Source organism: Marinobacter sp. NFXS9 (genome assembly GCF_040148665.1).
In the GTDB taxonomy this organism is placed as follows: domain Bacteria; phylum Pseudomonadota; class Gammaproteobacteria; order Pseudomonadales; family Oleiphilaceae; genus Marinobacter_A; species Marinobacter_A mangrovi.
In genome coordinates this window covers 57,672-115,342 of the sequence record NZ_JAGDDW010000002.1, presented here as the reverse complement: position 1 = coordinate 115,342, position 57,671 = coordinate 57,672, and the positions used below count along the sequence as shown (strand labels likewise).

Annotated in this window: 49 protein-coding genes and 1 tRNA gene (2 of these 50 cut by a window edge); 22 read left to right on the top strand and 28 right to left on the bottom strand. The window is 61.7% G+C overall.

From position 1 onward, the window contains the following. The 5 genes from J3364_RS04090 to J3364_RS04070 form a co-directional block, all read left to right on the top strand. Positions 1-260, top strand: the 3' end of a protein-coding gene (locus J3364_RS04090) for an ABC transporter substrate-binding protein (protein WP_349556981.1). It extends 1,084 nt beyond the left edge of the window; 260 of the gene's 1,344 nt are visible here — the last part of the coding sequence; its start codon lies beyond the left edge, outside the window; it ends in the stop codon at positions 258-260. A gap of 122 nt (positions 261-382) precedes the next feature. Continuing rightward, positions 383-1,417: a branched-chain amino acid ABC transporter permease gene (locus J3364_RS04085; protein WP_123634259.1), complete on the top strand. Its 1,035-nt coding sequence runs from the start codon at positions 383-385 to the stop codon at positions 1,415-1,417. A gap of 3 nt (positions 1,418-1,420) precedes the next feature. Then, positions 1,421-2,650, top strand: a complete 1,230-nt coding sequence (locus J3364_RS04080; protein WP_349556978.1) for a branched-chain amino acid ABC transporter permease — start codon at positions 1,421-1,423, stop codon at positions 2,648-2,650. 2 nt (positions 2,651-2,652) lie between these two features. After that, complete coding sequence (locus tag J3364_RS04075) at positions 2,653-3,414, top strand: ABC transporter ATP-binding protein (protein ID WP_349556976.1); 762 nt, start codon at positions 2,653-2,655, stop codon at positions 3,412-3,414. A 16-nt stretch (positions 3,415-3,430) separates the two neighbouring features. Continuing rightward, on the top strand, positions 3,431-4,183 hold the full coding sequence (locus tag J3364_RS04070) for an ABC transporter ATP-binding protein (RefSeq protein ID WP_349556974.1): 753 nt from the start codon (positions 3,431-3,433) through the stop codon (positions 4,181-4,183). A 13-nt stretch (positions 4,184-4,196) separates the two neighbouring features. Here the strand turns inward: J3364_RS04070 and J3364_RS04065 are convergent, their stop codons facing one another. Further along, on the bottom strand, positions 4,197-6,269 hold the full coding sequence (locus tag J3364_RS04065) for an oxidoreductase (protein WP_349556973.1): 2,073 nt from the start codon (positions 6,267-6,269) through the stop codon (positions 4,197-4,199). Between the two features lie 131 nt (positions 6,270-6,400). On the opposite strand from J3364_RS04065, the gene J3364_RS04060 reads away from it, so the two are divergent. After that, the gene (locus J3364_RS04060) at positions 6,401-7,444 is read left to right on the top strand and encodes an AraC family transcriptional regulator (RefSeq protein WP_349556971.1); all 1,044 of its coding nucleotides are present in this window, start codon (positions 6,401-6,403) and stop codon (positions 7,442-7,444) included. A 258-nt stretch (positions 7,445-7,702) separates the two neighbouring features. Here the strand turns inward: J3364_RS04060 and J3364_RS04055 are convergent. Beyond that, positions 7,703-7,779 (bottom strand) — tRNA-Asp (locus J3364_RS04055). A 139-nt stretch (positions 7,780-7,918) separates the two neighbouring features. Beyond that, the gene (locus J3364_RS04050; RefSeq protein ID WP_349556970.1) at positions 7,919-8,953 is read right to left on the bottom strand and encodes an AraC family transcriptional regulator; all 1,035 of its coding nucleotides are present in this window, start codon (positions 8,951-8,953) and stop codon (positions 7,919-7,921) included. 356 nt (positions 8,954-9,309) lie between these two features. On the opposite strand from J3364_RS04050, the gene J3364_RS04045 reads away from it, so the two are divergent. Further along, a complete protein-coding gene (locus J3364_RS04045; protein ID WP_349556968.1) occupies positions 9,310-10,182 on the top strand; it encodes a MaoC family dehydratase in 873 nt (290 codons plus the stop codon). Positions 10,183-10,541: 359 nt separating this feature from the next. On the opposite strand, the gene J3364_RS04040 is transcribed toward J3364_RS04045, so the two are convergent. The 3 genes from J3364_RS04040 to J3364_RS04030 are packed head-to-tail and all read right to left on the bottom strand — an operon-like array spanning position 10,542 to position 13,709. After that, complete coding sequence (locus J3364_RS04040) at positions 10,542-12,113, bottom strand: ATP-binding response regulator (protein WP_349556967.1); 1,572 nt, start codon at positions 12,111-12,113, stop codon at positions 10,542-10,544. Between the two features lie 45 nt (positions 12,114-12,158). Continuing rightward, positions 12,159-12,785 (bottom strand): response regulator FixJ, encoded by a 627-nt coding sequence (gene fixJ / locus J3364_RS04035; RefSeq protein ID WP_349556965.1) that lies wholly within the window; start codon positions 12,783-12,785, stop codon positions 12,159-12,161. Positions 12,786-12,839: 54 nt separating this feature from the next. Then, on the bottom strand, positions 12,840-13,709 hold the full coding sequence (locus J3364_RS04030) for a M23 family metallopeptidase (protein WP_349556963.1): 870 nt from the start codon (positions 13,707-13,709) through the stop codon (positions 12,840-12,842). 43 nt (positions 13,710-13,752) lie between these two features. Here J3364_RS04030 and J3364_RS04025 point away from each other — a divergent pair, with 43 nt between their 5' ends. After that, positions 13,753-14,364: an alpha-ketoglutarate-dependent dioxygenase AlkB family protein gene (locus J3364_RS04025; protein WP_349556961.1), complete on the top strand. Its 612-nt coding sequence runs from the start codon at positions 13,753-13,755 to the stop codon at positions 14,362-14,364. A gap of 12 nt (positions 14,365-14,376) precedes the next feature. Here J3364_RS04025 and J3364_RS04020 read toward each other — a convergent pair whose 3' ends face one another. After that, positions 14,377-16,815: a Lon protease family protein gene (locus J3364_RS04020; protein WP_349556960.1), complete on the bottom strand. Its 2,439-nt coding sequence runs from the start codon at positions 16,813-16,815 to the stop codon at positions 14,377-14,379. A 208-nt stretch (positions 16,816-17,023) separates the two neighbouring features. Here J3364_RS04020 and J3364_RS04015 point away from each other — a divergent pair, with 208 nt between their 5' ends. Together J3364_RS04015 and J3364_RS04010 are read left to right on the top strand one after the other, a co-directional pair. Then, positions 17,024-17,311: a hypothetical protein gene (locus tag J3364_RS04015; RefSeq protein ID WP_349556958.1), complete on the top strand. Its 288-nt coding sequence runs from the start codon at positions 17,024-17,026 to the stop codon at positions 17,309-17,311. Between the two features lie 139 nt (positions 17,312-17,450). Next, a complete protein-coding gene (locus tag J3364_RS04010) occupies positions 17,451-17,828 on the top strand; it encodes a PilZ domain-containing protein (RefSeq protein ID WP_349556957.1) in 378 nt (125 codons plus the stop codon). Between the two features lie 33 nt (positions 17,829-17,861). Here J3364_RS04010 and J3364_RS04005 read toward each other — a convergent pair whose 3' ends face one another. Then, positions 17,862-18,323, bottom strand: coding sequence for a flavodoxin family protein (locus J3364_RS04005; protein WP_349556954.1), 462 nt, complete (start codon positions 18,321-18,323; stop codon positions 17,862-17,864). A gap of 218 nt (positions 18,324-18,541) precedes the next feature. Here J3364_RS04005 and J3364_RS04000 point away from each other — a divergent pair, with 218 nt between their 5' ends. Further along, entirely contained in the window at positions 18,542-19,612 is a 1,071-nt protein-coding gene (locus J3364_RS04000) for a GGDEF domain-containing protein (RefSeq protein WP_349556953.1), read from the top strand. 75 nt (positions 19,613-19,687) lie between these two features. On the opposite strand, the gene recA is transcribed toward J3364_RS04000, so the two are convergent. The 7 genes from recA to J3364_RS03965 form a co-directional block, all read right to left on the bottom strand. Continuing rightward, positions 19,688-20,740: a recombinase RecA gene (recA, locus tag J3364_RS03995; protein ID WP_203140554.1), complete on the bottom strand. Its 1,053-nt coding sequence runs from the start codon at positions 20,738-20,740 to the stop codon at positions 19,688-19,690. A gap of 146 nt (positions 20,741-20,886) precedes the next feature. Further along, complete coding sequence (pncC, locus tag J3364_RS03990; RefSeq protein ID WP_349556951.1) at positions 20,887-21,387, bottom strand: nicotinamide-nucleotide amidase; 501 nt, start codon at positions 21,385-21,387, stop codon at positions 20,887-20,889. A 103-nt stretch (positions 21,388-21,490) separates the two neighbouring features. Next, positions 21,491-22,396: a transglutaminase family protein gene (locus tag J3364_RS03985; RefSeq protein WP_349556950.1), complete on the bottom strand. Its 906-nt coding sequence runs from the start codon at positions 22,394-22,396 to the stop codon at positions 21,491-21,493. Positions 22,397-22,401: 5 nt separating this feature from the next. Continuing rightward, positions 22,402-24,882 carry a circularly permuted type 2 ATP-grasp protein gene (locus J3364_RS03980; RefSeq protein ID WP_349556948.1) on the bottom strand — a complete coding sequence of 827 codons (2,481 nt, stop codon included), beginning with the start codon at positions 24,880-24,882 and terminating at the stop codon, positions 22,402-22,404. Positions 24,883-24,907: 25 nt separating this feature from the next. After that, positions 24,908-25,840, bottom strand: coding sequence for an alpha-E domain-containing protein (locus J3364_RS03975; protein WP_349556947.1), 933 nt, complete (start codon positions 25,838-25,840; stop codon positions 24,908-24,910). A gap of 3 nt (positions 25,841-25,843) precedes the next feature. Beyond that, positions 25,844-27,298 carry a circularly permuted type 2 ATP-grasp protein gene (locus J3364_RS03970; RefSeq protein ID WP_349556946.1) on the bottom strand — a complete coding sequence of 485 codons (1,455 nt, stop codon included), beginning with the start codon at positions 27,296-27,298 and terminating at the stop codon, positions 25,844-25,846. Positions 27,299-27,557: 259 nt separating this feature from the next. Next, entirely contained in the window at positions 27,558-28,466 is a 909-nt protein-coding gene (locus J3364_RS03965) for a choline sulfate utilization transcriptional regulator (protein WP_349556944.1), read from the bottom strand. 140 nt (positions 28,467-28,606) lie between these two features. Here J3364_RS03965 and betC point away from each other — a divergent pair, with 140 nt between their 5' ends. The 3 genes from betC (at position 28,607) to fdxA (ending at position 33,433) form a co-directional block, all read left to right on the top strand. After that, the gene (betC, locus tag J3364_RS03960) at positions 28,607-30,142 is read left to right on the top strand and encodes a choline-sulfatase (RefSeq protein ID WP_349556942.1); all 1,536 of its coding nucleotides are present in this window, start codon (positions 28,607-28,609) and stop codon (positions 30,140-30,142) included. Between the two features lie 148 nt (positions 30,143-30,290). After that, positions 30,291-32,912, top strand: coding sequence for a DNA mismatch repair protein MutS (gene mutS / locus J3364_RS03955; RefSeq protein ID WP_349556940.1), 2,622 nt, complete (start codon positions 30,291-30,293; stop codon positions 32,910-32,912). 197 nt (positions 32,913-33,109) lie between these two features. Then, complete coding sequence (fdxA, locus tag J3364_RS03950; RefSeq protein WP_123634281.1) at positions 33,110-33,433, top strand: ferredoxin FdxA; 324 nt, start codon at positions 33,110-33,112, stop codon at positions 33,431-33,433. Positions 33,434-33,754: 321 nt separating this feature from the next. On the opposite strand, the gene J3364_RS03945 is transcribed toward fdxA, so the two are convergent. The 4 genes from J3364_RS03945 to J3364_RS03930 all read right to left on the bottom strand — a co-directional run bounded on the left by J3364_RS03945 (position 33,755) and on the right by J3364_RS03930 (position 37,557). Beyond that, complete coding sequence (locus J3364_RS03945; protein WP_349556938.1) at positions 33,755-34,402, bottom strand: LysE family translocator; 648 nt, start codon at positions 34,400-34,402, stop codon at positions 33,755-33,757. 11 nt (positions 34,403-34,413) lie between these two features. Next, entirely contained in the window at positions 34,414-35,445 is a 1,032-nt protein-coding gene (locus J3364_RS03940) for a hypothetical protein (protein ID WP_349556936.1), read from the bottom strand. 137 nt (positions 35,446-35,582) lie between these two features. Continuing rightward, complete coding sequence (locus J3364_RS03935; RefSeq protein WP_349556934.1) at positions 35,583-36,533, bottom strand: DegV family protein; 951 nt, start codon at positions 36,531-36,533, stop codon at positions 35,583-35,585. Between the two features lie 166 nt (positions 36,534-36,699). Beyond that, positions 36,700-37,557, bottom strand: coding sequence for a metal-dependent hydrolase (locus J3364_RS03930; protein ID WP_349556933.1), 858 nt, complete (start codon positions 37,555-37,557; stop codon positions 36,700-36,702). A 305-nt stretch (positions 37,558-37,862) separates the two neighbouring features. On the opposite strand from J3364_RS03930, the gene J3364_RS03925 reads away from it, so the two are divergent. Together J3364_RS03925 and J3364_RS03920 are read left to right on the top strand one after the other, a co-directional pair. Continuing rightward, positions 37,863-38,624 (top strand): SDR family NAD(P)-dependent oxidoreductase, encoded by a 762-nt coding sequence (locus tag J3364_RS03925; RefSeq protein ID WP_349556931.1) that lies wholly within the window; start codon positions 37,863-37,865, stop codon positions 38,622-38,624. Positions 38,625-38,643: 19 nt separating this feature from the next. After that, a complete protein-coding gene (locus J3364_RS03920) occupies positions 38,644-39,378 on the top strand; it encodes an SGNH/GDSL hydrolase family protein (protein ID WP_349556929.1) in 735 nt (244 codons plus the stop codon). Here J3364_RS03920 and J3364_RS03915 read toward each other — a convergent pair. Together J3364_RS03915 and J3364_RS03910 are read right to left on the bottom strand one after the other, a co-directional pair. Further along, positions 39,371-40,999: an acyl-CoA synthetase gene (locus tag J3364_RS03915; protein ID WP_349556927.1), complete on the bottom strand. Its 1,629-nt coding sequence runs from the start codon at positions 40,997-40,999 to the stop codon at positions 39,371-39,373. The genes J3364_RS03920 and J3364_RS03915 overlap by 8 nt on opposite strands. 93 nt (positions 41,000-41,092) lie before the next feature. Beyond that, on the bottom strand, positions 41,093-42,508 hold the full coding sequence (locus J3364_RS03910) for an aminotransferase-like domain-containing protein (RefSeq protein WP_349556925.1): 1,416 nt from the start codon (positions 42,506-42,508) through the stop codon (positions 41,093-41,095). 218 nt (positions 42,509-42,726) lie between these two features. On the opposite strand from J3364_RS03910, the gene J3364_RS03905 reads away from it, so the two are divergent. Both J3364_RS03905 and J3364_RS03900 read left to right on the top strand, forming a co-directional pair. Then, positions 42,727-43,023, top strand: coding sequence for a hypothetical protein (locus J3364_RS03905; protein ID WP_349556923.1), 297 nt, complete (start codon positions 42,727-42,729; stop codon positions 43,021-43,023). Next, the gene (locus J3364_RS03900) at positions 43,020-43,829 is read left to right on the top strand and encodes a PhzF family phenazine biosynthesis protein (RefSeq protein ID WP_349556921.1); all 810 of its coding nucleotides are present in this window, start codon (positions 43,020-43,022) and stop codon (positions 43,827-43,829) included. Before J3364_RS03905 ends, J3364_RS03900 begins: the two co-directional genes overlap by 4 nt. Before the next feature lie 13 nt (positions 43,830-43,842). On the opposite strand, the gene J3364_RS03895 is transcribed toward J3364_RS03900, so the two are convergent. Further along, positions 43,843-44,745: an AraC family transcriptional regulator gene (locus J3364_RS03895; protein ID WP_349556919.1), complete on the bottom strand. Its 903-nt coding sequence runs from the start codon at positions 44,743-44,745 to the stop codon at positions 43,843-43,845. A 195-nt stretch (positions 44,746-44,940) separates the two neighbouring features. Here J3364_RS03895 and J3364_RS03890 point away from each other — a divergent pair, with 195 nt between their 5' ends. Beyond that, positions 44,941-45,996, top strand: a complete 1,056-nt coding sequence (locus J3364_RS03890) for an NAD(P)-dependent alcohol dehydrogenase (protein ID WP_349556917.1) — start codon at positions 44,941-44,943, stop codon at positions 45,994-45,996. Between the two features lie 21 nt (positions 45,997-46,017). Here J3364_RS03890 and J3364_RS03885 read toward each other — a convergent pair whose 3' ends face one another. The 3 genes from J3364_RS03885 to J3364_RS03875 form a co-directional block, all read right to left on the bottom strand. Further along, on the bottom strand, positions 46,018-47,787 hold the full coding sequence (locus J3364_RS03885) for a sensor domain-containing diguanylate cyclase (protein WP_349556915.1): 1,770 nt from the start codon (positions 47,785-47,787) through the stop codon (positions 46,018-46,020). Next, entirely contained in the window at positions 47,787-48,878 is a 1,092-nt protein-coding gene (locus J3364_RS03880) for an ABC transporter substrate-binding protein (protein WP_349556914.1), read from the bottom strand. Before J3364_RS03880 ends, J3364_RS03885 begins: the two co-directional genes overlap by 1 nt. A gap of 163 nt (positions 48,879-49,041) precedes the next feature. Continuing rightward, positions 49,042-49,983: a pirin family protein gene (locus tag J3364_RS03875; RefSeq protein ID WP_349556912.1), complete on the bottom strand. Its 942-nt coding sequence runs from the start codon at positions 49,981-49,983 to the stop codon at positions 49,042-49,044. A gap of 123 nt (positions 49,984-50,106) precedes the next feature. Here J3364_RS03875 and J3364_RS03870 point away from each other — a divergent pair, with 123 nt between their 5' ends. After that, a complete protein-coding gene (locus J3364_RS03870) occupies positions 50,107-51,288 on the top strand; it encodes a BaiN/RdsA family NAD(P)/FAD-dependent oxidoreductase (RefSeq protein ID WP_349556910.1) in 1,182 nt (393 codons plus the stop codon). An 8-nt stretch (positions 51,289-51,296) separates the two neighbouring features. Here the strand turns inward: J3364_RS03870 and J3364_RS03865 are convergent, their stop codons facing one another. Beyond that, positions 51,297-52,529, bottom strand: coding sequence for an MFS transporter (locus J3364_RS03865; RefSeq protein WP_349556909.1), 1,233 nt, complete (start codon positions 52,527-52,529; stop codon positions 51,297-51,299). A 103-nt stretch (positions 52,530-52,632) separates the two neighbouring features. On the opposite strand from J3364_RS03865, the gene J3364_RS03860 reads away from it, so the two are divergent. Continuing rightward, complete coding sequence (locus J3364_RS03860; RefSeq protein WP_349556907.1) at positions 52,633-53,523, top strand: LysR substrate-binding domain-containing protein; 891 nt, start codon at positions 52,633-52,635, stop codon at positions 53,521-53,523. On the opposite strand, the gene J3364_RS03855 is transcribed toward J3364_RS03860, so the two are convergent. Together J3364_RS03855 and J3364_RS03850 are read right to left on the bottom strand one after the other, a co-directional pair. After that, a complete protein-coding gene (locus J3364_RS03855; RefSeq protein ID WP_349556905.1) occupies positions 53,506-54,585 on the bottom strand; it encodes an NAD(P)H-dependent flavin oxidoreductase in 1,080 nt (359 codons plus the stop codon). The genes J3364_RS03860 and J3364_RS03855 overlap by 18 nt on opposite strands. 119 nt (positions 54,586-54,704) lie before the next feature. After that, the gene (locus J3364_RS03850) at positions 54,705-57,116 is read right to left on the bottom strand and encodes a metallophosphoesterase family protein (RefSeq protein WP_349556903.1); all 2,412 of its coding nucleotides are present in this window, start codon (positions 57,114-57,116) and stop codon (positions 54,705-54,707) included. Positions 57,117-57,338: 222 nt separating this feature from the next. Here J3364_RS03850 and J3364_RS03845 point away from each other — a divergent pair, with 222 nt between their 5' ends. Beyond that, positions 57,339-57,671, top strand: the 5' end (the start) of a protein-coding gene (locus J3364_RS03845; RefSeq protein ID WP_349556901.1) for a UTRA domain-containing protein. 381 nt of this gene lie beyond the right edge of the window; the window shows 333 of its 714 coding nt (coding positions 1-333); the start codon lies at positions 57,339-57,341; its stop codon lies off the right edge, out of view.

Below are 57,671 nucleotides of genomic sequence, written 5' to 3'. Positions count from 1 at the left end.
GCAGCTTCAACCCCTGCGCCATCGCCGAAGCCCTGGAGGGCTTCAAGTTCGACGGCCTGGGCAATGGCCCCACGCTGTATCGGGCCGCCGATCACCAGTGCTTCAAGGACGTTCTCGTGGTCCGGGGTAAGGAGAAACCGGAGTCCGAGTTCGACCTGCTGGAAGTCTTCAATGTGACGCCGGTCGACAAGGTGATGTACGAACCGGACAACCCCATGTTCGCGGGCGGCTCTCTCGGCAAGTGCAACCCCGGTACCTGATTCACCGGCCAGCACTGCAATCCCTGACGCAGGCCCTTCCCGCACGGGAGGGGCCTGCGCCGACGCGCTCTGGATATGCCCGCCAATAGGCCGGGCGACTGTTATCAGACAAGGGAGAACCGATGGATGCCATCTTTCTGCAGATCCTGAATGGCCTCGACAAGGGCAGCGCCTACGCCCTGATCGCCCTGGGTCTGACCCTGATTTTCGGCACGCTGGGTGTCGTCAACTTTGCCCACGGCGCCCTGTTCATGATCGGCGCCTTCTGCACCGTCATCCTCAACAAGCTACTGTCGCTGGAACTGGTGACCCAGTCAGCCACCGAGACCACCCCATGGGGCACCCCGGTCGAGGTTCACACGCCCTACGTGGTGATGTGGTTCGGCAAGGTGGGCGAGACGATGATCGACTACTCCGTGTTCTGGTCGATCCTGTTTGCCATCCCCGTCATGCTCATCATCGGCATCGCCATGGAGCGCGGGCTGATCAAATTCTTCTACAAGCGGCCGCATGCCGACCAGATCCTGGTGACGTTTGGCCTGGCCATTGTGCTCCAGGAAATCATCAAGCAGGTGTTTGGCGCCAACCCGATCCCGCAGCCGGCGCCTGAAGCGTTCGTGGGCTCGATCGACATTGGCGCCCTGGTGGGTCTGGGGGCCAACGCGGTGGTCTATCCGATCTGGCGACTGGTCTATTTCCTGTTCGCCGCGGTAATCATTGCCGGCGTATTTGCGTTCCTGCGCTACACCACCTTTGGCATGGTGGTGCGGGCGGGCATGGCCGACCGGGAAACGGTGGGCCTTCTGGGCATCAACATCGACCGCCGGTTCACCGCCATGTTCGGCCTGGCGGCGGTGGTCACCGGCCTGGCGGGTGTGATGTACACGCCCATCCTGTCCCCCAACTACCACATGGGGATGGACTTCCTGGTGCTGTGTTTCGTGGTGGTGGTGGTCGGCGGCATGGGTTCGCTGGCCGGCGCCGTGGCTGCCGGCTTCCTACTGGGCATCCTGCAGAGTTTCGCCTCCATGCCGGAGGTGAAGGCATTCCTGTTCGGCTTCTCGATCGACCAGGTCATCATCTATCTCGTTGCCGTCGTCATCCTGCTGACCCGCCCGCGGGGCCTGATGGGACGCAAAGGCATCATGGAGACCTGAGCCATGCTGAAGACCACCGATAACAAAGACCGGCTCATGATGATCGCCTTTACGGTAGCGGTGCTCGCCGCCCCCGTTATCCTGGCGCCCTTTGGGGCCGGCTACCCGGACCTGATGCAACGTTTCGCCATCTACGGCATCTTCGCCATCGGCTTCAACCTGCTGTTCGGGCTGACTGGCTACCTGTCGTTCGGCCATGCGGCCTTCCTGGGTGTCGGCAGCTATGCCGCCGTCTGGATGCTGAAGCTGCTGAGCGTCAACGTCATTCCGGCGATCATCTTTGCCGTGGTGATTTCCGGCCTGTTTGCCCTGCTGATTGGCTACGTGTCGCTACGGCGGTCGGGGATTTACTTCTCCATCCTGACCCTGGCCTTCGCCCAGATGAGCTACAACCTGGCCTACTCGGTGCTGACACCAATCACCAACGGCGAAACCGGCCTGCAGATGGACCTGGACGATCCCCGCATCCTCGATGCGGCCACCGCGCCCGGTCAGCTGCCGCCCCCATCGCTGTTCGGCCTGGAGATGGGAGACACCCACTACCTGTCCTTCATGGGACTGGACCTGCAGCTGAACGTGGGCTTCTACGTCTGTGCGGCCATCCTGATCCTGATGTTCTACATTTCGCTGCGCATCTTCCGCTCACCTTTCGGCATGCTGCTGCGGGCCATCAAGAGCAACCAGACCCGGCTCAACTACACCGGCGTTCACACCCGGCCCTACGCACTGGTGGTGTTCGTCATCTCCGGCATGTACGCCGGCCTCGCCGGGGCCTTGCTGGTATGCATGGATCCCCTGGCCGGGCCCGAACGCATGCAATGGACCGCCTCAGGGGAGGTGGTACTGATGACCATTATGGGCGGCGCCGGCACGCTGATCGGGCCGGTTCTGGGGGCTTGCATCATCAAGTATTTCGAGAACATCTTCAGCCGCGTGAACGATGCGGTCGTCAGCAACTGGTTCTCCGGCTTGCCCGACAGCTTGGGGGATTTCCTCAGCGCGATCGTATCGCCCTTCCTGGGTAGCGGCTGGCAGATGTCCCTGGGGCTGATTTTCATGCTGGTGATCATTTTCCTCCCCGGCGGCCTGATGGAAGGCGTGACCCGTCTTATCGGCTGGCTCGGCCGGCTGTTCCGTTCCCGCAACAATGACGAGGACACCGAAACAACCAGCGCCAAGGAATCCTCGCCGGATCCCCATTCGTCCCGACCGGCCAGCCCGAAGGAGTCCTGACCATGGCCATTCTCGAAGTCAAAGGCGTGAACAAGCGCTTCGGCGGGCTGCTGGCCCTGGATGACGTCAATCTGTCGGTGGCGGAAAACAGCATCCACGCGGTCATCGGCCCCAACGGCGCCGGCAAGTCGACGCTGCTCAACTGTTTTGTCGGCAAGCTGCTGCCGGACAGTGGCAGCATCCTGTTCAACAACCAGAGTCTGCTGGGCCTGCCGCCCTACCGCATCAACCAGGTGGGCATCAGTCGCGTTTTCCAGACACCGGAAGTGTTCCAGGATCTGACGATTCTGGAGAACGTCATGATCCCTGCGCTGGCCCACCGGGACGGCGCTTTCCACCTGGCCCCGTTCAAGTCCCTGTCACGGGAACACGACATCCGGGAGCAGTCGGAGAGAATCCTGGGCAGCGTCAGCTTGCTGGACGAGCGCCACAACCTGGCCTCGGCGATGTCCCGCGGCAACAAGCGGCGCCTGGAAATGGCCATGTGCCTGGTGCAGAAACCCAAGCTGCTGCTGCTCGACGAGCCCACGGCGGGCATGTCGCGGGCGGATACCAACAATACCATCGACCTGCTCAAGACGATCAGCGAAGACCATGAAATCACCTTCGTCGTCATCGAACACGATATGACGGTGGTGTTCAGCCTGGCCGATCGCATCAGCGTGATGGCCCAGGGGCACGTGATCGTCGAGGACCACCCGGATAACATCAAGGGCCACCCGAAGGTGAAAGAAGCCTATCTGGGCACCGCCGAGACCGCCTGAGCGAGGAAACGCCTGCATGAGCGAGAACGCCGCACACAAGCATCCACATGCCCAACGCAGCGAGCCGGCCTATTTCTCGGCCTGGGATCTGCACGCCTATTACGGCGAGAGTTACGTCGTCCAGGGGGTGTCGCTGAATATCCACGAGGGGGAGATTCTCGCCCTGCTGGGCCGTAACGGCGCTGGCAAGACCTCCACCCTGCGCGCCATGGCCCGGGTGGATTCACCGCACCTGACCCACGGCGAAATCTGGCTGGACCATCAACCACTGCATACCATGAAAGCCTGGCAGGCCGCCCGCAATGGCCTCGCGCTGGTCCCGGAGGACCGCCGCATCATTCCCGGACTGACGGTGGAGGAAAACCTGAAACTGGCCCAACTGGCGCCATCGCCGGGCTGGGAGATCAGCCGCATTTTCGAACTGTTTCCACGGCTGGGGGAGCGCCGCAACCAGGAAGGCATCACCCTGTCCGGCGGCGAACAGCAGATGCTGGCCATCGGCCGCGCCCTGGCCAGGGACATCAAGCTGCTGTTGCTGGATGAACCCTACGAGGGATTGGCACCGATCATTGTGCGGGAGATCGAGCGGACCCTGCGGGAAATCAAGGCGCTTGGGATCACGACCATCATCGTGGAACAGAACGCGATCGCCGCCCTGGAACTGGCCGACCGCGCCGTGATCCTGGATATGGGACAGGTGGTGTTCGAAGGCACAGCGGCGCAGGTCCTCGACGATGAGGACCTGCGGCATACTTACCTGGCTATCTAAGGCATAGCACCGATCAGATTTCGGCCGCCAGCCGACTGCCCTGATTGATCGCCCGCTTGGCATCCAGCTCCGCAGCCACGTCGGCACCGCCAATCAGGTGAACCCGCTGACCGGCGTCCAGCAGCCCCTGCTGGAGTTCGCGCAGCGGGTCCTGCCCGGCGCAGATGACGATGTTGTCCACGTCCAGGATATGATCCTCGCCCTGCTCCGCGCCTTTCGGCGTAACGGTGATGTGCAGGCCCTGGTCGTCGATCTTGCGGTAAGTGACACCCGGGATCATCTGTACGTTGCGCATCTTGAGTGCGGACCGATGAATCCAGCCGGTGGTCTTGCCCAGGTTCTTGCCCACCTTGGAGGTCTTGCGCTGAAGCAGGAACACATCACGCGCCGGTGCCGGAACCTTCGGGGTCACGCCCTGGATACCGCCGCGGTGCGCCACGGACAGATCCACGCCCCATTCCTGCATGAAGTGTTCGGTATTCAGTGACGGGGACTCGCCTTCGTGCACCAGGAATTCGGAAACGTCGAAGCCGATGCCGCCGGCGCCGATCACGGCAACGCGACGCCCCACCTCACGGCGCTTGAGCAGTACGTCCAGGTAGCCCATCACTTTGGGATGGTCGATGCCCTCGATCTCCGGCAGGCGCGGCGCGATGCCAGTGGCAAGCACCACATCGTCGAAGCCATCTCGAGTCAGATCGTCCACGGTTACGCGGGTATTAAGCTTCACTTCCACGCCGTGCTTGTCCAGCATCACCCGGAAGTAACGCAGGGTTTCGTAAAATTCTTCCTTACCGGGAATACGCTTGGCCACGTTGAACTGGCCGCCCACTTCGCTGCCCGCGTCGAACAGGGTCACCTTGTGGCCGCGCTCCGCCGCCACGGTCGCAAAGGCCAGACCGGCCGGGCCGGCGCCGACGACCGCAATCTGTTTGGGTGTGGCGGTCTTCACATAAGTCAACTCGGTTTCGTAGCAGGCGCGCGGATTCACCAGACAGGTGGTCAGTTTGCCGCCGAAGGTGTGGTCCAGGCAGGCCTGGTTACAGCCGATGCAGGTGTTGATCTCCTCGGCCCGATCCTCCTCAGCCTTGCGCACCAGATCCGCATCCGCCAGGAACGGCCGCGCCATGGACACCATGTCCGCATCGCCTTCGGCCAGGACCTTCTCGGCGACATCCGGCATGTTGATCCGGTTGGTGGTCACCAGCGGAATGTTCACTTCGCCCTTCAGTCGTGCGGTGACCTTGGTGAAAGCGCCGCGCGGAACCGAGGTGGCGATCGTGGGCACCCGTGCCTCGTGCCAGCCGATGCCGGTGTTGATGATCGTGGCGCCGGCCTTTTCGATTGCCTTGGCCAGTTGGACCACTTCGTCCCAGGTGCTGCCATCCTCAATCAGGTCCAGCATGGACAGGCGGTAGATGATGATGAACTGATCGCCCACCCGCTCGCGCACGCGGCGCACCACTTCGATCGGCAGGCGGATCCGGTTTTCGTAGCTGCCGCCCCACTGATCGGTCCGATGGTTAGTGTGAGACACGATGAACTGGTTGATGAAGTAACCTTCCGAACCCATAATCTCGACGCCGTCATAGCCTGCTTCCTTGGCCAGGGCCGCGCACCGTGCATAGTCTTCGATCTGCTTTTCGATGCCTGCCTCATCCAGTTCCTTCGGCGTGAACGGGTTAATCGGCGCCTGGATGGCTGACGGCGCCACCAGCTCCGGATGATAAGCATAGCGCCCGGCGTGGAGGATCTGCATGCAGATCTTGCCACCCGCCTCATGAACCGCCTTCGTGACCACGCGGTGTTGAACCGCCTCCTCTTCGGTATCCATTTTTGCAGCGTGCTGCCCAACGCCACCTTCTACATTCGGCGCAATGCCCCCGGTTACCATCAGTCCGACACCACCGTGTGCCCGCTCGGCGAAAAACGCGGCCATGCGTTCGAATCCGTTAGGCCGCTCTTCCAGACCGGTGTGCATTGAACCCATCAGGGTGCGGTTACGCAGCGTGGTGAATCCCAGGTCCAGCGGCGCCAGCAGGTTGGGATAACGGGCCTGGCCCGGAGCTTTTTCGATTGCGGTCATGGGGGTCTCCTCATCGTGTCACTGGCCGACTTTTCACGCCGACTCTCAATGCCCCCTAAATTAAGCGCGTCACTTGCCCCAGACAATATCCTCAAATAACATTTGATTATCTTCAGACGACACTTCAAGAAATGGCCGCACCCGCCCACACATCCCGACGTCGCCATGCCCTGGGCGATATCAGCGTGCTCTACCTGCACGTCATGGCCCGCGCCGTTGCCGCCCAGGGTCACGATGTCGGTCCGGATTTCGAGCAGTTCGGGATCACCGAGACACTGTTACAGGCGCCCGAAGCCCGCATCAGCATTCCCCGCTTCATGCGGCTGGGGCACGCCGCCATCCTGCGAACCGGCCTGCCCAGCCTGGGCCTGACCATGGGTGCCCTGACCCGACCGATCGATGCCGGCCTGTCGGGCCTCGCCGGAATGAGCGCGGCCACGGCCGGCGAGGGTCTGGCGACAATCATTCGCTACTCCCTGCTCAACAGCCGCAACAGCCGCGGTCACCCCCGCTTCGAATCCGATCGCCAGCGGGCCTGCTTCTATTCCATTCGGCCGTATAACCGCTACAACTTCTTTGTGGTGGATTCGGTGATGGCGGGATGGACGCAGTTCCTGCGGCGCATGACGGGTGAGCACACCGTGCTGGAGCACGTCTGCATCGAATACCCGGATCCGGGCGAACAAGCCGCCTTCGAAGCCTGGTTCGGCTGCCCGGTGACATTCGGCGCACCAGAGAACCACATCCAGATCCGACCGGAAATCGCCCGGACGCCATCTCGGGAAGCCCACCCGGCCATGCACCGCGCCCTGCAACAACAGTGCGACGCACAGCTCAAACGGATTCGCGGAGGGTGGACCGTCATCGATCAGGTGCGGGAGAAGCTGACGCCGATGCTCGAAGGGCAATCACCGTCGCTGGAGGACGTGGCGGCCGAACTGGGAATGGCGCCCTGGACATTGCAACGTCAGTTGAATGCGGAGCAATCCCGTTTTAAGGACTTACTGGATGAGACCCGCCGGGATCTGGCGGCCGACTACGTACTGGAAACGCGGCTTAATTTTGCAGAAATTGCTTGGCTGCTGGGATTCTCAGGTCCGCCGGCCTTTCACAAGGCTTACCGGCGCTGGTTCGGGATGAGCCCGGGTCAGCACCGCGAGCCGGTACAGCCCTGATTCCATCGGATTCCGCGAGATCACATCTCGATCGCGTCGTCGCTGTCGTCGTCATCGTCGAAATCTTCAAAATAGCTGTCGAGCAGCTCTTCTTCATAATCAATCATGAGACCTTCTCCTTGTCTGGGCCGTATCGATTCGAAACGGGCAATAACCAGATTACAGAGGAGACTATGACCGATGGATGACGAAAAGATTACAGTGCGTGCCAGATGGCCAAAAGAATACTGAGAGAGGAAATGCAAAGAGAGAGGAAAATGGCGGAGCGGACGGGACTCGAACCCGCGACCCCCGGCGTGACAGGCCGGTATTCTAACCAGCTGAACTACCGCTCCGCGTAGATCGTTGACGCCGTTCAGTAGCGACAACGAGGGCGCATTATAAAGACGCCCCCTGACATGTCAACGATTTTTCATAAAAAACTTCCAGAGTCTCTAAAACGGACTGTTTCCAGGCTGTTTCTTAGCCAACCCACTAGCCCACGACGTCCAGATGCACCTCGCGTCCCTGAGCCGCCTTGCGGTACTCGATCGGGGTCATGCCGGACCAGCGCTTGAAAGCACGATAGAACGTACTCGGCTCGGAAAAGCCGGTGAGGTACACGATCTCGTCGATGGACTCGTCGGTGGTGGCCAGCAACTGACGCGCCAGGCGGTAGCGGAAATCGGCCAGTACCTGGTTGAAGCTGGTTTCCGCCTCGGTCAGGCGCGTGCGCAATGTGCGCGGCTTGATGTCGAGGCGCTCGGCCACCGAGTCCAGCGTGACTTCACCACTGTCCAGCAGCTCGGCCACAATGCGCTCCACCTGTCCGACGATATCCTTCTTCTCAAGCCGGGCCACCTGTTCGCTGGCGAAGCGCTCGTGCAGCGCCAGCAGCTCCGGTTCGGCGTGGGAAGACGGGTGCGCCAGCAGGCTGGCCGGGAAATACATGCGGTTTTCCTCGGCGCCGAACACCACCTCGCAGTCGAGCACCTCGGCGACGTGGTCCTGCCGTTCTTCCCGCTCGTGCTCGAACTCAACCTTCGAGCACTTGAACCGGTCATCGGTGATCGACTTGAAGAAGGTCACCAACCCCTGCACGAAGCACTCGTTGAAGTGCTTCAGACGGCGGACTTCATCGGACGCGGCATCCAGCACCATGCAGGCCTGGTCACCGTCGATAAAGAATTCAGTGTTGGCGGCGTCAGAGAGCAGCCGCTGGTAGTTCAGTGCCCGCCGCAGCCCCTCGCCAAAGGTGGGGCTACTGAGAAAGAGGTACTCGAGAACCTGCCCCTTGTAGGTGGGCAGCGCCTGGCCCAGATGAAGGCCGACATCGGGATCACCGGAAACCTCCTCCACAATCTGCCAGAAGAAAAGCTGGGCATTGTGAGGCGTCCGGAGATGGGCGGAATTCAGATAATCTTCGTCGACGCCGAGGCGCTTGAAAATCTCATCGGTATCCACACCCTTCTGCTTCATAGCCTGATAAATCAGGCGCAACATCACACCTGCGTCACGAAGTTCCTGCATATGATCCCGCTTATTGTTTTGGGAGCTATTGCTCTGCTCCTTGTGGTGCTACCGCGTTGGCCAGCTCGCCTCCTGGATGTGACTGGCGAGTCAATGCCCGTGTGCAGCCGGTTTGCGACACTACCGGCACTCAGGGCCTGAGCCAACCCCCTGGACTATGGACAGTTGTACCAGATTTTGAGCCATTGCAGTAGCGACTGGCCCTCAGCCGCCCAGTGTCCGGCGGAGAACCTGTCGCCACAACGGCCAGTCCGCCCCCAAAGACGGGCGGCAACGTCATGGCCCAATATGACTCATAATAGATACAATCCACATCATCACAAGATGCCAGTGATACTCGGATGAGGTCAGTCAAGATGCAGGACGTGATTTCCTACAAGAACCGCCCCCCGGCCCTCTGGTCGCTCTACGGCAAAGCCCTGACATCCCGCGGTTCGGGGGCTCGCTCACCGACGATCCCGCCCCTGCAGGCCGAATTGCTGGGTGTGACCACGGATCCGGCACGCGCGGGCCGCTATGCCGACGTCTGCGGCTATCGCAGCAGCTCACGCATGCCGATGACCTGGCCGCACATCCTGGCGTTTCCGCTGCACCTCAAGCTGCTCACGGAAGACGCCTTCCCATTGCCCTTGCTGGGCCTGGTGCACCTGCGCAACCGCATCACCCAACATCGGCCGATTGCCTACGGCGAGTGCCTGGACATTCACGTGCGCCTGGACAACCAGACCGACACGGACAAAGGCATCGAGTTTGATCTGGTCACCGAAGCGCGCAGTGCGGGCCGCCTGATCTGGGAGGAGACCAGCACCAACCTGTTTCGCCAGCCCGGCAAGAGCAGCGGCGGCAGCCGCAAGGGGCCACCACCGGCGCCTGAACGCCTGCCCCATTCGGCACTGATCACGGCCGGCGAATCACTGGGGCGTCGCTACGGGCGACTCTCCGGCGACCTGAACCCGATCCACATGCACGCGCTGACCGCCAAGGCCTTCGGCTTTCCCCGGGCCATCGCGCACGGGATGTGGAGCAAGGCGCACTGCATTGCGTTACTGGAACAGCAGCCGGCCTGGCAGGAGGGTCCGGTCACGGTGACCGCCAGCTTCAAGAAACCCCTGTTCCTGCCCGGCAAGGCGCAACTGAACTGGGATGAGAAGAAAGACCGCTGGGCTTATCAGCTGCTGAATGAGAAAGGGGATGCGCCGCATCTGACGGGCGAGGTGATCTGGAAATGAGCGGGGAGAGGATGGAAAGACAGCCCTGAGGGCTGGGCAACTCCGAAGCTAAAGCGTCGGCTGCATTGTGCGGTAAACTCGGACTGTAGGTTGGGCTGACGCAGGAAGCCCAACAATAAGCGGGCACCGGACGTCCCCGTTATCGCGGATACGCTTGGAGCATGGGTTCTCGAAAACCGGATTGGCCGACCATTCGATTGGATGAGGTTGGCCGCAAAATCTGCTTGTTGGGCTTCCTGCGTCAGCCCAACCTACGATACGACATTGTGTGGTTAACTCGAGCCTGTAGCAGACGCTTCAGCTTCTGAGGCGCCGCCAGGCGCCCCGTATTGATTGGAGCCGACGAACGGTCGCCCCACTTATTCAACCGCCTCTTCCGGCTGCTCAGCCGTCACCGGCGCGACCGGCAACGTGAAGTAAAACGTCGCACCACCCTCTTCCGGGCGCTCAAAGCCGATCTCGCCATTCTGTGCCTGGATCAGGCTGCGACACAGGGCCAGGCCAATCCCCATACCTTCCTGCTTGGTGGTGAAAAACGGATGGAACAGCTTTTCCTCGGCATCTTCCGGCAGGCCGACGCCGCGGTCAGTGACCTCGATACGCACGAACTGGCCGTCGATGATGGCCGCCGTCACCCGTACCGGTTCTTTGCCACCCGCTGAACGGGTCGCCTCCAGCGCGTTGCGGATCAGGTTGAGAGCGACCTGCTGGACCTGGATCGGGTCCGCCAGTACCGCAGGTACCGAGTCGCCTACATCCAGCTCGACCGCCACCTGGTTGGTACGAGAGTCGACTTCGGCAAACTGACGGGTTTCTTCCAGCAAACAGTCCAACTGGATGACTTCCTTGCCGGAAGCGGGCTTCTTGACGAAGCTGCGGATACGGCGGATCACTTCGCTGGCCCGGTGCGCCTGGGCTTCAATCTTGTGCAGGGTCTGGCCGAGCAGTTCACGGTCCAGCTCATCGGCGGACAACAGGCGATCGGACACCCGCACGTAGTTGGAAATGGCCGTCAGCGGCTGGTTTACTTCGTGGGCAAAGCCCGCCGCCATTTCGCCCATGGTGGACAGTCGTGAAGCGTGGGCCAACTGGTCACGCTGGACATCCACTGTCTCCCGGGCCTCGTCCAGCGCCCGCTCGTTCTCGAGTTCGGCGGATATATCGCGGAACACCACCACCGCGCCCAGCACCTGATCGTCTTCCAGCTTGGGACTGGAGCGATACTCAACCGGAAACGACGTGCCATCGGGACGGTACATGGCGACGTCACGCTGATGCTCGGCGACGCCGTTACGACAGGTGGCCAGCACCGGCAGGTCATCGCTGTCGGCGTCCTGGGTTCCGAAGTGCAGGCGGAAGAAGTTCTGGCCCACCAGCTCCTCAGGCTCCAGCCCCAGCATCGCTCCGGCCGCCGGGTTGGCGAAAATAATTTCGCCTTCGGTGGTCAGGCCGTAGATGCCCTCGCTGATGGCATTGAGGATGCGGGTCTGGTCGCTTTCCAGCTGGCGATTGCGAGCCTGGAGCTGGCGTTCCAGCTGGATGACACGGGCATGGGTGGCCACACGGGCAATGACTTCCTGGGCCTGGAACGGCTTGGAGATGTAGTCGGCACCGCCCAGCGAAAAACCTTTAACCTTGGCGTCCACATCATCCAGGGCGGACAGGAAGACCACCGCGCCGTCAGCCGTATCCGGGTTTTCCTTGAGCCGCTGACAGACGTCATAGCCGTCCATGCCCGGCATCATGATGTCCAGCAGGATTACCTCGGGCTGGTGACGCTCCGCGAGGGCCAGGGCCTTTTCGCCTTCATTGGCGATCAACAGCCGATAACCGCGGTCCTTGAGCGTCTCGTAGAGCACTTTCAGGTTCTGCGCGTTGTCATCGACCAGCAGGATCGTGGCCTCGTCGCGTTCGCTGGCAGTTTCAGTCATAAAGTCCGTGCCGACTCAGAATGGACGACCATCTTGGCTCGCGATTCAGGAAGCGTCGATACGGTCCTTTACGGACATTACCATGCGGACCAGATGCGCCAGTGAGTGGGTGCCCATCTTGTGCATCACGCGCGAGCGGTGGATTTCCACCGTACGCTGACTGATGTCCAGTTCGATGGCGATGACCTTGTTGGCCTGACCGGCAATCATGCGATCCATGATTTCGGTCTCACGCGGGGTCAGCATGTTGATGCGCCGCATGATCTCCTGCTTCTGGCCCAGGGTCTTGCGCTGGTCACGGTCCTGCTCCAGGGCCTGCTCAATCTTCTTGAGCAGATCCTCCTCGCGGTAGGGCTTCTGGATGAAGTCCACGGCGCCCTGCTTCATGGCGTCTACTGCCATGGGGACGTCCCCGTGCCCCGTGACAAAGATGATCGGCAGAATGGAGTTTTTCTCGTTCAGGCGGCGCTGCAGTTCCATGCCGTCCATACCCGGCATGCGAATATCCAGCACGATGCAGCCGGCCATATCGTCGGAGTAGCTTTCGAGGAACGCGTTGGCAGTCGGGAAGGTGCGAACCTCCTTACTGGAGGATTTCAGCAACAGTTCGAGGGAGTCACGTACCGCTTCGTCATCTTCGACTACAAAAACCGTCTCAGTATTCTCGCTCATTGATCCACCTTTATCCCGTGTCGTTGTTCTGAACGTTCCCAATGCCCCGCCTGACTACTCCGTCCGGCTCAATTGCGTCACCGGGGGAGTATGCCCGTCGACCAGCGCCGGCGCTACTGTCACCGGGTCGACGCGGACGTCGTACCAGTTCATGCGCCAGTCCAGGTGAGGCCCGGTCGCTCGCCCGGAGCTGCCGACCTCGCCAATCTTGTCGCCCTGTCGAACCTTCTGCCCCACCCTCACATCCAGCCGGCGCATGTGCAGGAACGTGGAGCTGACGCCATAGCCGTGATCGATGATCACCGTGCCGCCGGAGTAGAACAGATCCGGAGCGGCCAGGGTCACTGCGCCGCCTGCCGGCGCGATGACAGCTGCGCCCGCCGGTGCCGCGACATCCACTCCGAAGTGGGGATTACGCGGCTTGCCGTTGTAGACCCGCTGACTCCCGTAGACGCCGCTGATCGGACCGGAGGCCGGCCAGATGAACGGGCCCAGGAAATCCTCCCGGTCCGAATCGGTCTGCCGGGCGTTGCGCACCGAGGAGGCTTCGCTGCGAATCCGCCCCAGCTTCGACTGGGACGGCGTCACGGTGCCCTGGGGCACGCCGTTGACCCGTTGTATCCGATACTGGCGCTTGGCCAGCGTCAGCGGTCGGCTCACCTCCTGGCCGTCCGGCAGCACCACCCTGAGTGTTTGCTGGAGCCTGGCCTCGCGGGCAAACCCGATGACAAAGCGTCCGCCTCGGGTCACGCGTATCGGCGTGTCATTAAGCCAGACGCGGCTTCCCGGGGCGACGCTGCCATACACGAGACTGCCCTGCTCGAGCGGCCCCTTGAGGGCCACCGACTCTCCGGCGTGAGCCGATGCCGCCAGCCACCACAGCAACACGACCAGCAGCGGTTTGATCCTGTATCGTATAACCATAGCCTTTCCTGACCTGAATGTCGTTAATCGTCCCGGATTTTGTATGGCCTTTGCTGTTGAAAACGAAGCTTTTTTCGATCTTCCGCCGTTCCAGCTGCGACTGATTTACAACGCTTTGCCGACGTCACTGGCCGATGAACTGCTGACGCGGTTGCCGGTTGAGCTGCCTTGGTATCAGGCGCGCCTGCAGCTGTTCGGTCAGTGGCACTGGTCGCCGCGACTGCAATGCTGGCTGGGGGATCCGGGCGCCGCCTACCGCTATTCTGGTCACGATATGACACCCGAGCCGTGGCCGCCAGCTCTGCAACCGGTTCGGGAGCGCGTCTGCGCCCTGGGCGGAGAAGCCTTCAACAGCGTGTTGTGCAACTGGTACCGTCACGGGCGCGACAGCATGGGCTGGCACAGCGATAACGAGCCGGAGCTGGGGCCCGATCCGCTCATCGCGTCACTCACGCTGGGTGAAGAACGCCGCTTCCAGTTTCGCCGCACCGGCGAGCGAAGGCTATTCGCCAATATCGACCTGCCTCACAACAGCCTGCTGATCATGCCGCCGGGACTGCAGGCTGACTACCAGCACCAGCTGCCCAAGACCCGGCGTTCAGGCGGCGACCGCTTCAACCTGACCTTTCGACGGATCATCGCAGCCGCCCTCTGACGGCGTCGATCCTCAGGCCTGCCCGGAATATCCAACGTGGGGCGCATGATGCCCGTCATGACCCTGGCGCCGCTCGCTCGATGACTCCTGGCGCTCGTGTTCACGCATCGAGTCCAGTCGCTTCTGGATGACACCAAACACGGTATTGGCCGGATAACGCCCCTTGGCGTTGGGCTTGCCGGCGGTCTTGCCCAGCAGCAGCGAAATGGCCGCCTCCGCCGTTTCCACGGCATAGATCGCGAATTTGCGCTGGCGCACCGCCTGGAGGATGTCGCTGTCCAACATCAGATTCTGGACATTGGTGGCCGGCAGGATGACGCCCTGCGAACCGGAAAGCCCCTTGATCCGGCAGGTTTCGAAGAAACCCTCGATCTTTTCGTTGGCACCACCAATGGGCTGGACCTCACCGAACTGGTTCAGCGAACCGGTGATCGCCAGATCCTGGCGGATCGGAATGCCGGAGAGTGACGACACGAGTGCGCACAGCTCGGCCACCGACGCGCTGTCGCCGTCGACTTCGCCGTAGTTCTGCTCGAAGGTCAGGCTGGCCGACAGGCTCATGGGGTCAGTGACCGCAAAGCGGGAGGCCAGCCACGAGGTGAGTATCATCACGCCTTTGGAATGCAGGTTGCCACCCAGCTTCACGTCCCGCTCGATGTCGATGATGTCGCCGTCACCGTAGTAACAGGTGGCGGTGATGCGGTTGGGCATGCCGAACTCAAAGCCACCGGCAGACAGCACCGACAGGGCATTCACCTGCCCCACGCGCTCCCCTTCGGTGGACACCAGGGTGGTGCCGTCACGGATGGAGTCGAAATACTGATCGCGAATCCGGCTGCTGCGGTAGCGGGCGCTGGCCAGGGCCTGTTCCACATGGGTGGCCTGGATCATCCGGGCGCCGGCATCCCGGGCCCAAAAATCGGATTCCCGCAGCAGGTTCGCGATATCCGCTGCGTGCAGGGACAGCCGTTGCTGGTGATCGGCGATGCGTGAGCTGTATTCAATGACCCGCCCCACGGCCTTGCGGTCGCAGTGCAGCAGTTTCTTCTCCACCACCACGCTGGCGATGAACTTGGCGTACTGCTGCTCGCTGTCCGCGTTGCGGTGCATCTCGTTCTCGAAGTCTGCGGCAATGCGGAACAGCTCGGAAAACTCGGGATCGTATTCCTGCAGCAGCATCCAGGTTTCACGGTCGCCGAACAGGACGATCTTTACGTTCAGTGGAATCGCTTCCGGTTCCAGGGAAATGGTGCCGGACAGGGTGAGTTCGCGTTCCAGGGAATTGATCTGCAGCGATTTAGAGCGCAGGGCACGCTTGAGGCCGTCCCAGACAAACGGTTGCTCCAGCACCTTGATGGCATCCATCAGCAGGTAGCCGCCGTTCGCCTTGTGCAGGCTGCCAGGGCGGATCAGGGAGAAATCGGTGAACACGGTGCCCTTGAAGGTGACGTTCTCCACATAGCCGAACAGACTGTGGTAGGTGGGATTGTCCTCAACAATCACCGGCACCTTTTGCGCCTTGTGATGCACCATCAGGTTGATCTGGTAGCGCCGCGGCATCTTGCGATCCAGCGAGGCATAGGCCATCGCCGCCTGCTCTTCGCTGTCTTCCAGGAAGATGTCCAGATTGTCCGCCAGGTCCTTACGGACCGATTCCAGGTAATCGACGATCTCCGGCAACGCCTTGTACTTGGCGACGAGTTCATCCAGCTGGTGGCCGGTAATGCTCTCCAGCGTTTCCTCGTTCAGCGCCTGCTGCTTGTCGGTGTAGTCCTGCTCCAGGTCGGCCACCTTGCGCAGGGCCGCGCGCAGCTTCTTCTCCAGCTTGTTGATGGCGTCCTCGAACCCCTGGCGCTGGGCTTCGGTCAGGGCGGCAAAGCTTTCCTGGGTGTGGGGCTCGTCACCGTTCATGGCAATCAACCGGTAGCCGCCCGGCGTGCTGACGCTCAGGCTGACTTTCTTGCGCTTGGCCTGGCGCGCCACCTTGTCGAGTTCCTGCTCCTGGAGGTTGCCGTAATCGTTCTTCAGCTTCTCAGCCCGCTCCAGGAAGCTGTCTCCCTCAAACGTCTGCGGAATCAGCTTGGTCAGGCGCAGCATCAGACGATCCATGTCCTGCTTGAGATTCTGGCCCTCGCCCGCTGGCAGACGCAGAACCCGGGGCGCACGCGGATCGTCGAAGTTGGCCACGTAACACCAGTCATAGCTCTGGTATTCCTTGTTCGCATGGTGCTCCAGATAGCGCAGCATCATGGTTCGCTTACCCAGACCGTTGCGGCCCACGGCGTAGACGTTGTAGCCGCCGTGCGGCATGGCCAGGGCAAAGCGTACCGCTTCCTGGGCACGGTTCTGGCCCACGATCTCTTCGAGCGGTTCGAGCTGGCGCGTGGTCTTGAAGCTGAAATTGCGGGTGTCGCAGTTGTTGTAGAGCTGGTTCAGTGGCAGAGACTTCAAGGTGCCGTCCTGTGTCGGGGAAATGGTGCAAGGCGGCGTTGCGGGGCTGATGCCGATACCGCCCAAAAGATGGATTCAAAGCATTGTAGAAGGAGAAGGGCGCGCTGTCCTCACTTGCAGGCCTCCGGGGCAAAATGTGTTCAAGTTTTGCACGATTCGGCCGACAAACCGTAAAATGACTCTCGACAATATCTTGAGGTTACGGCCCATGGAGATATCGCGTTCCAACCCCTACGGACTGACCGCGCTGGATCGCCGAAAGACGGAGCATCAACAGCGCACGCCCGACGCCCGGAACATTGCCCCAACGCCACAGAACCGTCCGCTCGATCGTCGCACCCGGCCTGACCGCCGGCGTCGCCAAGAGACGTTTGACGGTCCGGATCGCCGCAAGCGCCGGAGCGGCCGCCGCCGACCGTCCCTGCTTGATGCCCGCACCGCACGGCCCACCAACGCCGAAGACCGTCGTGGCGAGCGCCTGAACACCTCCGCCTGATCGGTCGTGACACCCAGGTCACTTTTGAGACCTTTGTCACAGATGCCAGGATGTCCGTTTTCCTGCCGCGGGCCCGGGTTCTACACTGATCATCCCGTGATATCACAATGACAACGACAAAAACGTGGAAACCGGTGTTATGGGAACAGACTCTGGAGACCGCCGCATCAAGGATCGTTACGAAGCCCAGTGCCTGAAGGTGCGCCTGACGGAACGGGGCTTCTTTGGCCGGCAGAAAGCCCGGATTGACGTCCAGTGCCTGGACATCAACCGCTACGGCATGGCCGTTCTGTCACCGCGTCCGGTACCGCCCGGCAGCCGACTGCTGTTGGATTTTTCCGGCAAGTACATCACCGAGTCCCGCGTGGCCGCGCGGATCGTCAGCAGCAACCCCTTTCGCACCGGCTATCGGCTGAGCATCCAGTTCAGCTACTGCCATGACCGGCGCGGCTACTCCCGGGCCGTGGACAACGCCCTGTCCCGGATCGAGGGTTTCTATAACCGCCTGGCCAGTTAATCGGCGACTTTCCGTCCGGCACCGCTGGCGTTGTTAAAACATCCCCGCATCCAGTCCAGCCGCCAGATAGAGCCCCAAGTCCTCGCACTGCGTCTCAAAGGCCGGATCGTACTCGCCCCGGCAAAGCACGGGATCATGCACGATCCGCCAGCGCAAACCGGTGGTGATCGACTCGATCGCCCGGCGGGTTCCGGTCCCGTCGTGGCCGGCCCGAATGTAGAAGGCAAACGGCAGCCCCTGGGTTTTCTCAAGGCAGGGATAGTAGCTACGATCGAAGAAGTCCTTGAGCGCCCCACTCATGTAGCCGAGGTTTTCCGTGGTCCCGAGGATAATGGCGTCGCAGGCCAGAATATCCTCGGGGCCGGCGTCCAGTGGCGCCATGACGCGCACGTTCACACCCTCAACGTCCGGATGACCGGCACCACGCGCCACGGCCTGACGCAACGTCTCGGTATTGGGTGACGGCGCATGGGCCACGATCAACAGTTGCTTCATGAAACGACGGTTCTCCGATCACTATGTCACGTTCACTGTGCCGGTCCCGGGCGAATCGGACAAGGGTCGAATGAAACGCCGACCATGCTCAGGACACCCGCGTTTCGGGCGTTGGACATATCACGATCTTTTACAGTTTTGCGCATTATTTTGGCTACACTGGAGCCCTGTCCGGCTTTCCGATTGACATGGCCGGCAGACAAGGACGGTCTCCTACCATGATTGACGCTACCGATCTCCCCTCGCGGGAGCACGCACAGCCGCATCGCAAAGCGGTACTGATGGCCTTGCTGTGGATCACGCTGATAGCGGGCATTGTGTTTGCCACGCTGAATATTCGCGCCGGCAATAGGCCGTTGGCGATGGTGGAAATCGTGATGGCCACCTATTCGGTGTTCCTGATGTGGGCCGTTCGCCGGACCCGGCATCTGGACCGCTGGCTGCTGGCCTATAGCCTGCCCTTCTTCAGTGCGATGATGTTTGCGCTTTACGTGCCGCGTTCGACGGTGTCCGTGTTTGGCTGGATTCTGCTCGTACCGATCCTGTCGCACCTGCTGCACGGGAGAAAGCTGGGGCTGGCGATTTCGTTGTTTTTCACCGGTATCGCCACAGCCATTTTCCTGTTCAAGTTCCATGACTCACCGGTCTATATGAAGCCCATTCCCTTGCTGAACATGGGCATCCTGACGCTGTGCATCCTGACGTTTTCCCATGTGTATGAGGTCAGCCGGGAGCGGTCCGAAAACAAGCTGCTGCGGCTGGCCCGGACCGATTTCCTGACGGGACTGGCCAATCGGGTCATGTTCGAGGAAATTTTCGAGAAGGAAACCCACCGGGCCCAGCGCGAGCTTACCCCGCTGTCGCTGATCCTGCTGGACCTGGACTTCTTCAAGAGCGTCAACGACCGCTACGGCCACGAGATGGGGGATCGGGTGCTGGTGCATGTGGCGCGCCTGATTCGCAAACGCCTGCGACTGAGCGATCTGGCCTGCCGATTTGGCGGCGAGGAATTCGCCATTCTCCTGCCGGACACTCACATCAAGCAGGCCATGACCGTGGCCGAGGAGCTACGGACCACCGTTGCCGAACGCCCGCTGGTTTATGACGGCACGACGATCTCCCAGACCATGAGCCTGGGCGTCGCCGAAATCGGCCCGGACGGCAGCACCCTGGAAGACCTGCTGGCGTTTGCCGACGAGCGGCTTTACCTGGCCAAAGGCAAGGGCCGCAATCGGGTCGCCGGCCCGCAGTGGCTCGATGCCGAGACAATCAGCTCGCCCAACGGCTGATCCCCTTTCCCATTCAAAAACACCCCGCCGGATAACCCGGCGGGGTGTTGTTCAGAGCGTCAGTGAACTCCGGCTTCAGAGCAGTTCGCCGCTCTTCTCCGCCTCGGCGGCCGCTGGTGCTTCCTTATCTTTCGGAGTCGGCTTCGGCATCAGTTTTTCACGGATCTTGGCTTCAATCTCGTGGGCCATATCCAGGTTTTCTTCCAGGAATTTACAGGCATTCGCCTTACCCTGGCCGATCTTGTCGCCGTTGTAGCTGTACCAGGCGCCGGACTTGTCGACGAAGCCTTCCTTCACGCCCAGGTCCACGACTTCGGCCATGTGGTAGATGCCCTTGCCGTACATGATCTGGAACTCGGCCTGCTTGAACGGCGGGGAGACCTTGTTCTTGACCACCTTCACGCGGGTCTCGTTACCGACCACTTCGTCCCCTTCCTTCACGGCGCCGATGCGACGGATGTCCAGGCGAACAGAGGAATAGAACTTCAGCGCGTTACCGCCGGTGGTGGTTTCCGGGCTGCCGAACATGACGCCGATCTTCATCCGGATCTGGTTGATGAAGACCATCAGGCAGTTGGCATGCTTGACGTTACCGGTCAGCTTACGCAGCGCCTGGGACATCAGGCGGGCCTGCAGGCCAACGTGGGAATCCCCCATCTCGCCTTCGATTTCCGCCTTGGGCGTCAGGGCCGCCACGGAGTCGACGATGATGACGTCGATGGCGTTGGAGCGCACCAGCATGTCGGCAATTTCCAGCGCCTGCTCACCGGTGTCCGGCTGGGACACCAGCAGGTCGTCAACGTTAACGCCCAGTTTCTCGGCGTAGACCGGATCCAGCGCGTGCTCGGCGTCAACGAAGGCACAGGTCTTGCCGGCCTTCTGGGCTTCAGCGATCACCTGAAGGGTCAGCGTGGTCTTACCGGAGCTTTCCGGGCCGTAGATCTCGACGATCCGCCCGTACGGCAGGCCACCGATACCCAGGGCAACGTCCAGCCCCAAGGAGCCGGTGGATACCGCGGGAATGGCCTCACGGGGCTGATCGCCCATCTTCATGACCGCGCCTTTGCCGAACTGGCGCTCGATCTGGCTCAGAGCCGCGCTCAACGCCTTCTTACGGTTGTCTTCCATCGCTGCGAAAACCTCATCTTTCTGTGCCGCCGCACGGCATGATCGGAAATGTCCGGTCTGGAAACCTTTTTATACAGGGTCCAGACTGTATATTTGAACAGTATTAAAACACAACAGGTCCCGGCGTCCAAGTGTCGTGTTTTCAACTAGGTTTCGGCCAGGAACCGATGGACGCCTTCAAGGACAAACTGAACCGCCTGACGCCGCACCGCGTCGCGGTCTCCGTCAAAATACTGCACCACACACTGGGTGTCGGCGGCCGAACGGCCCCAAGCGAACCAGACTGTTCCAACGGGCTTGTCTTCGGAACCACCCCCCGGCCCGGCGACGCCGCTGATGGCGACGGCCACATCGGCACCGGTCGCTGCCAGCGCACCGGCCACCATCTCCCGGACCACCGGCTCGCTGACCGCTCCGTGTTCCACCAGCGCCGTTTCACTGACGCCCAACAGGCCTCGTTTGGCATCGTTGGAATAGGTCACCAGGCCGCTGTGGACATAATCCGAGCTCCCGGCCCGGTCGGTCAGGACCTTGGCCACCCAGCCCCCGGTGCAACTCTCCGCCGTGGTGATCATCTGGCCGCGCTGGCGCAACAGGTCGCCCAGCTCGGCGGCGCTGGTGAAAAGGGTATCGTCGGAAATGGTCATGGATCGGAGACTCCCAACAGCGGTCAGCAAAGGCCCCATTCTTTCGATATGAACGGCCCGCGTCTACCCCTTGTCGGAGGCCTTTTCAGGAAGCCCACGGGATTCAGGCATTTGCGGATTTCGAGGTCGGTTCATCCAGCGGCATCACATCCACTTCGACCGTCAGATCGTGACGGCCACCGCCGCTCATCAGTCCTTTAAGTGGAACCACGTCGGCGTAATCCCGGCCGAACGCGACGGTGATGTGCCGTTCGTCCGGCATCAGGTCGTTGGTGGGGTCGAAATCCACCCACCCCAATGAGGGGTCGTACACGCTGAACCAGGCGTGGGAGGCATCCGCCCCGACCAGTCGCGGCTGGCCCGGCGGGGGAATGGTTTCCAGATAGCCGCTGACGTAGCACGCCGGGAAACCGAGAGATCGCAGGGCGCTGATGGCCAGGTGAGCGAAATCCTGGCAGACACCCCGGCGAGCCTTGAGCACGTCGTCCACCGGCGTGGCCAGGGTGGTGAAACCGGGGTCATAGGTGAACTCACTGAAAATGCGGTGCGTCAGTTGCCGCGCTCCTTCGAGCAACGGCAGCCCGGGGCTGAAAATGTCCCGGGCGAATTCGGCGATGAGCGGATCAATCGGTGCCATCCGCGAGCCCACCTGCAGCAGCCGAGCCTGTAAGGCCTGGCGGTTGGTGTCCCCGGCCAGACGCCGAATGGCCTCTTCCCAGGGCAGCGAGCGCGTGGGCGCCTGTTCCAGGCCCCGAGGCATCACTTCCACCTGACTGGTGACGCTGACCTCCATCTCTTTATGGAGGGAGTTCACATGAAAAAACGTATAGAGGTTGCCGAAAAAGTCCGGGTGGTTGTACAGGCTACTCGGCGTCGGCGTGACCGTCAGCCGGCTGGACGCCACCTTCTGGTAAAGCAGGCCGCGGGGCAGCAGACAACCGCGGTTGTAGCTGTTGGCGATGTCCTGCTCGTAGGTGTAGCGCGTCAGATGAGAGATCCTGTATTTCATCGGTCTCACACGTCGTCGATCGGCCGCGGAATGTCCGCGTGGTTGAAGTAGGCCAGCGTGATGGCTTCCGACAGCTTGCTGAGCAGATTGTTGATGCGCACCAGCAGTTCGTCCAGTTGCGGCGACGGTTCCCCGGTTTCGCTGACCAGGGCTTCCAGGTCCACCAGTTGCAATACAGACACCAGCTCCACCATCAGACGCTGTTCGGCGTTGAGGCCGGCCAGGGTCGAATCCCGCACCGGGAGCAGACTCACCTGACGCTTCAGCCGCCCACACTGGTACCCCACCGAACGCGGCGTGCTTTCATCCAGCAACAGCAGATCGATGATGGCCACCGGATGCAGCTCAGTCCGGTAGCGCCGGCGATAGGTCATCAGCGTATCGGCCATGCGTAACACCGCCTCCATCAGCGCCGCCGGCGGCTGCGGGTATTTGACGAAGACCTTGTGCAGCAGCGCAGTGGTCTGCTGGGCGCGCTCGATGTGCTGGCCGATGTCCATGAACCTCAGGGTCTGGGTGCGGCTCATGGTTTCGTTGTTCAGGCCATAGATGGCGGACTGCAGCAGGATGATTTCGTCCAGAGCCCGATCCATGCGGGATACCGAGCCGCGGGCCGGGAACTGGTTCAGGGCATTCTGCAGCCGCTCGAGGACGTACCAGGTGTCCTCGCTGAAAAACTCCCGGACGGACTGGGCGTTCATGATCAGCGCCTGCAGCACCGCCAGCAGGCCGTCCTTGCGGTCGTACAGGAACAGGCTGGTGAGCTGGTGGGTCAACTCATCGACGTTGTCGGTGGGCATGAACACACCGCCGTTGATGGTGCAGGCAAATTCCACCAGTGGCGTCAGGGTCTGCACCTGTTCGTCCCGAGCCAGCGTCGAGATCAGCGGCAGCGCCGCGCGCATGGCCCGGCAGGCCAGGTTGAGCCGTTCGCTGTAGCGACCCAGCCAGAACAGATGATCCGCCACGCGACTGGGCAACAATCCGGTTTTACGCGACAGGCGCACGCTGGTCAGTGTGCTGTGCAACAGGCTCACCGAGCTGTCGTCGGGGCTTGCCAGCCACACGTCCTTGGCCATGAAGCGGGTGGACAACCCCAGCTGCAGCTGCAGCGGTTGTTCGTGGCAGCGCGCCAGGCCGCCGGGCAGCACTTTGTCGTCACTGCCCTGGCGTAAGACGAAGGCGCGCAGAGCGACACTGCGGGACTGCACTTCGTGCTTTTGCCAGACCGGCAGGGTACTCAGCGGCAGGATGCGTCGCGCCACAAAACGTGTGGGATCGGTCTTTATTCGCTCGGCCAGCTTTTCCCGTTCCCGGCGACTGGCGTTGGCGTAGCTGATCAACTTGCCGGGCTTTTCCAGATCGTGCACGACCATATCGATGAGCTCGCCCAGCACCACCTTCTGCTGAGCCGGATCGCCACACCAGTAGGCCTCCACTGCCGGCAGAAGCAGGGATTCCCCCAGCAGGTGCTGGCACAGGTCTTCCATGAACGGGAGCAGCGCGCCGCTGTCGATCAATCCCGCGCCCGGCGGATTGCAGCACACCAGGTTGCCCTGGCGAATGGTTTGCAGCAGCCCCGGTGTACCGGCGATGTCCCCTTCCAGTTCCAGCGGATCGGACAGGTTGTCCGGCATGTAGCGCATCAGGGCATCGACCGGCTGCAGTCCGCTCAGGGTTTTCAGCCAGATGCGGCCTTCGCGGAACATCAGGTCGGCGCCGTGGACCAGGGCCAGGTCCAGGTAGTTAGCCAGGAAGGCGTGCTCGAAATACTGGCCATCCCGGTAGTGGCGCGTCATCAAGCCGATCAGGGGTTCACTGGCGTAGGGAATCTGCGGTACCAGCGCCCGCTGCAGATCCTTGAAGAAGCTCGCCAGATGGCGTTTGTCGAAACGCTGGGCCAGCTCCGGCACCACCTGATTGATGGCCACCCGGTTTTCCAGCACATATCCCATACCACCGGGCGCCTGGGAACCGTCGGCATAGACCGTCATGCGGCCGTTGGCATCACGCCCCAGGTCGCAGCCCAGCATCACCAGCCAGTCCATATCCTCGGGAACCAGACCGTGGCAGGGCAGCAGAAAGCTGGCGTTACGGAAGATCAGTTCCGGCGGCAGGATGCCGTCGCGCAGCAGGGTCTGCGGTCCGTAGAGATCGCGCAGAACGAGCGACAGCAGCTGTCGTCGCTGGACAAGCCCCGCTTCGATGGGGTCCCACTCGGCCGGGTCGAACAGCCAGGGAATCAGGTCCAGGGTCCGGTTCTGCTGGTGCTGGGGGTCGAACGTGGCGCCGTGTTCCCGCAGCTGATGCTGCAGGTCGGAGGACAGCGCCGCGAGCACGTCCCCACCCTGCTCCATCAACCAGCCCAGCACCTGGTTCCAGCCCGGTGCGTCGGCACGGGGCAGCCATTCATCCGCGGTCTCGGACGGGCACCGGTAAGTCTGCCTCAGGGCGTCCAGAGACAGTGGCACGTCGAATCGCGTCATGGGGTGAACCTTGTCAAAACCCTGTTCAGGCCGCGGGCGCTTGCAAGGACTCCGAAATCAGTGCGCCGTGCAGGTCAATCAGTCCCGCCTGGACGTCGTCAATCAGCTTGTGCATGCCCAGCGTGTTAAGTGAATGCAGCGGCTCAGAGTCTAGCGCGTTCCGGATATTTCCAATAGTTTTTAGGACACTTTCGGAGCGTGGCAGCCATCGGGCGGACCGTTCAATCTTCTCCAGGCAAGAGGCTACCGAGCGCGGGAACGGGCCGTAGGTGAGCAGGAAGTCCGTCACGTCGGTCTCGCCCGGTTCCTCGGTGAAGTAACGACGGTAGGACTCCACCGCCCCCATGGCGTTCAGCAGCGAGCTCCACTCGAATTGGCGCCGGGTCTGGCGTCCGGCGGCTGGCGCCAGTTGCTGCAGGATCAGCACGTCCATGATGCGGGTGGTCATGTCCGCCCGCTCCAGGTGCCGGCCGATGTTGAACAGGCCGTAGGTGTCGTCCCGCAGCATGGTGCCGTCCATTACGCCAATCACCGCCTGGCAGCGACGGATCACTTCCGCCATCAGGTTGTAGCGCTTGGCACGACTGGAAGCCAGTTTGCACTCGGACTGCACGAACAGGTGCAGTGAATTGATCTCTTCCCAGAATTCACGCGGGATCACTTCCCGCACACAACGGGCGTTGTTCCGAACCTGGGTACAGGCGTGACGAATGGAAGCGGCACTGTCTTCTGCCACAATCAGATAGTGCATGACACCCAGTTCGCTGGAGCTGCCCTCCTGTATAAAGCCTTTCGCGTCTTCACCCAGCACATCGATCAAGACCGGCCAGCTGAAGCGGGTGTCCTCGTGGGAGTCGATCAGCATGTGGGTGGTGGCGTTGATCAGGCGCGCCGTGTCGTCCATTCGCTCCAGGTAGCGTCCCATCCAGTAAACGTTTTCGGCTACACGTGCCAGCATGGCTCAGCTCCCGTGATTGATGATCCAGGTGTCTTTGCTGCCGCCGCCCTGGGAGGAGTTCACCACCAGGGATCCCCGACGCAGCGCGACGCGGCTCAGACCGCCATTCGTGCAGTAAAGCGACTCTCCCTGCAGGATGAACGGACGCAGGTCGAGATGGCGAGGCTCCAGTAGGCCGTCACAGAGGGTCGGCGCCGTAGACAGGTTGAGCGTGGGCTGGGCAATGAAATTGCGCGGGTTCTCCCGGATGGCGGCTGCACACTGAGCCCGCTCTTCGTCCGTGGCCCGCGGTCCGATCAGGATGCCGTAGCCACCCGACTCGTTGGCCGGCTTCACCACCAGCTTGTCCAGGTTGGCCAGCACGTGGTCGCGCTCCTTGTCGTCCATGCACAGGTACGTGGGCACGTTGTCGATCAGCGGGTCCTGTTTCAGGTAGTAGCGGATGATCTCGGGCACGAAGGCGTAGACGACTTTGTCGTCTGCCACGCCCGAGCCGGGCGCATTGGCGATCGCCACATTGCCGGCTCTCCACGCGCCAATCAGCCCGGGAATACCCAACGAGGAATCTTTGCGAAACACCTGCGGGTCGATAAAGGTGTCGTCGATACGCCGGTAGATCACGTCCACCCGCTGCGGCCCGTGCAGGGTGCGCAGATAGACGACATCGTCGTCCACGTAGAGGTCGTTGTTCTCCGCCAGCGGGCAGCCCATCTGCTGGGCCAGGAAGCTGTGCTCGAAGTAGGCGGAATTGTAGATGCCGGGCGTCAACACCACCACGCGCGGTGTCTCTGCGTCCTGGGGCGACAGGGACGCCAGCATGTTCCAGAGTTGGGCCGGGTAATCGTCCACCGGCCCGATGGTGGATTCCGCAAACAGTTCCGGAAACACCCGCTTCATAACCGTGCGATTCTCCAGCATGTAGGACACACCGGACGGCACCCGCAGGTTGTCCTCCAGAACCAGGAAGTTACCCTCGCCGTCGCGCACCAGGTCAGTGCCGCAGATGTTCGCCCAGACGCCGTAGGCCGGCTCAAAGCCCTGGCATGGTGCAAGGAAATTTTTCGATTTCAGCACCAGCTCACTGGGGACAATGCCGTCCTTGAGGATTTTCTGGTCGTTGTAGAGATCGTTGATAAACAGGTTCAGCGCCTGCAATCGCTGCTTGAGGCCATCGCTGGTGCGCTGCCAGTCACTGGCGGCAATCGTCCGGGGCACCACATCCAACGGCCAGGCCCGGTCAATGTTCTGACTGTCGGAATACACCGTAAAGGACACGCCCATGGCTGAAATGGTCCGGTCCAGCTCGGCCTGGCGCCGGGCCAGCTCCTCGGCACCGTTCTGCATAATGAATCGAGCCACGGCGAGTGCCTGTTGCCGGGCCACACCGTTGGTATCCACCAACTCGTCATAGCAGTCCGGGTAGGGTCGGTAGGGGTCCAGTGCAATCACATCTGACATAACGGTCAGGCTCCCTGCTGATTTCTTTTGCGGCTTCGTCTCTGGAAACCGACAGAGACTGACCAGCAAAGCCGGTGCCACATCAAGACGCAGCGTTATTGTTCAGGTTGTCCTTTTAAGCATAGACGCAAATACCCAAGGAGCCTCTGCGGAACAGCCATTAACATCCCATCAGGCGTGCCAACAGTATGACCAAGCACCTCTCTCATGCTCTTTTCGACCAGCCAGTAACCACCCGGCCAAAAAGCGACTTTGCCAATCAGCCCGCCTGGCACTCATTAATCAGCCACTCACAGAATTGCTGGGTCATCGGCGTAACCGCCTTGGTGGCCGGAAGTACCAGGTAATAACCACAATCCGAGCGGGTGATCCGCGGAATCGCCGGTACCAGCACGCCGGAGTCCAGCATCGAATCGCACATGGGCTTCCAGCCAATGGCAGCACCCTGACCTGCAATCGCCGCCTGAACCAACAAGGTGTAGTTGTTGAGCGTCAGGTCCGGCTCTCTCGGCCGCTCTGTCGCTCCCATCAGGCTAAAGAGGCGCCCCCAGTCAAACCACTTGGAGTCGTGCGCGGCCTCCAGTTGCAGTAAAGGCAAGCGGTTCAGGTCATCGATGTTCCGGATCGGACCGCAGCGCTCGAGCAACGTCGGACTGCAAACCGGGACCACCGACTCGTACATCAGCAGACGGGACGGCGCCTGACCAAATTGCCCGTCGCCGAACTGGATGGCGATATCGATATTGGCCTCGTCCGGCGCAATGGACTCCTGGGCCGTAACAACCCGCACCTCAACGCCCGGATGGGCTTCACGGAATTTCGACAACAGGGGAAGCAGCCAATAGGCCGCAAACGCGAAGTCGGTACCGACGTTGATGACGCGGTGATCAGGGTGCTGCCGCAGGGCTTCGACTCCCTGGGTGATGCTGGACAGGCCTTCCACAACCTTTTCCAGGAACTGCCTCCCCTGTTCGGTCAAAGCGACACCCCGATAGCGTCGATAGAACAGCCTGACCCCCACCTCCTGTTCGAGGCGTCGGATGTGCTGACTGACGGCCGATTGAGTGCTGCCCAGCTCTCGCGCAGCCGCCGTAAAGTTCCCCAGCCGTGCCGACACCTCAAACGCCTGAAGCGTGGCCAATGGGGGCAATGAAATGACTTCAGACATTAGAAAACATGATCCCTCTCATTAGCTGAAAACGAGTTTACGCCCCCCAGTGATCAACGGCAGTATCCACCCACAATATCGAATCAATAACATTATAAAAATTTAAGTCATCAAGCCACGCGTCATTGCCAGGAGTTTCCATGAGCGCCCAGAAGCCCAACATCGTTTTCATCATGGCTGACCAGTTGGCAGCTCCGACGCTGTCGATCTATAACCCGCGGTCCGTGGTCAAGACACCGCATCTGGATGCTCTGGCGGAAAAAGGGGTTGTATTCGACTCCGCCTATTGCAATAGCCCACTGTGCGCGCCGTCCCGATTCGTACTGATGACAGGCCGACTGCCTTCGAAAATCGGGGCCTATGACAACGCGTCGGAACTGCCTGCGGACATTCCGACCTTCGCCCACTACCTGCGGGACAACGGCTACCGCACCGCTTTATCCGGCAAGATGCATTTCTGCGGCCCGGATCAGTTGCATGGTTTTGAAGAGCGCCTGACCAGCGACATCTATCCGGCCGATTTTGGCTGGTTCGTCAACTGGGATGATTTCGAGACGCGCCCGTCCTACTACCACAACATGTCGTCGGTGACCCAGGCGGGCACCTGCGTGCGAAGCAACCAGTTGGACTTCGACGATGAAGTGGTGTTCAACGCCAAACGCTACCTCTACGATCATGCCCGGGGCAGCGACGAGCGGCCGTTTTGCCTGACCGTCTCGATGACCCACCCACACGACCCCTACGCTTGCACCCGGGAGCACTGGGACCGGTACGAGGGTGTCGACATCGACCTGCCATCGGTACACATCGATCCCCAGGATCAGGACCCACACTCCCGACGCCTGCAGTACATCTACGAAGCCGACAAAACCCGCGTCACCGAAGATCAGATCCGCAACGCCCGTCGCGCCTATTACGGCAACATCAGTTACATTGATGACCAGATTGGCGAAGTGCTGAAAGCCCTGAAGGCAACCGGACTGGACGCAAACACCATCATCGTCTTCTCCGGCGACCACGGTGACATGCTGGGTGAACGCGGGCTCTGGTACAAAATGAGCTGGTTCGAACATTCCGCCCGGGTACCGATGATCGTGCACGCTCCGGACCGCTTCGCGCCTTCCCGCGTCGGTGCCAGCGTATCGACCATGGACCTGCTGCCGACCTTCCTCGACCTGGCCACCGGCGGTAACCACGACGCTCCCGTCACACCGATTGAAGGCCGCAGCCTGGTGTCACACCTGAAGGGGGAAAACGGGCACGATGAGGTCATCGGCGAATACATGGGCGAAGGCGCAGTCGCACCACTGCTGATGATTCGCCGCGGTGACCTCAAGTTCGTACACGGGCCGGGCGATCCCGACCAGCTGTTCGACCTGAGCCGGGATCCGCAGGAGCTCACCAACCTGGCTGAAAACCCGGATTATGCCGAACAGGTTGCGGCCCTGCGCCAGGAAATCGCCGAGGGCTGGGATCTCGACCAGATCCATCAGGATGTGCTCTGGAGCCAACGTCGCCGTCGTCTCGTGTCCCGCTCCCTGATGAAGGGCAAGGTCACCCCGTGGGATTTCCAGCCCATGGTCGATGCCAGCCAGCAGTACATGCGCAACACGGTGGACCTGGACGATCTGGAAGCCCGTTCCCGCTTCCCGCGAGTCAGTGACCCGGCGTCATAACACCGGAAAGGAGCCGTCCTGACTTCCGCCGGCCGCGAATCGATAGTCCGGTCATCCCGGTTTCGTGGAATCAACTGTTTTTGCAATGGGTGGTTTGCTACTCTGAGCCGCTTCTATTCCCGGTACTCCATCCCCAGATTCCTTGACGATGACAAACACCAGAGACAACACAGCGGCTGACGTAAAACACACCCCCATGATGCAGCAATACCTCAAGATCAAGGTGGAGCACCCGAATGAATTGGTGTTCTACCGCATGGGGGACTTCTACGAGCTGTTCTATGACGACGCCAAGAAGGCAGCGGAATTTCTCGATATCACCCTGACCGCTCGCGGCCAGTCCGGTGGCCAGCCGATTCCCATGGCGGGTGTGCCCTATCATTCAGCCGAGGGTTACATTGCACGCCTGGTGCGTGCGGGCCAGTCCATTGCCATCTGCGAGCAGATCGGCGACCCGGCCACCAGCAAGGGACCGGTGGAACGCAAGGTAGTGCGGATCGTTACCCCGGGCACCCTCAGCGACGAGGCGTTCCTGGAAGATCGGCGCGACAATCTGCTGGTGGCCATTTTCAGCCACCGGGAAGACTTCGGGCTGGCCACACTGGATATCTCCAGCGGCCGTTTTTCCGTGTCCGAACTGACCGGCACCGAATCCCTGCAGGGCGAACTGCAGCGGCTACGCCCGGCGGAAATCCTGATCAGCGAGGATTTCCCCTTTGAGGAGCTGCTGGAAGGCTTCACCGGTATCCGTCGCCAGGGCCCCTGGCTGTTCGAACGGGATTCGGCCCATCGCATCATTACCCAGCAGCTGCAGGTGCGCGATCTGACCGGCTTCGGCTGCGAAGACCTGTCGCTGGCCATCTCGGCTGCCGGCTGCCTGCTGCAATACGCAAAAGAGACCCAACGCACGGCCCTGCCCCACATCCGCAAACTGTCCCGGGAGCGGCGCGAGGACGCGGTAATCCTGGATGCGGCCAGCCGCCGCAACCTGGAAATCGACATGAACCTGACCGGCGGCACCCAGTACACCTTGGCCTGGGTCATGGATCGCACCGCCACCGCCATGGGCGGACGCCTGATTCGCCGCTGGCTGAACCGCCCGCTGCGGGATATTCAAACGGTGCGTGAGCGTCAGGGCGCGGTGTCCGCGATGCTGGACGGGTTCCATTACGAGCCCTTGCACGATCAGTTGAAGTCGGTCGGCGATATTGAACGCATCCTGTCCCGTGTCGCGCTGCGCTCGGCCCGACCGCGGGATCTGGCGCGCCTGCGCGACGCCTTTAATCTGCTGCCTGAGCTGCAGTCCGTGCTGGGCGCGGTGGATTCGGAGCATGTGGCCCAACTGAGTCAGACGGTCAGCACCTATCCGGAACTGGCAGACCTGCTGACCCGCGCCATCATCGAGAACCCACCGGTGGTGATCCGGGACGGCGGCGTGATCGCCGAGGGTTACGACGAGGAACTGGACGAGCTGCGCAACATCAGCGAGAACGCCGGCCAGTTCCTGCTGGACGTGGAAACCCGCGAGAAAGAGCGCACCGGCATCAGCACCCTGAAAGTCGGTTACAACCGGGTCCACGGTTACTACATCGAGATCAGCCGGGCCCAGTCCGACCAGGCACCGGTGGATTACATCCGCCGCCAGACCCTGAAGAACGCCGAGCGCTTTATCACGCCGGAGCTGAAGGAATTCGAAGACAAGGCTCTGAGCGCCAAGAGCCGCGCACTGGCCCGGGAGAAAGGCCTCTACGACGCCCTGCTGGAAAACCTGGCCGAACAATTGGCGCCGCTTCAGGATACCGCCCAGGCGCTGGCAGAACTGGATGTCCTGAGCAACTTTGCCGAACGTGCCACGACACTGCGTCTGAATCCGCCGGAGTTTTCCGGCGAACCGGGGCTGGATATCGCCGCCGGTCGTCACCCGGTGGTGGAGCAGCTCCTCAGCGAGCCCTTCGTGCCCAATGACCTGCTGATCGACAATGAACGCCGCATGCTGGTGATCACGGGTCCGAACATGGGCGGTAAGTCGACCTACATGCGTCAGGCGGCCCTGATCGCGCTGCTGGCCTATACCGGCAGTTTTGTCCCGGCCGATCGGGCCATTGTCGGGCCGGTGGATCGAATCTTTACCCGCATGGGCTCGTCCGACGACATCGCCGGCGGACGCTCCACGTTCATGGTGGAAATGACCGAAACCGCCAACATCCTGCACAACGCCACCGAAAACAGCCTGGTGCTGATGGACGAGATCGGCCGCGGGACCAGCACCTTCGACGGCCTGTCCCTGGCCTGGGCCACCGCCGAGCAGCTGGCGCAGAACGTGCGTTGCTACACCCTGTTCGCCACCCACTACTTCGAGCTGACGCAGCTGGCCGATCAGCTGCGCCACGCGGTCAACGTCCACCTGACCGCCACCGAGCACGACGACAGCATCGTGTTCCTGCATAACGTCCACGAAGGGCCCGCCAGCCAGAGCTATGGACTGCAGGTGGCCAAACTGGCCGGTGTCCCGCAGGACGTCATCGACAACGCCAAACACCAGCTGCATCGACTGGAAGGCACCGAGTCTCCCACCCGACCGGCCCCGGCGAAAGCGCCAACCAAGGTGGCCGAGCCGGCACAACCGACAACGATGCAGGGCGACATGTTTTCCGGATTCGAGCCCAGCGCCGTGGAAAAGGCGCTCGATAAACTGGATCTGGACGGGCTGACACCGCGCGAGGCGATGAACCGCCTTTATGAACTGAAGGAACTGTTGGAAAGTTCCTGACGCACATAAGGTTATAATAAAAGGGCCTTGTCGGACGGCAGGCCTGAGCTTGCCAGTTGGCGGGACGCTCCCTACAATACCCGCCTCGCAACAACATTAAGCTCAGTGGACGGTCCTGAAAGCCGCATAAACTGACCGGTGACGCACTTCGGGCTTCGCCGACTGATGAGACAGACTGAGAAACCAGGGATATAACCATGGCATTTGTCGTTACCGATAACTGCATCAAGTGCAAATACACCGACTGTGTGGAAGTCTGCCCGGTAGACTGCTTCTACGAAGGCCCGAACTTCCTGGTCATCGACCCGGACGAGTGCATCGACTGCGCCCTGTGTGAACCTGAGTGTCCGGCTGAAGCGATCTTCTCCGAAGACGAACTGCCAGCCGGTCAGGAGCCGTTCGTCGAACTCAACGCCGACCTGTGCAGCAAGTGGCCGAACATCACCGAGAAAAAAGATCCCCTGCCCGACGCGGCCGAGTGGGACGGTAAGACGGACAAGCTGCAGTATCTGGAAAAATAAGGCCGGCCATACGGTTGATAAAAAAGGGGAGCCTGTCGGGCTCCCTTTTTTTGTTTGTGCCACCTGCGGTTAACGCGCCGGATTGCCCAAAAACAGCAGATGCTTTAGAAGGCACAGAGACACTTCAGCGTCTCCTGAATCGGATGACCGACTCCCTCTCCCCTGGCGGGAGAGGGCCGGGGAGAGGGGGAGACGCCATCAGACGCCCTAAAGGGCCAGTTAATCCTGGCGAGGCTTACGCCTCGTCCCCCTCTCTCCAAACCTCTCTCCCGCCAGGGGAGAGAGGCATTAAGTGTGCAAACCGGGACCATGGCCGCCGGACTACGGCTGGGTCAACGCCAACCGCGCCCCCAAGGCCACAAACACCCCACCAGTCAGCGCATGCATCAACCGCTTCAGGCGCGGCTTGGCGCCCCAGCGACGGGATTTGAGGATCATCACCGCCACCAGCGTCTGCCAGATCATGGCCAGTACGAAGTGTACTGACGCCAGCAGAATGGACTGGGTGAACGCCGCGCCCTGAGGGTCAATGAACTGCGGCAGAAAGGCCATGTAGAACAAGGCCGTCTTGGGGTTGAGAACGTTGGAAAGCACGCCTTCGCGCAGTGAGCGGGACAGGCGATAGCCGCCGTCACCCACACTGGCCACGGCCGGCATGGGCGAACCGGAGCCGGAGGTGCGCCAGGCCTGGCGCAGGCTGGTCAGCCCCAGCCAGATCAGGTAGAGCGCGCCCAGCCATTTCACCGCGGTGAACGCCCAGGCGGTTTGCACCAGGATCAGGGAGATCCCGACCGCCGACAGCGTGGCATGGACGAACAGACCGCTGCAGATGCCCAGGCTGGTCACCATGCCATCGCGCAGGCCGCCGCGGGCGGTGTTGCGCATCACCAGCAGCGTATCCACGCCGGGCGTCACGGTCAGCAGTGAAATGGCAATCAGGTATGCCCAGAACAGGTCTGCACTCGGCATGTCACACTCCGTTATTCGTCAGCAAGGGCCTTTTTGACCGCCGCCGACCGGTAAAACGGCGCCAGACGACGACGCAACAGGGCTTCAAGATACCCCTCCTGGCGCAGCAGGTCGAGCAGCGGCGGGACAAACGCATCGACTTCGGCCATCACCACGTCCGGTGTCACACCGACATCAGACAGCAGCTCAATCAACGGCACCTCACCGTACTTCTCGAACAGGTGCTCCACCACGGCGGTGTAGCATCCCTCGAAGAAAGGCGTCTTGCGGAATTCCAGCCAGAATTCATAGCCCAGCACGACGAACTCCTGCAGCTCGATATCGCCCAGGCCGGCCTGCAGATCCGCCAGCGTGCGGTCCTCGCCCCCATTCCAGGCCGCCATCACCGTATCCCGCAACTCGTCATCCGACAGCGCCTTGAGCAGGAACTGTTCGCTGCGCGATAGCAGCGCCGGCAGGTTATCGCTGAGGTACGCCTTGATCCGCTTCTCGAAGGCCTCATCGATCCCGGGCACCGCGCGATTGGCGACCCGCTTGCCGAACTTCATCATCGAGCCCACGCCCGGCACATTGCGTGAAATCAGGTTGTCCTCATACAGGTAGTTCACCAGCCCGTGATAGACGATGTTCGACACCAGTTCCTGGTAGACCGGGTGCGCCATCACCTCGCCAATCAGCCGTTCGCGATGCTCCCGCAACTCCAGGAACTCCTCGACAAACCCCGCCGCCTGTTCGCGGCTGAGGATATCCCGCAGACGCGTAGTGGACTGCACCGGCGCCGACAGCACCTGGCTGGCCATTTCACCCGCCAGCTCCGGAATACCACCATCGATGTCCATATCCACCACCAATCGACGGATAACGCCCAGAATCTGTGCCTCGCTGACCGCCTGTCGCAGGGTCACCTGCCCGGCCAGGCCGAACAGTTCATCGACCTCGTTGGCGATAAAACGCCGCAGCTTGGCGCCCTTGAGCGCACTGAGTTCATGCTTGATGTGCAGTTCCAGCAGCTGATCTGCCAGAGAGTCGGATGCCTTGGCCATAGTGGGTAAGCTCTCGGTTCGCCCGACCGGTTCCGGTCCGGGGCTCAGGATAAACGGTGACGGCAGGTTAGCATGCGGAAGGCGCCTGCAGGATTCGCCCTGCAGGCCAGTTGATGCGGTAAATCGGGCAAGCGGAATTACTGGTAGTCGGCGAACGCGTGCTCATCGGCCGCCAGTGACAGACACAGGCTGCCCGGTCCGATATAGATGCTGCTGGTGATCCCCATCTGGGAGAGCAGTAATTCGACATCGTGTTTGGCACAGGTTTCACGCAGCTGATCGAGTCCGGGCAGTGCATTGATCTCCTCCCACGACAGCCCACAGGACAGGGCGACGTATGGCGTCAGCAGCCCCGCCTCCACCCGCGCAACGGCGTAGTTCATCACCTTCTCGACCGCTGAATCGAAATTGCGGGTCTTGGCCGCCGGCTTGCCCTCGGCGCCCTGCCCAAAGATGATCGGCGTGATGTTCAGCGCCTTGCCCAGAAACGCCACGACGCCCGAAATACTCTTGTCCCCACGGCGACGGGCCCGTTCACGGATGTAGTGCAGATCCCGCGGAATCACCGTGGTGTAGATCTGGTCGGTAAACGCCTCCACCTGCTGGCGCAGGGCATTCTTGGACAGTTTCTGGTCGATCAGGCGCAGGGTGTGGGCCGCCAGCAGGCCCTGACCGGCAAAGATCTGTTTGCTGTCGATCACCCGCATGGAGAACTTCCCCTCGCGCCCCGATGCTTCACGAGCGTCGTGGTAATGCGCCATGACACTGTTCATGGCTTCGGTCGCGTTCTGAAAAATCAGGCTGCGGGAGCGAGTCACCGTCTCACAGAAGGCCACGTCGTACTGGGTGACAATCTCGCTCAGGAACAGGTCGTGGATCTGCCCGGCACTGTAGGCTTCGGTTTCGGCGTGGTGACCTTTCTGCAACAGGCCACTGTCGTAGAATTCCGCCGTTTTGGCCGGATCGTGGTCATCGACATAGGTTTGGCCATCGATTCGGGCGGTCACGGGAAGGATGAACAGGTTGTTTCGCCGGGAAAACTCAAACGGCAAATCACAGGCTGAATCAACGATCAGACCAACTCGCATGCTAGTGTCCCTCGATATCTCCACTCGCTTCACCGGGTCGATGACGATGCCGGCAACGCTTCTTATGCTTATTGTGTGGGGCGCCCCCCTAAGGATGCGCCATTACGGGAGGAATATCACAGTCTGGCGGGCTTTGCAGTAAACTCTTGCAAACTGTGGACAGGTCTCAGGCGCTCTTCCGGGTTCGCCCGTCGTCCGTATCGTAAACCGTATCCAGTTCCTTCAGGTTCCTTTCCAACAGCTCCCGATTGTCCTGATCCCAGGGATGAAACCCGGTCCGGAAATAGGCCAGGAACTCCGGCAGACAGCGACGCAGAACGCCCGGCTTACCCCAGAGAAAGTTGATTCCTTCCAGCCAGACCCGCGGACTCCACAATTTGCCCTCGGACTTCAGGATGCTGCAGGTGTTCAGGAATGTGAATTTGAAGAAGTTGTAGGTGACGAACAGGAAAACCACCTTGCGCAGCCGCTCGTCGCCGACACACTGACGGTAGACATCGAAGGCCACCGCTTTGTGCTCGGTTTCCTCAATGGCGTGCCAGCGCCAAAGGGCCCGCATCTGCGGCGTGGCGCCTTCCATCCACTCCGGGTGCCCGAGGATGGCATTGGCCAGCACAGCGGTGTAGTGCTCAGCGCCGCAGGTGCCGGCCAGTTGGCGCGACGGCGGCAGCTTCTTCACCCACCGGGTGTGCTTCTGGAAACGGGCGTCGATGGCATCGATGTCGTAGCCGCGAGCCTTCAGTCCCTCGTTGTAGGCCCGGTGTTCGCGACCGTGCAGCGCTTCCTGGCCGATAAATCCACGGACTTCCTGCTTCAGTTTGGGATCCTCAACCCGGTCTCGGTAGAGCCTGACCGAATGGATAAACTGCTCTTCGCCATCCGGAAACTGCAGAGACAGCGCATTGAAAAACGCAGTCCGGAAAAGACTGTTGCCATGCCACAGGGTGCGAAGCTCCTGCTGCACATCGAAGCTGATATGCCGCGGTTCGACGCGGATACCCGCCGGTGTGGAACTGGCAGACATAGACACCTCCATCGGTTGCCTTGTTCTTATTGTCTCTTGAACCGTCCGGCGCCCGGCTCTCCGGGCTCCCGATTTATTCGACATCCTTCAAATTAAAGCGATCGCTTCAATTAATGATTCGAGCATAGCGCAGTGATCACGCGTTGCACAGGCCCGCCACGACGATTGGCTGTCCGATCAGGCCATTTGGCGCGCTCCCCCCAGGCTTCAAACGCCCAAAGCAGCGTTGCGGCATTCCGTGGCGCCGTGCAAAATCAGGCGTTTATAAAACCATAAGAATCAGCGACAGCCGGAGACACACACGCATGGACATCAAAGGGGCGGTGGCCGTCATTACGGGCGGAGCTTCTGGCCTGGGCGAGGCCACGGCACGACACCTCGCAGGACGCGGAGCCCGGGTGGCCATCCTCGACCTGCAATCGGAACGGGGCCAGTCCGTGATGGCCGACATCGACGGGCTGGCAATCGAATGCGATGTCCGCGACGACGACGCTACGGAGGCAGCCTTTCGACACATTATCAAAACCCTGGGCGCCCCCTCGATTCTGGTGAACTGCGCCGGCATTGCCACGGCGGAGAAAATCATTCGCAAGGGTCGGGCGGCCACCATGGAGCGATTCCGTCGGGTGATCGACACCAACCTGTTCGGCACCTTCAACAGCCTCCGACTGGCCGCCGAAGCGATGAAAGACCGCGAACACAACGCCGACGGCGAGCGGGGTGTGATCATCAACACGGCCTCCATAGCCGCCTACGAAGGCCAAATCGGACAGACCGCCTACGCGGCGTCGAAAGGCGCTGTGGTCTCGTTGACGCTCCCCGCCGCGCGGGAACTGGCGGACTACGGCATCCGGGTCAACGCCATCGCACCGGGCCCGTTCACAACCCCGATGGTGGCCCGCTTACCGAGAGAGGCGAAAGCGAATCAGGCTGCCGGAATCCCCTTTCCCTCACGGTTTGGCCACCCCGCCGAATTCGCCCGCCTGGTCGGGCAGATCATCGAAAACCCGATGCTGAACGGCGAAACCATCCGTCTGGATGGGGCGCTTCGCATGACCGCCGTCTGACGAGACAGGAGCCACGACTGTGCTGCACCGACTTCTTTTGCTGCCACTGGCCCCCGCCCTGGTTGTCGAGGGGCGCTGGGTTCGGGCCCATACCCCACGACTGCCGGAACCCGAGGGTGCGCGCACGGGCGTCTGTGGCGACGGCCCCGACCTGCGACTGCTGATCATCGGCGACTCGGCCGCGGCAGGGGTCGGCGCCCCAACCCAGGACCAGGCGCTGGCCGGTCAGGTCAGTCGCAAGCTGGGCGATCACTATCGCGTTCACTGGCATCTGGAAGCCCTGACCGGCCGGCGTGTCGACGATTACCTGCCGCCCAACGACCCGCTGCCCGACTTCGATCCGGACGTGATCCTGATCTCCATCGGGGTGAACGACGTGACGTCATCCATGAGCGCGAAGCAGTGGCTGACAAAAGTCGGCCAGTGGCTCGAACGCCTGCGGGAGCGCTATCAACCGGCCCTGATCCTGTTCACCGATGTGCCACCCATGGACCACTTTCCCGCCCTGCCCCAGCCACTGCGCTGGTATCTGGGCAAACGGGCGCGGGAGTTCAACAATGGGTTGGGCCAGCTACTGCGCGGGATGCGCGACGTGGTGCGGGTGAGCGTGCTGTTCGAGAACGATCCGGCCGTGATGGCATCCGATGGGTTTCACCCCGGTCCGGAAGGCTATCGTGTATGGGCGAATGAAGTATTGACGCTGGTACGCAGCCGGCTCGGGGACGAGCCGACTGCGCCCACCGAGGTCACTTGATGGATTTGGCGGTATCCCGCAGCACAAATTTCTGGATCTTGCCGGTGGAGGTCTTCGGCAGTTCCTGGAAGACCACGGTCTTCGGCGCCTTGTAGTGGGCCAGGCGCTCACGGCAGAAGCGGATAATCTCCTCCTCGGTGACCTCACCGGCATCCGGTTTAAGGGTGACGAAGGCGCAGGGCGTCTCGCCCCACTTCTCGTCCGGGCGGGCCACCACCGCCGCTTCCAGCACCGCCGGATGACGGTAGAGTGCGTCCTCGACCTCGATGGTGGAAATGTTCTCGCCACCGGAGATGATAATGTCCTTGAGCCGGTCCTTGATCTCCACGTAGCCGTCTTCATGACAGACACCCAGGTCGCCGGTGTGGAACCAGCCGCCGCGGAAAGCCGCTTCGGTAGCGTCCGGGTTCTTCAGGTAGCCCTTCATGATGGTGTTGCCGCGCAGGAAGATCTCGCCGATGGTCTTGCCGTCTTTCGGCACGGGCTCCATGCTTTCCGGATCGCCCACCATCATGCCGGCCAGCGTCGGGTAGCGGACCCCCTGGCGGGCTTTCATATCGGCCCGTTCGTCCAGGGGCAGCTCGTCCCAGCGGGATTTCCAGGCACAGACGGTGACCGGCCCGTAGCTCTCGGTGAGCCCGTAGACGTGGGTGATGCGGATGCCCATTTCCTCGATGGCGCCGATGACCTTGGCGGGCGGTGCCGCGCCGGCCGTCATGGCGTTGACCGGATGACTGATCGCGGTTTGCTTGTCCTTGGGGACGTTCAGCAGGCCGTTGAGGACGATCGGCGCGCCACACAGGTGGGTGACGCCATGCTCCTCGATCAGTCGCAGGATCTTTTCAGGGTCCACCTTGCGCAGGCAGACGTGGGTGCCGGCCACCGCCGTGACGGTCCAGGGGAAACACCAGCCGTTGCAGTGGAACATGGGCAGCGTCCACAGATAGACCGGGTGCATGCCCATGGACCAGACTTCCGAATTCCCCAGCGCGTTCAGGTAGGCTCCACGGTGGTGATAGACCACCCCCTTGGGATTGCCGGTGGTGCCTGAGGTGTAATTGAGGGAAATGGCGTCCCACTCGTCCGATGGCGGCTGCCAGTTGTATTCCGGGTCACCGTCGGCGATGAAGGCTTCGTAGTCGAGGTCGCTGACTGCCTCGCCTTCGCCGTATTCCGGATCGTTCACGTCGATGATCAGCGGCGGGCTGTCCAGTTTCGCGACAGCGTCCTGGATCACCGGGCCGAATTCCCGATCGACCAGCAGCACTTTGGCCTCGGCGTGCTTGAGCATGAAGGCGATCAGGTCGGCATCCAGCCGGATGTTCAGGGCGTTGAGCACGGCCCCGCTCATGGGGACGCCGAAGTGACATTCGAGCATCTGGGGAATGTTGGGGAGCATGGCCGCCACGGTATCACCCCGGCGAATACCGTGCTTGGCCAGCGCCGATGCCAGCCGGCAGCAGCGTTCGTAGGTTTGCCCCCAGGTGTACCGGGTCTCGCCGTGAATGACGGCCGTGTATTCGGGATAGACCCGGGCCGTGCGGGCGATGAAGTCGATCGGCGTCAGGTTGTCGTAGTTGGCGTTAACGGGCCCAAGGCCCTCCTCGTAGATCGACGGCATGGGACTCCCCCGGCAGGTTTCGAGTTATTGGTCCATTCAGTGTAGAACCAAACCCGCTTTGATCACCAACCTTTCGGGGTGCCTCCCGTCATCTCACGCGGCCCGTCTCATCTGGGTGGCCACCAGCTCGCCGAGTGTCCGGATCGCCCACTCAATCCGCTCGCTCCAGGGGTTGGCGCAGTTCAGGCGGATGTAGTCCTCATACTTGTCCGTCGTCGAAAACATCCGCCCCGGCGCGATGTTGATGCTCCTTTCCCGCGCCTCCTGATAGATGGTGGTTCCGGACACGCCGTGAGGCAGCTGCACCCAGAGCACGAAACCGCCCATGGGACGGCTCACCGCGGTGCCTTCCGGGAATTCGCGCACCACGGCCGCGCGCAGGCGTTCCGTCGCTTCCTTGTAGCGCTGGCGAGCGGTACGCAGATAGCGGTCGTAACCGCCCTGCTCCAGGAAATGCGCTACCGCCAGTTGGGGGATGCTGGCCGTCGCCATGTTGTTGAAGTACTTCTGCTGACTGATTTCGGCAAAACGTGGCCCCGGCACCACCCAGCCCAGGCGCAAGCCCGGCGAAATGGTCTTGGAGAACGAGCTGCAATAGATCACGTTGCCGGTGGTGTCGAACGACTTGGCCGGTCGTGGCCGCTCTCCCTCGAACGGCAAATCGCCATAGATATCGTCCTCAATCATGGGCACCTGCCTTTCCGCCAGCAGGTTCACCAACCGTTTTTTCTGGCTGTCCGGCATGCGCACACCCAGCGGGTTGCTGTGGTTGGCCACCACCACACAGGCCTTGATGGGCCACTGCTCCAGGGCCAGCTCCAGGCCTTCGAGACTCATACCCTCCAGTGGGTGGGTGGGTATTTCCAGCGCGCGCAGACCGACCACCTCCAGGGCCTGGAGGATGCCCGGAAACGACGGCGACTCCACCGCTACGATGTCGCCGGGCTGGGTCACCGCGCGCAGGGCCAGAATAATCGCTTCCTGGGCCCCGTTGGTGGCGATGATGTCCTCATGGGTGGTCACCACGCCGAGGTTGGTCATGCGCTGGGCAATCTGGCGCCGGAACACGTCCTTGCCGGGAAAGGCATAGTCCAGGGCTTCCAACCCCTGCCGGGCAGCCCAGAGCGTTGCATGCTGGATCTGGCGTAGCGGCACGTAGTCGGCATGCGGCACCGCGGCGCCCAATGCCACCATGTGCTTGCGCTCCACCGTGCACAAATCCAGCGCCATATCCCGTGCCGTGACCGGAGCCGGCCGGGACTTGGGGCGCTGCATCAAAGGAATCGGCGCTTCCTTGCAGGGAACCCTGGCGTAGTAGCCGCTGCGCTCGCGCGCCTCCAGATAGCCGCGACTCTCCAGCGTCTGGTGTGCCTGGAGAACCGTGGAAATACTGACGCCGAACTGGCGGCTGAGTACCCGAACGCCGGGCAGGCGCTCGCCTTCGCGGTAGACGCCGTCACTGATCAACTGCTGGATCTGATCGGCCAACTTGGCATAGAGGACAGTCATGGTGGTGCTCCCTGAACAGGCCCACACGGGCATTTATCCTTGTGTCCCATGCTCCCAGAAACACAGCCCTCACCGGCAGCACAGTTGTTCAGTCAATCGACCGGTACAGTTTAGCTGCATCGCCCCCTGTACCGGTTCAATTATAGCGTGACTGGATCTGTGACGGTTAGCCCTGACCCGAGACAATGATTCCCGGACTCACGGAAAGGAGTACTGCCATGCTGACTTCACGCTACCCGCGCCCTCGTCTCGGGCGTCTGCGCAACGATCTGCTGGACCTGGATGGCGCCATTGGGTCGATCACCGTCATGGACCCGATCACCACGACACAGTGGCTGACGGAGGCCGGATTCGCACCCTGCCATCGGGAGCCGGGTCACTGGATCCTGAGCCGCGGCGCGCAGCATATTCACCTGTATGGTGAGGCAGAACTTTCCGCGTTCGCCCAACGCTATCGCCCAAACCCTGCCTCTGTGGCACTCTCAGACACGACACCCGAGGAGATCGATTCATGACCGAACTGCCCCTGTACCAGGTGGATGCTTTTGCCAGCCGCCCGTTCCGCGGAAACCCCGCGGCGGTGATGCCGCTGACGGACTGGCTGGACGACGGCCTGCTGCAATCGCTGGCGCTTGAGAATAACCTGTCGGAAACTGCGTTCCTGGTACGCGAACCGGAGGGCAGCGACGCCGACTTCCACATCCGCTGGTTCACGCCGGGGATCGAAGTGCCGCTGTGCGGCCACGCCACGCTGGCGTCGGCCTGGGTGATCTTCAACCGACTGGACTGGCCAAACGACACGGTGCGTTTCCGATCCCTGAGTGGCCCGCTGGGCGTCAGCCGCAAGGCGGATGGCTGGTTGGAACTGGATTTCCCCAATCTGCCCTACGCGCCGATCCCGACACCGGAGATCATCCGCCGCAGCGTGCCGGACGCACCCGAACAGGCGCTGCTGATCAACAATGACGCCAATCACATGATCGTGCTGGAAAACGAAGCCGCCGTCCGGGCCCTGAATCCGGACCTGCGAGCCCTGAAAGCACTGGAGCGCGGCGGTCTGATCGTGACGGCGCCGGGTGACGACTGCGACTTCGTCAGTCGCTACTTCTGCCCGGCCGACGGCATCGACGAGGATCCGGTGACGGGCTCGATCCACAGCGTATTGACGCCTTATTGGGCGGAGCGCCTGGGCAAGACCCGGCTGGTTGCGCGCCAGCTTTCGGCCCGTGGCGGGGAGCTGCGCTGTGAACTGCACGGTGATCGCGTCCATATTGCCGGGCAGGCCGTGCCTTACCTGACCGGCACGGTTCAACTGGCCTGACCGATGACCGCCGTCAGCTTACCGCACGGGCCTCCGGCTGGCGGCGGTCATTGATCGGGCTCACGCCAAAATAACGTTTGTAGTCGCGACTGAATTGATGAACGCTGCGATACCCGGTCGCCGCAGCGGCCTGATTGACGTTCAGGTCGTCGTGGGTCAGCAACAGCTGGGCATTGATCAATCTCAGTCGCTTGATGTACTGCAGGGGGGACACCTGGGTCACCTGCTTGAAGTGCTGATGGAACGTGGACACGCTCATATTGGCCTCGCTCGCCAGGGCCTCCACCGACAGTTCCTTCCGGTAATCGGTGTGGATGTGGGTCAGCACCCGCACGATGCGCGAGTAGTTGCCCTGATTCCGGATCAACGCCCGTAGCGCCTGTCCCTGCTGGCCTTTCAGGGCCTCATAGACCACCTCGCGAATCCGCTGTTGGCCAGCAATCCGGGCGTCCATCGGATCATGCAGCGCGCGCAGCAGGCGAATGACCGCCTCGTGCATACTGCCGGTCATTTCCACCGAATCCATTGGCCGGGGCGTTGCCTCATCCGGGTCGTCCGTGACATCCCCCATCTCCACCACCAGCTCCCCCAGCATCGCCGGGTCGATTCGCACTGCCAGCCCGAGCATGGGCTCCTCCTCGGAGGCGAAGGTTTCGCACTCAAACGGCAGCGGCAGGGTCTGGACGAGGTATTGGCCGGGGTTGTAGTGGATCTCACGATCGCCCAGGTAACCAATCTTGCGGCCCTGGGCGATGATCGTCAGGCTGGGCTGGTAAATGATCGGTGTTCGATCGATTTTCCGATGGCAGGCCATGACACGGATACCGGGCAGCCGTGTGTCGGAGAATCCGTCACTTTCGATCAGTGGACGGATGAGGTCTTTCATTTCCGGTGATCGACCGCTCTCGCTGCGCATGCCTTCTCTCGCAAGTTCTGACTGGGCACTCCATTATGCCTAAAATCTCCGCACCGGGAACAGGCCTTGCCACGCCTTCATAGAAATGTGCAAAAACGCCAAAGGAACGTTGATGGTCGGCCCGCCCCCGATCTCGCACACTGTGCCCCCTGAACGTCGATTGAATTCCATCCCATTGAAAGAGGATACACACCGATGTCGAATGCAAAGGGTTACGCAGCGCACTCGAACACCTCCGGCCTGGCGCCGTTCAGCTTCGACCGGCGCGAACCGCGGCCGGATGATGTATCGATCGAGATTGATTACTGCGGCGTTTGCCACACCGATATCCACTTCGTCCAGAACGACTGGGGCGTGACCAACTATCCGGTGGTCCCGGGCCACGAGATCATTGGCCGCGTCACCGCCGTCGGCAGCGACGTGACCGGTTTCAAAGTCGGCGACGTCGTCGGGGTGGGCTGCATGGTGGACTCCTGCCGCAGCTGCTCGGCCTGCGAAGCCGGCCTGGAACAGTACTGCCTGGAAGGCATGACCTCCACCTACAACGATGAAGACCGGCATGATCACAGCGTCACTTACGGCGGCTATTCCGACAAGGTGGTGGTCAGCGAGCGGTTCGTGGTGAAAGTGCCTGAAAAGCTGGATCCGTCCAGCGCGGCACCGATCCTCTGCGCCGGCATTACCACCTATTCCCCGCTGCGCCACTACGGCGTCAAAGCCGGCCACAAAGTGGGCGTGATCGGCATGGGCGGTCTGGGCCACATGGGCGTGAAGTTCGCCAAGGCGCTGGGCGCAGAAGTGACGATCTTCACCCGGTCGGAAAGCAAGGTGGCCGAGGCCAAGAAACAGGGCGCGGACCACGTGGTGATTTCCACGGACGAGGAGCAAATGGCTGCGGCCGCGGAGCATTATGACTTCATGCTCGATACCGTGCCGGTCCAGCACGACCTCAATCCGTACCTGAACTGCCTCAAGTTCGACGGCATCCACATCATCGTCGGCCTGCTCGAGCCGGTGGATCCGGCCCTGGAAGCAGGCAATCTGGTGTTCAAGCGTCGGGTACTGGCCGGCTCCCTGATCGGTGGTATGCCGGAGACCCAGGAAGTCCTCGATTTCTGCGCCGAGCACGACATCACCTGCGATGTGGAAATGCTGGACATCCAGAATATCAACGGGGCCTATGAGCGCATGAAGAAAGGCGATGTGAAGTACCGCTTCGTCATCGACATGCAGTCCCTCAAGGCGAACTGATCGGCGACCCGCCCCGGACGCTCAGCCCTCGACGAGTGTTAACGGGGCGGCGCCCTCCACGCGATTCCGACCATGCTCCTTGGCCCGATAGAGGGCGTGGTCGGCATCCCGCATCATTCGATCGAACACCGTATCCATGGCGCCGGCGCCATAGTCGCCGAACCAGGTCGCACACCCGATGCTGACCGTCACCCAACCCAGCGGCGAGCCGTCGTGAGGAATCGCCAGGTCAAACACAGCCTTGCGGACACGGTCGGCCACGGCCAGCGCTTCTTCCGCGTCGATGGTCGGCAGCAGGATCGCGAACTCCTCCCCACCCAGACGCACAGACAACTCCCCCGCCCGCGCGCACTGGTGACGAAACACCTCGGCCAGGCGCACCAGGCAGCGATCCCCCTGAGAGTGCCCGTACTGATCGTTATAGGCCTTGAAGTAATCCACATCGATCATCAACACGGATATCGGTTCACCACTGCGTTGAGCACGACGTCCCTCTTGTTCCCGAACTTCCGTGAAGTAGCGCCGATTGGCCAGCCCCGTCAACGGATCGGTGCGTGACAGGCGGTACAGTTCGCGCCGGCTCGCTTCCAGCTGACGCTGGCGCTGCCAGCGCTCGATGACCTTGAACAGGATCTCGCCCAACAACCGTATCAGACGCTCTTCCAACGGCGTGTACAGGCGATTGGCCGGCTCGCGGAACAGCAGAAGGTAGCGCTCGCCTTCCATCTGTACCGAACAGATCGTGTCTCCATCCGACCAGGAAGCCGGCCCCACGTACCAGCCCGGGAACCATTCGGCCCGGGCCAGGACGTCAATATCCGGGAGTTCGCCGCGGGTGCCGGTCCACTGGTAGCACCACGCCCAGTCGCCTTCGACCGGCGCCAGCGCGATGCCGCCGGCAGCGGTCCCCAGCCGCTCTGCACTCTCCGAGAGGGCATCACGGATGGCCTGGGATTGACCGGACGCCGGCACGTCGATCAGCTTGACGGACAGCCGTGACAGAAACTCAAGCGCGGCATTGATGTTCGACACGTCCTCGGTGCGCTGGCGTATCCGATCGTCCAGCCGGTCCCGCTCCTCACTGAGGGCGCGGATGGCCTGGTCACGCTCTTCGCTGAAGCGGGCAATGCCGTCACGCAGCGTATTGAAGCCCTCCACCATCAGGTCGATCTCATCCTCCCAGTGATGTCGGGTGCGTTCGAGTTCCAACGGTGGATTGCGACGACCCGGGTTGAGCTGCCGGCTGTAATCGGCCAGAGTCCGCAGCGGTTTGTTCAGGCGCGCAAAGATAATCCGGTAGGTGATGAGGCTCACCACCAACGCGAACAGGACAAACTCCAGAAAGCTGATGACCACCGACTCGGTGATGGCCTGGTTGATGTAGTTCTGGTCGTACCAGATATCCAGCTCACCGAGGGTTTCGCCCTGGTCGGCGGGATGGGGGATCGGAATACGACGGTCCGGCGCTCGCTGTTGAGGTCTGCTGCCGGACAGGAATGTCATCCCGGTGGCTGCAGATACCCGGGCCGCCGCGATTTCCGGATGACCGGCAATCAGGTCCACCTGGTGCTGCAGGGCATCCGCCTCGATATCCCAGATCCCCACGGTGAGCATCGGCACATAGGCCTTGGCGAAGGCGGCGGTCAGCTTTTCGACCCGGTCCAGTTCCTTGTGGTAGGCGTGGTAGCAATAAAACACGCCGACCACCATCGCAAACACGCCCGCGGCCGCCACGACATTGCGCAGCACCGTACTGGCGAGAGAATGGAAAGGGCGGGCAACGACGCGCATCAGGGCTCCAGCAACCGGGCAAGTTCAAAGTCGTAATGGTCGACCGCCGGATTCAGCGCCTTGCTAAACGGCCGGAAATCCAGCGATGGCACGCCGCTCGCCCCGAATATGGCCAGATAGCGTCGCGCCTTGGCGGGCGAAAACAGGGTGAACATCGGGCGCGCCATTTCCAGCCCTTCCGAATCGGCAAAGTCGATGCCGTGCTGATAGTCGTAAAGCACCACCAGCGCCCAGGCGCCGGCCATGAAGTGGCCGCCGGCCAGTGCGGTCAGCTTGCCGGAAATCACCGCCTGCATGGCCTCGGCCGAGGTGTTCACGCCCGAGAACAGCACGTCTTTTCCCGGTATTCGATGCCCCAGGGCCGACATGGCCCCAAAGGCCACCTGATCACTGCCCGACCAGACCAGGGTCGCATCGGGATAACGCTGGTAGAGCTGACCGGCCTTGAAAGCCGCCACATCCTGCCGCCAGTCGGTCTGCACGAGCTGGTCCACGACCACATCCCCCGCTTCTGCAACGGCCTTGCGCATCCCCTCGTTGCGCTGTATCGACGAATCGGTTGAGCGATCCCCGGACAGGGCCAGCAGATGGAAGCGGCCATCCGGCGCCGACAGCCCCTTATGTCGCGCAGCGTCGATGAGCTTTTTCGCCGTCAGGTACCCCGCATCCTCCGCTTCGGGTGTCAGTGAACCCAGCAGCTCGCTGAAATGCTCGCGGGGTAATCCGTACTGTTGGTGTTCGGTGGGCAGCAGGCCATTGTAAGCCAGGAAAACAGGAATACCGGCCGCTTCGGCCAGTGTCATCTGGGCGGCAAAGGAGCCTTTTTCTACCGACAGGATCAGGTAATCAGGTCGCGCCGCCGGCGGGCGGGCAGTCACCAAGCGGGTCAGCTCAATCTGCTGGAGAACGTCCCGCTCGGCATAGAGGATTTCCAGATCAATGCCCAGACTGCGCGCTGCGGATTGCATGCCACGGGACGCATCAACCCAGAAGGCTTCATCGTGATGCCCCGGATTGATAAACGTGACGGAAAAGGCCCAGCCCCATACGGGCAGGCCGGCCATCACCAACGCGACTGCAATTCGTAACACCACCGACTCCAACGCCATCAGACTTTGCGGCGCCGATTATAATGATGGTTACGCAAAGTGACCATTTTTTACACATATTAATTTACATTTCTTTTTATTGTGGATAGAGCGTTACGACGACAATCCAAAGAGAAGGGACACTGAAAGAGGGGCACCCGGGGTCCTACACTTTCCAGGGAATGGGCGGCGGTGACAGGCGGGGACCATCGAATTGGGGCACATCGCCGAAGCGATCACTGGCCGCCTCCCAATCCCGCTGCGCTTCGGCGATTTCGGACCTGGAATAGCCCACAAAATTCCACCACATCAGCAATTCGTCGTTCAGGGGCTCGCCGCCGAGCAACAGCGCCCGACCTCCGGCCGGCGCCTCGAACGTCACCTCGGACCGCCCCATTCCGAAATAGGCCAGCTCGTTGACGTCATAGGCTTCGCCGGAGCAGGTGAATGCGCCCTCCAGAGGCAGCAGCCCGTATTCATAGTCCGACCGCAAAGGGATCGTGATCGGACCGCCGGATGGATGACGCAAATCCATGCCAATCAGCGGCGAAAAGGCCAGGGTCGGCGCGTTGTGTTCGCGGAAATGACCCGTCAGCAAGGTGGCGTCGGCCCCCTGCTCCTGCCAGCGCGGCAGGTAGGGATAGTGATCGAAACGGGGCTCGGTCTCCCGGTCGGCATACGGCAGGGCGATCCACAGTTGCACCGCGTGCAGGCTGTCAGAATCGCCAATGGATTCTTCGGTGTGTGCGATCCCCTGACCGGCCGTCATCAGGTTCACCTCGCCCGGGCGAATGACCTGCTCGGAGCCCAGGCTGTCCCGGTGCAGGATCTCCCCGGCGATCATCCAGGTGAACGTCTGCAGGCCAATATGCGGATGGGGCCCGATGCGCATCCCGGTATCGCCGGGGCCGAAGGTGGTCGGGCCAATGTGATCGAGGAAGCACCAGGCACCGATCGTACGCCGCTCCCGGGTGGGCACCGACCGGGCCACCGGAATGCCGCCGACATCGGTGATGCGGGCCTTTACCCGTTGCACCTGGTGCTGGCCATCGACCATCGGGCAATCCCGGGACGATGACAGCGTCGGATGAGGATCGGTGTTACTCATGACCACTCCTTTGCCGTCAGGATCTCTTATTTTCATTATAGCCATTCGAACCAACAACGACCCGAACGGAAGAAAAACGTATAATCCGCCGCTGACATGTTCCAACCGGACCCCGAAGTCCCCATGCCGCAAACCTACGATGTGATCATAATCGGCGCCGGTGCCGCCGGCCTGATGTGTGCTGCCACCGCCGGCTACCGCGGGCGCCGCGTGCTGGTGATCGATCACGCCAACAAGCCGGGCAAGAAGATCCTCATGTCCGGTGGCGGGCGCTGCAATTTCACCAACCTCAACAGCACGCCGGCCAACTTCCTGTCCGCCAATCCCCATTACTGTATCTCAGCACTGAAACGCTATACGCCACAGGATTTCCTGGAATTGGTCGAGCGGCACGGTATCGAGCATGAGGAAAAGGCAGCGGGACAGCTGTTCTGCCAGGACAGCAGCAAGGACATCCTCAACATGCTGCTGACCGAGTGCGAATGGGCGGGCGCCGAGATCCGGCTCAAGACCAGCGTGACCGCGATCCGTGAACAGTCAGGGGGTTATCAGGTACGGACCAGCACCGGCACGCTGACCTGCGAATCGCTGATCGTGGCCTGCGGCGGGCTCTCGATTCCCACCATGGGCGCTACCGGCTTCGGCTATGACATCGCCCGACAGTTTGGCCTGGAGGTTCTGCCCACTCGGGCGGGCCTGGTGCCCTTCACTTTGCATCCTGAACTGAAGGAACAGCTGGCGCCGCTGTCCGGCATCAGCTGCCCGGTCGATGTCCACTGCAACGGCGAGCACTTCCGGGAACCCATGCTGGTGACGCATCGCGGGCTGAGCGGTCCATCGATGCTTCAGATTTCGAGCTTCTGGCAACCGGGGGACACCCTCCAGATTGATCTGCTGCCCGGCGAGAACGCGCAGGAACGCCTCAGCCAGCTGCGCCAGGAAAAGCCCCAGTCCACCGTGGCCCATTACCTGAACCGCCACCTGCCCAAGCGTTTTGCCCAGGCCTTCAACGACCTCCAGGATTGGACCGGCCCCTTGCAGGGCTATCGGAATGCCGATATTGAAGCCGTAGGACAGACACTGAACCGCTGGACGATCAAACCGGCGGGCACCGAAGGCTATCGAACGGCCGAGGTGACCCTCGGCGGCGTCGACACCCGCCAGCTGTCGTCAAAGACCATGGCCGTCAACGACCGCCCCAACCTGTTCTTCATTGGTGAGGTGGTGGACGTGACCGGGCACCTGGGCGGCCATAATTTCCAGTGGGCGTGGGCGTCCGGCGTGGCATCCGGCAACGCCGCCTGATCCGACGATCAGGCCGCCGCCGGCGCCAGATTGGCCACCCGGTATTCCCGAATCGGCCAGTGCAGTCCGACCGCCACCAGGCTCAGCACGACGCTGGTCCACCAGACCGCGTCATAGTGACCGGTGTGTTCGTAGATCCAGCCACCCAGCCAGACACCGGTAAAGCTGCCCATCTGGTGCCCCAGGAACACGACGCCATAGAGAGTCGCCATGTAGCGGGTGCCGAACATGGTCGCCACCAGTCCCGTGGTTGGCGGCACCGTCGCCAGCCAGAGAAAGCCCGTCAGGCAGCTGAACGTGAGCACCGACGCCAGCGACAGCGGCAGCACCAGTAACGCCACAGTCACCACACCCCGGGCGATGTAGATGAACATCAGCACCCGCTTCATCGATACCCGACCGGAGATGTAGCCGGACACCATCGCGCCCACCACGTTGCATAGACCAATTAGCGCAATGGACCAGGCCGCCACATCCGGATCAAAGCCGTTGTCGGTGAGATACCCCGGAAAATGTACAGTGATGAACGCCAGGTGGAAGCCGCAGACGAAAAACCCCACCGTCAGCAACCAGTATGAAAGATGGCCCCGGGCCAGACCTATCGTCGAGGCAAGGGATGCTTCAGTCCCGGCCCCAGGGGTCGCTGGCGCAGTTACCTGAGGCTTAACCAGCCGGGCCAGCGGCATGACCAGGATGATCATGCCCAGCGCCATCAGGGACATGACATTCAACGCGCCGGTCCAGCCAAACAGGTCGATAAACTGCTGAGCCAGCGGCACGATCAGAAACTGCCCCATGGAGCCGGCGGCTGTTCCTACGCCAAGCACCCACTGCCGATCCTCCTCGCTTACAGCCTTGGCCATCAGCGGCAAGACGATACCAAAACCGGTTCCGGCGATACCGGCCCCCACCAGGAAGCCCGCGCCCATCTGCAGGGTCCAGACGGAATCGACACCCGCTGTCAGCCACAGCCCGAGGGCGTAGAGCAGCGCGCCCGCAACGATCACTTTCGTGTTACCGAATCGATCCGCCAACCCACCGGCCAGTACGGCGATGACACCCCAGGCGAGGTTCTGGATCGCCAGGGCCAGGCCAATGACGTCCCGCCCCCAGTCGTTGGCCTCGGACATCGGCTGCACAAACAGGCCAAAGCTGGCACGAAAGCCGAAGGCAAACATCAACAACAGGGAGGCAGCCACCAGGATGATCCAGGCATTGGGGCTCAGGCGGGCTGACTTCATGACGCGCTCCGTTCAGGTTGAGAATGAATTCAGCTATTCTCAACAGAAGCCTAATCACCAACAAACGATATTTTTTGCGACCTTGAAAGAGAATTTCTAAATCGTGAGTCAGCCACCGCTTAAAGCCCTGCACTACTTTTGCGTGGCCGCCCGGACCCTGAGTTTCAAGCAGGCGGCCGACGAGCTTTCCGTCACGCCCGGCGCCATCAGCCAGCAGGTCAAAACCCTGGAAGACTGGTTGGGGCTGCCGCTGTTCCAGCGCAGCGCGCGCCAGGTCACCCTGACCGAGGCTGGCAGTTCATTCTACCGGCGCATCTATCCGCTGTTATCGGAGTTACTGGGCGTCACCGTCTCCATGCAGCGGATCAACCGCACCCGGACGGTCCGCCTGACCCTGCCGCCGGGATTCGCCATGATCCGTTTCGGACCGCAACTGGGAAGGTTTCGCAAGGCGCATCCGGACATTGAGCTGCAGCTGCATGCTTCATCGTTACTGTCGACACTGGACGGCAGCGATCACGACCTGGCGATCCGTTACCTGCCCGAGGCCGACCCACGTTTTGACTGCAATGGCCTGGGAAAACTGGAGGTCATGGCGGTGTGCAGCCCCGAATACCGGTCGCAACATTCCGGACTTGAGGGCGGCAACCTCGACGGGTGCACACTGCTGCACGATCACCTGCACCAGGACTGGCAGCGCATGATCCAGCAAACGGGCCTGACAGGCCACCCACGGGACAATCTCTATTTCGATCACTCCACCCTGGCCCTGCAGGCTGCGGAAAGCCATCTGGGTGTCTGGCTGACCGATCAGATCCTGGGCAAACCAGCGCTCGACACGGGCCGGCTGTGCCGGATCTTTGAAACGACGCTGCCGGCGCGACGCCACCTGTTTCTGGTGCATAACCGCCAGACCCCGCTGAGCGACGCCGCAACGACGGTCAGGCAGTGGATTCTCGATCACTTTCGGCTGGGGTCAACGACCGACGGCTGAGGCCAGTTTCAGTTCCTCCATCAGACGCTCAACCAATTCGGCGGCGGGAAGCGATCGCGCCAGTGGTGCGCCCTGCCCGGCCCAACAGGCATCGAACCCATGCTGACCGGCTTCCAGTGCGGCCGCTTTCAGTGCCTTGCCAGCCACATAGGCGATGGGGTAATCCGGCATGATGCCCAACGCCGAGGGAGTTTCCACCTCCTGGCTCCAGCGGTCGACAAAGCCCCGCGCGGGACGGCCGGAAATCACCGATGTCAGGCGGGTCTGGATCGCCGCGCCATCGCGGAAGCGGGCCCGGTAGGCGTCATCGGCCGAGGATTCCGGCGAAAGGATAAAGGCCGTGCCCATCTGCACACCCACGGCTCCCAGATCCAGTGCCGCCCGGATACTCCGACCATCCATGATGCCGCCAGCTGCAAGGGCCGGTAGACGGCAATAATTGCTGAACAGGCGCACCAGCGGAAAGGTCCCCAGTTCCGGCCCGCCAGCGGGATCAAACACGCCGCTGTGGCCGCCCGCCTCACGCCCCTGGGCGACGATGCCATGCAAGCCGGCTTTCTGGATCTGGAACGCTTCGTTGAGGCAGGTAGCTGTCGCCATCAGTGTGATGCCGGAAGCGCGCAGCTCATCGATCCAGTCCTGGCGCGGCAGACCGAAGTGGAAACTGACTACCGCAGGCTGGGTTTCCAGCAGCATCTCGAACATAGCCTCGTTCTCGACGAAGCTGAGATAGGGAGACGCCAGCGACGCCGGTGGCTCGGCCTGCACTTCCTCGAACAACGGCTTGAGATAGGCCAGCCAGGCCGCCTCCCGCTCCGGGTCCGGCTGTTCCGGCTGGTGGCAGAAGACGTTGACGTTAAACGGGCGGGCGGTCTGCTGATGGGTGTCATCGATCATCTTCCGGGCGACCGCCACGCTGCTGGCGCCAATACCAATCGAACCCAGTCCTCCGGCATTGGACACGGCCGCCGCCAGCGCCGGTGTCGACACGCCAGCCATGGGCGCCTGGATGATGGGATGGGATATCCGGACCCGCCCGATTGCCATGCTGAAATCAGCCATGCTGCACCTCCCTGCTCGTCAAGACAGTTTGCTCTCCCTGAAAAATAACACCCCCGGGCTCCTGAGCGGGAGTCCGGGGGTGTTATTCCGGAAATAGGCAGGGTGAATTTTGTCGATCGTCAGTACAGCAGGTGCAGCGTCATCTCATCGAAGTACACGTCGTTGTCGCTTCCCGCCTGGCGCTCGCCGCCCATCACGACTTTCACACGACGCGTCCCACTCGGCAGTACCGCACTGATCTGCACCGGCTGCCAGGACTTGGCGGTACTGATGGTCTGCGGCGTGCTGCCGGACCAGTCGAGTGTATCGCCTGCACCGTCATAGGCTTCGACGTAAACCATCGGGGTGTCCTTGCCTTCCCAGGTGGTCATCCGGGCCTCGAATTCGAGATAGGCGCCGCCGCTGTCAATCTGCGTGGCATAAGCGGAGAGATCCACCTCCTGTGACAGGCTATCCACACAACAGTCAGCCGGCGAACCCTGCCCGAACCCGCGGCCGGCAAAATAGTAATCGCCCAACGCGGCACCGAATCCACCGTTGTCGCCGGCGCCAATCGCACTCATCAACCCGGCTTCCAGATCCCAACTGCTGGTATCGCCGGCTTCCGCGTCACCGTTGACCAGTAGGTTGGCGGTCTGGGTGCCGGCAATACTGAAGCTGGCGGTCTCCGTCCAGGCGGACCAGTTCATGGTGTTGTCGCGGGTTCGCGCACGCCAGAAGTAGGTGGCGCCTGGCTTCAGGGCCAGGTTCGGCCGCGACTGGCCCGCGTAGGCATCGTAACCGGAGACATGGGTGTTCTGGGAACTGTAGCGTTTGTTCCAGCGGTAGTAGTCGTCGCCACCCACACGCAGCGTTTTCTGGTCAGCCAGAGTCGACAGGTCCAGGGTCAGGATGTCCACGAACTGCTGGGTATCGATGGCCTCGAATCCGGTCAGGTCATTGCCCTCGACCTGGTCGGCCGAGTCGTAGAACCAGTTGTGGCGCCGGGTATCGTTGCCCCAGATGTCAAAGACGGTGTCGCTGAAATCCTCCGTCTCGCTGACCTGCCATTGCACCGCCTCGACGGCCTCTGGTTGCGCGACGCTGATGCCCAGGGACACATCGGCGGGCTGCAGTTCCCCCTCGCCCGCCGTGATCACCGGCAGGGCGTTATTGGGCTCGGCGTGGAACGTCACCTCATCCACCACGTCGAACGCCGTGTCACCGTCATAACCGCCTTTGCGCCGCTGCAGGGTCAGACTCGGATCCGGCTCGAAGCGGAAGGTCAGCACGTTGTAGCCAAACTCACTGCGACTGACGGCAAAGGTGTCATAATCCCGGATCTGGTCGCTCTGGTGACCGACGTCGTCCAGGGGCTCGACATAGCCGGATGCGCTGGCGGCGTCCAGCCACAGATGCGGCACATTCATCGACTGCCCTCGCGAATACGCGTGGGTATGGCCGAAAAGATGCCCGGTAATCGCCCCGGTATCGGCACTGTATTGCTCGAGTTCGGCCACCAGCTCACAGGAACCGATGCTTTCCCCCACGTTCCAAAGCTCAGACAGGCAGCCGTGGTGAAACAGGCCGAAAACGAACGGCATGTCGGACAGACGGGCATCCCGAAGGGTTTCCTTGAGCCACTGTCGCTGAATCGCCAGGGTGTCCCGGTTAAAGGCCCCGTGCGCGCCGGAAATGGGATAGCTGTCCAGGCCGACCAGGCGCAAGCCGAGGTAATCCAGGTAATACCAGTGTTCATCATAGCCCACCGAGCCATTGGCAGGTGGTGCCATGTATGTCCGGTAGAGTTTGATCTCAGCATCGCTGTAGTAATCGTGGTTACCCGGGACGGTAATCAGCGGCACATAAGGCGTGATGGCGGCCATCCGACCGAACATCTGCTCCCGCCAGTCCTGCCGGTTGCCGCCGACCTGCACCACATCCCCGGAAATGGTGATGCCGGCGATGTTTTCAGCGCAGGTCTCGGGGTGGCTGCCATCGCATTCCAGGGTCATGAAGCCCTTTTCCACCACGTTGTCGAGTACGTCCAAGTACTCTGACCGATCAAGCTGGGTATCGCTCAACGCCAGGAATTCCGCCTTGTCGACGCCATCCGCAGCAACCGGCCAGGTCTTGAACGCAAATGGCTGAGTCACCTGAACCGCTCCTTCGCCATCCCGCGTCAGCACGTAGTACTCGTAAAGCGTATTGGAGGACAAGCCGTCGAGGCGTGCCTGGTAGACCTGTTCACCGTCGGCCACGGCGTCGGCAGGCACCTTGTTAAACGCATCGCTACTGCCAAACGGGCGGGCCCAGACTTCCGGCGAGCCGTCAGCCGTCTCAAACAGGACCGTCATGCCGTCCGGCGACGGCGCCTGCAAGTAGGGCCGCACCATGAAATCCGGCGCTGAATCGGCGCTGGGGGCAACCACGACCGGCTTTTCGGGCTGGCTGCTGTCGCCGGCATCCGAGCTGCTTCCGCCGTCGGCCGAAACATCACCGTTTTCCCCGTTACAACCGCTCAGCAATAAGGCCGACAGACCTGCGGCCATCAATATTCGTGATGAGAAAAGCATGAGGCACTCCCTTGATTCTGGTTATCTGGTACGTACCAGATTGGCAAGGGAAGATGTCAGTCATTCTCGATTTCGATGTCAGTCCATTGACGTTTTTGTGACAACTGGTATGTACCAGTTTACATTCACAAACCGCTGTCACATATCGGTCATCAAGTTGGGCTGAACTGAATGCACCCGTATCCAAACAGGATTGCCATGACACAACGTGCCACCTACCAGTCAGTCGCCGCCCACATTCAAGACCGAATCGAGGCCGGAGAACTGACGATCGGACGACGCCTTCCCTCTGAGCGCCAGCTGTGTGAACAACTCCAGGTCAGTCGCGCCAATGCCCGTGACGCCCTGCACCACCTTGAAAATCGCGGGCTGATCTATCGACTCAACCGGATCGGCTGGTACGTGTCACCGCCGGTCTTCATCTACGATCCCACACGAACCCACAGCATCCTGCACGAAGCCAGGCAACATCAGCGGTCACTGGAAACCGAGCTGATCTCGGCAAAGCGGGAAACGGTATCGGTGGCCATC

Coding starts and splice junctions, on each gene's coding strand:
- J3364_RS03945 (WP_349556938.1), bottom strand. CDS start 34,402: ATGCCGAGTGCAGACCTGTTCTGGGCATACCTGATTGCCATTTCACTG.
- J3364_RS04085 (WP_123634259.1), top strand. CDS start 383: ATGGATGCCATCTTTCTGCAGATCCTGAATGGCCTCGACAAGGGCAGC.
- J3364_RS04040 (WP_349556967.1), bottom strand. CDS start 12,113: ATGACTGAAACTGCCAGCGAACGCGACGAGGCCACGATCCTGCTGGTC.
- J3364_RS03875 (WP_349556912.1), bottom strand. CDS start 49,983: ATGAGTAACACCGATCCTCATCCGACGCTGTCATCGTCCCGGGATTGC.
- J3364_RS04065 (WP_349556973.1), bottom strand. CDS start 6,269: ATGACCGCAATCGAAAAAGCTCCGGGCCAGGCCCGTTATCCCAACCTG.
- J3364_RS03910 (WP_349556925.1), bottom strand. CDS start 42,508: ATGACTGTCCTCTATGCCAAGTTGGCCGATCAGATCCAGCAGTTGATC.
- J3364_RS03915 (WP_349556927.1), bottom strand. CDS start 40,999: ATGCCGTCGATCTACGAGGAGGGCCTTGGGCCCGTTAACGCCAACTAC.
- J3364_RS03895 (WP_349556919.1), bottom strand. CDS start 44,745: ATGCGCAGCGAGAGCGGTCGATCACCGGAAATGAAAGACCTCATCCGT.
- J3364_RS04080 (WP_349556978.1), top strand. CDS start 1,421: ATGCTGAAGACCACCGATAACAAAGACCGGCTCATGATGATCGCCTTT.
- J3364_RS04025 (WP_349556961.1), top strand. CDS start 13,753: ATGGCCTTTGCTGTTGAAAACGAAGCTTTTTTCGATCTTCCGCCGTTC.
- J3364_RS03885 (WP_349556915.1), bottom strand. CDS start 47,787: ATGCGCGTCGTTGCCCGCCCTTTCCATTCTCTCGCCAGTACGGTGCTG.
- J3364_RS03900 (WP_349556921.1), top strand. CDS start 43,020: ATGACCGAACTGCCCCTGTACCAGGTGGATGCTTTTGCCAGCCGCCCG.
- J3364_RS03980 (WP_349556948.1), bottom strand. CDS start 24,882: ATGACGCGATTCGACGTGCCACTGTCTCTGGACGCCCTGAGGCAGACT.
- J3364_RS04015 (WP_349556958.1), top strand. CDS start 17,024: ATGGAGATATCGCGTTCCAACCCCTACGGACTGACCGCGCTGGATCGC.
- J3364_RS03850 (WP_349556903.1), bottom strand. CDS start 57,116: ATGGCCGCAGGTCTGTCGGCCTTATTGCTGAGCGGTTGTAACGGGGAA.
- J3364_RS03970 (WP_349556946.1), bottom strand. CDS start 27,298: ATGTCAGATGTGATTGCACTGGACCCCTACCGACCCTACCCGGACTGC.
- J3364_RS03905 (WP_349556923.1), top strand. CDS start 42,727: ATGCTGACTTCACGCTACCCGCGCCCTCGTCTCGGGCGTCTGCGCAAC.
- J3364_RS03935 (WP_349556934.1), bottom strand. CDS start 36,533: ATGCGAGTTGGTCTGATCGTTGATTCAGCCTGTGATTTGCCGTTTGAG.
- pncC (WP_349556951.1), bottom strand. CDS start 21,387: ATGACCATTTCCGACGATACCCTTTTCACCAGCGCCGCCGAGCTGGGC.
- J3364_RS04070 (WP_349556974.1), top strand. CDS start 3,431: ATGAGCGAGAACGCCGCACACAAGCATCCACATGCCCAACGCAGCGAG.
- J3364_RS03975 (WP_349556947.1), bottom strand. CDS start 25,840: ATGCTGGCACGTGTAGCCGAAAACGTTTACTGGATGGGACGCTACCTG.
- J3364_RS04045 (WP_349556968.1), top strand. CDS start 9,310: ATGCAGGACGTGATTTCCTACAAGAACCGCCCCCCGGCCCTCTGGTCG.
- J3364_RS03985 (WP_349556950.1), bottom strand. CDS start 22,396: ATGAAATACAGGATCTCTCATCTGACGCGCTACACCTACGAGCAGGAC.
- J3364_RS03890 (WP_349556917.1), top strand. CDS start 44,941: ATGTCGAATGCAAAGGGTTACGCAGCGCACTCGAACACCTCCGGCCTG.
- recA (WP_203140554.1), bottom strand. CDS start 20,740: ATGGAAGACAACCGTAAGAAGGCGTTGAGCGCGGCTCTGAGCCAGATC.
- J3364_RS04075 (WP_349556976.1), top strand. CDS start 2,653: ATGGCCATTCTCGAAGTCAAAGGCGTGAACAAGCGCTTCGGCGGGCTG.
- J3364_RS04010 (WP_349556957.1), top strand. CDS start 17,451: ATGGGAACAGACTCTGGAGACCGCCGCATCAAGGATCGTTACGAAGCC.
- J3364_RS04000 (WP_349556953.1), top strand. CDS start 18,542: ATGATTGACGCTACCGATCTCCCCTCGCGGGAGCACGCACAGCCGCAT.
- J3364_RS03940 (WP_349556936.1), bottom strand. CDS start 35,445: ATGGCCAAGGCATCCGACTCTCTGGCAGATCAGCTGCTGGAACTGCAC.
- J3364_RS04005 (WP_349556954.1), bottom strand. CDS start 18,323: ATGAAGCAACTGTTGATCGTGGCCCATGCGCCGTCACCCAATACCGAG.
- J3364_RS04030 (WP_349556963.1), bottom strand. CDS start 13,709: ATGGTTATACGATACAGGATCAAACCGCTGCTGGTCGTGTTGCTGTGG.
- betC (WP_349556942.1), top strand. CDS start 28,607: ATGAGCGCCCAGAAGCCCAACATCGTTTTCATCATGGCTGACCAGTTG.
- J3364_RS03925 (WP_349556931.1), top strand. CDS start 37,863: ATGGACATCAAAGGGGCGGTGGCCGTCATTACGGGCGGAGCTTCTGGC.
- J3364_RS03965 (WP_349556944.1), bottom strand. CDS start 28,466: ATGTCTGAAGTCATTTCATTGCCCCCATTGGCCACGCTTCAGGCGTTT.
- J3364_RS03930 (WP_349556933.1), bottom strand. CDS start 37,557: ATGTCTGCCAGTTCCACACCGGCGGGTATCCGCGTCGAACCGCGGCAT.
- J3364_RS04060 (WP_349556971.1), top strand. CDS start 6,401: ATGGCCGCACCCGCCCACACATCCCGACGTCGCCATGCCCTGGGCGAT.
- mutS (WP_349556940.1), top strand. CDS start 30,291: ATGACAAACACCAGAGACAACACAGCGGCTGACGTAAAACACACCCCC.
- J3364_RS03855 (WP_349556905.1), bottom strand. CDS start 54,585: ATGGCTGATTTCAGCATGGCAATCGGGCGGGTCCGGATATCCCATCCC.
- J3364_RS03870 (WP_349556910.1), top strand. CDS start 50,107: ATGCCGCAAACCTACGATGTGATCATAATCGGCGCCGGTGCCGCCGGC.
- fdxA (WP_123634281.1), top strand. CDS start 33,110: ATGGCATTTGTCGTTACCGATAACTGCATCAAGTGCAAATACACCGAC.
- fixJ (WP_349556965.1), bottom strand. CDS start 12,785: ATGAGCGAGAATACTGAGACGGTTTTTGTAGTCGAAGATGACGAAGCG.
- J3364_RS03865 (WP_349556909.1), bottom strand. CDS start 52,529: ATGAAGTCAGCCCGCCTGAGCCCCAATGCCTGGATCATCCTGGTGGCT.
- J3364_RS04050 (WP_349556970.1), bottom strand. CDS start 8,953: ATGCAGGAACTTCGTGACGCAGGTGTGATGTTGCGCCTGATTTATCAG.